Source organism: Aeromonas sp. s3 (assembly GCF_040907805.1).
Taxonomy (GTDB): domain Bacteria; phylum Pseudomonadota; class Gammaproteobacteria; order Enterobacterales; family Aeromonadaceae; genus Aeromonas; species Aeromonas dhakensis.
This window is the reverse complement of the sequence record NZ_JBFOCQ010000014.1, coordinates 1-43,699: the sequence shown is the minus strand read 5'-3', so window position 1 is coordinate 43,699 and position 43,699 is coordinate 1. Positions and strand designations below refer to the sequence as shown.

32 protein-coding genes and 2 tRNA genes are annotated in these 43,699 nt (G+C 59.7%); 14 read left to right on the top strand and 20 right to left on the bottom strand.

The window, feature by feature from the left end; all coding sequences use genetic code 11:
- Nucleotides 1-480 (top strand): IS3 family transposase (locus AB5Y98_RS07815; protein WP_368231650.1); only part of this gene is annotated, 480 nt, incomplete at its 5' end.
- Nucleotides 481-642: 162 nt separating this feature from the next.
- On the opposite strand, the gene AB5Y98_RS07810 is transcribed toward AB5Y98_RS07815, so the two are convergent.
- The 4 genes from AB5Y98_RS07810 to AB5Y98_RS07795 are packed head-to-tail and all read right to left on the bottom strand — an operon-like array spanning nucleotide 643 to nucleotide 3,990.
- The gene (locus AB5Y98_RS07810) at nucleotides 643-1,344 is read right to left on the bottom strand and encodes an HAD hydrolase-like protein (RefSeq protein ID WP_368231666.1); all 702 of its coding nucleotides are present in this window, start codon (nucleotides 1,342-1,344) and stop codon (nucleotides 643-645) included.
- Nucleotides 1,344-2,222: a class I SAM-dependent methyltransferase gene (locus AB5Y98_RS07805; RefSeq protein WP_368231665.1), complete on the bottom strand. Its 879-nt coding sequence runs from the start codon at nucleotides 2,220-2,222 to the stop codon at nucleotides 1,344-1,346. Before AB5Y98_RS07805 ends, AB5Y98_RS07810 begins: the two co-directional genes overlap by 1 nt.
- 56 nt (nucleotides 2,223-2,278) lie before the next feature.
- Nucleotides 2,279-3,286 carry a MerR family transcriptional regulator gene (locus tag AB5Y98_RS07800; RefSeq protein WP_368231664.1) on the bottom strand — a complete coding sequence of 336 codons (1,008 nt, stop codon included), beginning with the start codon at nucleotides 3,284-3,286 and terminating at the stop codon, nucleotides 2,279-2,281.
- A gap of 8 nt (nucleotides 3,287-3,294) precedes the next feature.
- Nucleotides 3,295-3,990: a YkgJ family cysteine cluster protein gene (locus AB5Y98_RS07795; RefSeq protein WP_273857022.1), complete on the bottom strand. Its 696-nt coding sequence runs from the start codon at nucleotides 3,988-3,990 to the stop codon at nucleotides 3,295-3,297.
- A gap of 325 nt (nucleotides 3,991-4,315) precedes the next feature.
- Between AB5Y98_RS07795 and AB5Y98_RS07790 the strand changes: the two genes are divergently transcribed.
- The gene (locus AB5Y98_RS07790; RefSeq protein WP_368231663.1) at nucleotides 4,316-5,416 is read left to right on the top strand and encodes an AraC family transcriptional regulator; all 1,101 of its coding nucleotides are present in this window, start codon (nucleotides 4,316-4,318) and stop codon (nucleotides 5,414-5,416) included.
- A 44-nt stretch (nucleotides 5,417-5,460) separates the two neighbouring features.
- On the opposite strand, the gene AB5Y98_RS07785 is transcribed toward AB5Y98_RS07790, so the two are convergent.
- On the bottom strand, nucleotides 5,461-6,360 hold the full coding sequence (locus AB5Y98_RS07785; RefSeq protein WP_273857020.1) for an alpha/beta fold hydrolase: 900 nt from the start codon (nucleotides 6,358-6,360) through the stop codon (nucleotides 5,461-5,463).
- Nucleotides 6,361-7,158: 798 nt separating this feature from the next.
- Between AB5Y98_RS07785 and AB5Y98_RS07780 the strand changes: the two genes are divergently transcribed.
- The 4 genes from AB5Y98_RS07780 (at nucleotide 7,159) to AB5Y98_RS07765 (ending at nucleotide 10,436) form a co-directional block, all read left to right on the top strand.
- Nucleotides 7,159-8,052 (top strand): helix-turn-helix transcriptional regulator, encoded by an 894-nt coding sequence (locus AB5Y98_RS07780; RefSeq protein ID WP_368231662.1) that lies wholly within the window; start codon nucleotides 7,159-7,161, stop codon nucleotides 8,050-8,052.
- Between the two features lie 127 nt (nucleotides 8,053-8,179).
- Complete coding sequence (locus tag AB5Y98_RS07775; protein ID WP_029304370.1) at nucleotides 8,180-8,359, top strand: hypothetical protein; 180 nt, start codon at nucleotides 8,180-8,182, stop codon at nucleotides 8,357-8,359.
- Between the two features lie 995 nt (nucleotides 8,360-9,354).
- On the top strand, nucleotides 9,355-10,140 hold the full coding sequence (locus AB5Y98_RS07770) for a Sir2 family NAD-dependent protein deacetylase (RefSeq protein WP_128273998.1): 786 nt from the start codon (nucleotides 9,355-9,357) through the stop codon (nucleotides 10,138-10,140).
- Nucleotides 10,137-10,436: a cyclic-phosphate processing receiver domain-containing protein gene (locus AB5Y98_RS07765; RefSeq protein ID WP_042865034.1), complete on the top strand. Its 300-nt coding sequence runs from the start codon at nucleotides 10,137-10,139 to the stop codon at nucleotides 10,434-10,436. Before AB5Y98_RS07770 ends, AB5Y98_RS07765 begins: the two co-directional genes overlap by 4 nt.
- Nucleotides 10,437-10,735: 299 nt before the next feature.
- Here the strand turns inward: AB5Y98_RS07765 and AB5Y98_RS07760 are convergent, their stop codons facing one another.
- From AB5Y98_RS07760 to AB5Y98_RS07750, 3 genes are all read right to left on the bottom strand, one after another.
- The gene (locus tag AB5Y98_RS07760; protein WP_368231661.1) at nucleotides 10,736-11,959 is read right to left on the bottom strand and encodes a PD-(D/E)XK nuclease family protein; all 1,224 of its coding nucleotides are present in this window, start codon (nucleotides 11,957-11,959) and stop codon (nucleotides 10,736-10,738) included.
- Nucleotides 11,960-12,286: 327 nt separating this feature from the next.
- Nucleotides 12,287-14,188 carry a DUF927 domain-containing protein gene (locus AB5Y98_RS07755; protein ID WP_203762952.1) on the bottom strand — a complete coding sequence of 634 codons (1,902 nt, stop codon included), beginning with the start codon at nucleotides 14,186-14,188 and terminating at the stop codon, nucleotides 12,287-12,289.
- 506 nt (nucleotides 14,189-14,694) lie between these two features.
- A complete protein-coding gene (locus AB5Y98_RS07750; protein WP_203762955.1) occupies nucleotides 14,695-15,849 on the bottom strand; it encodes a site-specific integrase in 1,155 nt (384 codons plus the stop codon).
- A gap of 723 nt (nucleotides 15,850-16,572) precedes the next feature.
- On the opposite strand from AB5Y98_RS07750, the gene AB5Y98_RS07745 reads away from it, so the two are divergent.
- Together AB5Y98_RS07745 and AB5Y98_RS07740 are read left to right on the top strand one after the other, a co-directional pair.
- Nucleotides 16,573-16,648, top strand: a tRNA-Phe gene (locus tag AB5Y98_RS07745).
- A gap of 4 nt (nucleotides 16,649-16,652) precedes the next feature.
- Nucleotides 16,653-16,728: transfer RNA gene (locus tag AB5Y98_RS07740), tRNA-Asn, on the top strand.
- A 43-nt stretch (nucleotides 16,729-16,771) separates the two neighbouring features.
- Here AB5Y98_RS07740 and AB5Y98_RS07735 read toward each other — a convergent pair.
- Nucleotides 16,772-16,906, bottom strand: a complete 135-nt coding sequence (locus tag AB5Y98_RS07735; protein ID WP_005297801.1) for a hypothetical protein — start codon at nucleotides 16,904-16,906, stop codon at nucleotides 16,772-16,774.
- Nucleotides 16,907-17,132: 226 nt separating this feature from the next.
- On the opposite strand from AB5Y98_RS07735, the gene AB5Y98_RS07730 reads away from it, so the two are divergent.
- Nucleotides 17,133-18,410: an alpha/beta hydrolase gene (locus AB5Y98_RS07730; protein WP_368231659.1), complete on the top strand. Its 1,278-nt coding sequence runs from the start codon at nucleotides 17,133-17,135 to the stop codon at nucleotides 18,408-18,410.
- Nucleotides 18,411-18,508: 98 nt separating this feature from the next.
- The gene (locus AB5Y98_RS07725; RefSeq protein ID WP_368231658.1) at nucleotides 18,509-22,069 is read left to right on the top strand and encodes an ATP-binding cassette domain-containing protein; all 3,561 of its coding nucleotides are present in this window, start codon (nucleotides 18,509-18,511) and stop codon (nucleotides 22,067-22,069) included.
- 55 nt (nucleotides 22,070-22,124) lie between these two features.
- Here the strand turns inward: AB5Y98_RS07725 and AB5Y98_RS07720 are convergent, their stop codons facing one another.
- The 6 genes from AB5Y98_RS07720 to trmB all read right to left on the bottom strand — a co-directional run bounded on the left by AB5Y98_RS07720 (nucleotide 22,125) and on the right by trmB (nucleotide 27,178).
- The gene (locus tag AB5Y98_RS07720) at nucleotides 22,125-22,334 is read right to left on the bottom strand and encodes a YgdI/YgdR family lipoprotein (protein WP_010632998.1); all 210 of its coding nucleotides are present in this window, start codon (nucleotides 22,332-22,334) and stop codon (nucleotides 22,125-22,127) included.
- A gap of 114 nt (nucleotides 22,335-22,448) precedes the next feature.
- A complete protein-coding gene (locus AB5Y98_RS07715; protein ID WP_368231657.1) occupies nucleotides 22,449-23,633 on the bottom strand; it encodes a S8 family peptidase in 1,185 nt (394 codons plus the stop codon).
- 119 nt (nucleotides 23,634-23,752) lie between these two features.
- On the bottom strand, nucleotides 23,753-25,045 hold the full coding sequence (locus AB5Y98_RS07710) for a rhodanese-like domain-containing protein (protein WP_368231655.1): 1,293 nt from the start codon (nucleotides 25,043-25,045) through the stop codon (nucleotides 23,753-23,755).
- Nucleotides 25,046-25,073: 28 nt separating this feature from the next.
- Nucleotides 25,074-25,994, bottom strand: coding sequence for a glutaminase B (glsB, locus tag AB5Y98_RS07705; RefSeq protein WP_026142053.1), 921 nt, complete (start codon nucleotides 25,992-25,994; stop codon nucleotides 25,074-25,076).
- Nucleotides 25,995-26,117: 123 nt separating this feature from the next.
- Nucleotides 26,118-26,450, bottom strand: coding sequence for a YggL family protein (locus AB5Y98_RS07700; protein WP_005297793.1), 333 nt, complete (start codon nucleotides 26,448-26,450; stop codon nucleotides 26,118-26,120).
- 14 nt (nucleotides 26,451-26,464) lie between these two features.
- Nucleotides 26,465-27,178 (bottom strand): tRNA (guanosine(46)-N7)-methyltransferase TrmB, encoded by a 714-nt coding sequence (trmB, locus tag AB5Y98_RS07695; RefSeq protein WP_010632994.1) that lies wholly within the window; start codon nucleotides 27,176-27,178, stop codon nucleotides 26,465-26,467.
- Between the two features lie 348 nt (nucleotides 27,179-27,526).
- On the opposite strand from trmB, the gene AB5Y98_RS07690 reads away from it, so the two are divergent.
- Together AB5Y98_RS07690 and AB5Y98_RS07685 are read left to right on the top strand one after the other, a co-directional pair.
- Nucleotides 27,527-28,594, top strand: coding sequence for a M28 family metallopeptidase (locus tag AB5Y98_RS07690; RefSeq protein WP_017779439.1), 1,068 nt, complete (start codon nucleotides 27,527-27,529; stop codon nucleotides 28,592-28,594).
- 194 nt (nucleotides 28,595-28,788) lie between these two features.
- Nucleotides 28,789-29,970 carry a PLP-dependent aminotransferase family protein gene (locus tag AB5Y98_RS07685; protein WP_139723939.1) on the top strand — a complete coding sequence of 394 codons (1,182 nt, stop codon included), beginning with the start codon at nucleotides 28,789-28,791 and terminating at the stop codon, nucleotides 29,968-29,970.
- Between the two features lie 65 nt (nucleotides 29,971-30,035).
- On the opposite strand, the gene AB5Y98_RS07680 is transcribed toward AB5Y98_RS07685, so the two are convergent.
- A complete protein-coding gene (locus tag AB5Y98_RS07680; protein ID WP_017785965.1) occupies nucleotides 30,036-31,568 on the bottom strand; it encodes a cyclic diguanylate phosphodiesterase in 1,533 nt (510 codons plus the stop codon).
- Nucleotides 31,569-31,814: 246 nt separating this feature from the next.
- Here AB5Y98_RS07680 and AB5Y98_RS07675 point away from each other — a divergent pair, with 246 nt between their 5' ends.
- Complete coding sequence (locus AB5Y98_RS07675; protein ID WP_368231654.1) at nucleotides 31,815-32,720, top strand: TIGR01777 family oxidoreductase; 906 nt, start codon at nucleotides 31,815-31,817, stop codon at nucleotides 32,718-32,720.
- A gap of 93 nt (nucleotides 32,721-32,813) precedes the next feature.
- Here the strand turns inward: AB5Y98_RS07675 and AB5Y98_RS07670 are convergent, their stop codons facing one another.
- Together AB5Y98_RS07670 and AB5Y98_RS07665 are read right to left on the bottom strand one after the other, a co-directional pair.
- A complete protein-coding gene (locus AB5Y98_RS07670; RefSeq protein WP_139431704.1) occupies nucleotides 32,814-35,261 on the bottom strand; it encodes an ABC transporter permease in 2,448 nt (815 codons plus the stop codon).
- The gene (locus AB5Y98_RS07665; protein ID WP_024941418.1) at nucleotides 35,261-35,974 is read right to left on the bottom strand and encodes an ABC transporter ATP-binding protein; all 714 of its coding nucleotides are present in this window, start codon (nucleotides 35,972-35,974) and stop codon (nucleotides 35,261-35,263) included. Before AB5Y98_RS07665 ends, AB5Y98_RS07670 begins: the two co-directional genes overlap by 1 nt.
- Between AB5Y98_RS07665 and AB5Y98_RS07660 the strand changes: the two genes are divergently transcribed.
- On the top strand, nucleotides 35,973-36,572 hold the full coding sequence (locus AB5Y98_RS07660) for an arylesterase (RefSeq protein WP_029304382.1): 600 nt from the start codon (nucleotides 35,973-35,975) through the stop codon (nucleotides 36,570-36,572). The genes AB5Y98_RS07665 and AB5Y98_RS07660 overlap by 2 nt on opposite strands.
- Nucleotides 36,573-36,657: 85 nt before the next feature.
- Here AB5Y98_RS07660 and AB5Y98_RS07655 read toward each other — a convergent pair whose 3' ends face one another.
- The gene (locus tag AB5Y98_RS07655) at nucleotides 36,658-37,602 is read right to left on the bottom strand and encodes a chemotaxis protein CheV (protein WP_005297781.1); all 945 of its coding nucleotides are present in this window, start codon (nucleotides 37,600-37,602) and stop codon (nucleotides 36,658-36,660) included.
- Between the two features lie 295 nt (nucleotides 37,603-37,897).
- Nucleotides 37,898-43,681 (bottom strand): type I secretion C-terminal target domain-containing protein, encoded by a 5,784-nt coding sequence (locus tag AB5Y98_RS07650; RefSeq protein ID WP_368231653.1) that lies wholly within the window; start codon nucleotides 43,679-43,681, stop codon nucleotides 37,898-37,900.
- Between the last annotated feature and the right edge of the window lie 18 nt (nucleotides 43,682-43,699).

Genomic DNA, 43,699 nt, shown 5'->3' with positions numbered 1-43,699 from the left:
GATATCACCTACGTCTGGACCGGTGGCCGTTGGCATTACCTGGCAGCTGTGCTTGACCTCCATGCCCGCCGGGTCGTGGGCTGGGCGATGTCTGACAAGCCCGATGCAGAGCTGGCAGTAAAAGCGCTCGAGATGGCCTATCAGCAACGAGGTTGCCCATCAGGCGTGCTGTTTCACTCCGACCAGGGCAGCCAATATGGCAGCCGGGCATTTCGGCAACGGCTGTGGCGCTATCGCATGACCCAGAGCATGAGTCGTCGTGGTAACTGCTGGGATAACGCCCCGATGGAGCGGTTGTTCAGGAGCCTGAAGTCAGAGTGGCTCCCTGTGACGGGATACATGAGCCTGCGGGAAGCGAAACGGGATATCAGTTATTACCTGATGGATTACTACAACTGGCGGCGTCCACATCAACACAATGACGGGATACCGCCAGCAAAAGCCGAAGATCGGCCTAACCAAGTGTCCGGATTTAGTTGACCACTACATTGAGCATCACTTTTAGATCAAAGTATGAGGGGCCCGTAGGCCCCTCGTTTGGTTATACGGTGTAGTTAGTATCGAGTTCTGTCTGACGGTGTTAGCCCGACTCTAGGGCGGGATCGTCTACTGGGTCAGTCCACTATCCCTTGAAGCCAGCTTTCAGATGTCTACTTCTGCTTTCCACCTCCAAGCGGCCACCGGAGATTGACTCAGTGCGATTGGCTGCGTATTGCAGGCCAACAACCGTAGTGCATCAACAGTCTCAAATGTCACCTCGGGCGAAGTTTGAGCTAAAGCCTGCGGTGCACCATACCCCCAACACACCGCACCGAAAGCCACGCTCGCCGCCCGGGCCGCATCAGCATCGGTCAACTGGTCGCCCACGTAGATCGCCTGGCCCGGTTGAATGCTAAGTTTCTTCATCACGCGAAGAATTCTCGTGCGTTTGCCGAAAAGCGAAGCGCCACCGTCGATGCATGACATCAAGCGACACAGGTCTTCGCCGAGGATGCGTCGGCAGTTCTCTACCGAGTTGGAACTGACAACTGCCAGCTGGAGTCCATGTGCATGGAGGTCGCGCAGAACCCGCTCCACCCCGGCGAACATGCACACTTGCTGGCCGTGCAGACGCATCAAACGCACGAAATCCTGAGCAACAAATGGCAGCTTCCACCTTGGCAGTCCGAGGTGATCCATGATTTCGCGCGGCGAACGCTGCCGCAGCAGCTCGACCTCATGCGGTTGGATGGGCTGGAAGTGGTACTTGGCTGACAGCAGATTGTGCGTACGTATGAAGAAGCCCAACGAGTCGGCCAGGGTGCCATCCAGATCAAACATGACGAGGTCGTAGCGGCGCACCATCAGCGGGCCTTGATGGCACTGAGGTAGCGGAAGCCGCCACCGGCGATCTGCAGCCCATCACGACGTCGTGCAAGGTAGCGGTGATTGAGTTCTGCAGGGCCTAGATCCTCTTCGACATCGAATCCAGCTATCGCCAGCAAAGTCTTCATCTGTTCGGGCGTGCCCGATGACTGCCAGGGCTCCCCCCCGGCCGCCATGACATGCGCAGTGAACTGCATCATCGTTCGCTCGATGGGAGGCAGGCACTGCTCGTCCAGACGGTAATCCATGATGAGTGTCGAGCCGATGGGCAACGTGCGCAGCGCATGGATCGTGCGCTCGACAGCCGCTGGGTGGAGGTACACCAGCACGCCAAGTATCGACACGACCGTGGGGGCAGACATGTCGACGCCCCCCTGGGTGAGCGCATCATCTACCGTGACTTCGCGCAAGTCGGCCGACACCCAGTGGAGTCGAGCAGGCGTTGCCCAACCGTTTTCGGCGTACACGCCCTGCTTCCACGCCTGCATGGCTGGCTGGTCAAGCTCAAACACGTCGATGGCAGGCAGTGCCAGCGCGGCTCGCAGGGCCCAGGTGTCCAGCCCCGCACCGATGACGGCGTACTGGCGGCTCCCCAAGGCGATGGCTTTGAGCAGGCGATCTTCAGCAAACCTTGAGCGCACCACAATCCCGGCGCGCAGTGATCGGGCCGTCACGTCGTTGTGGGCATCCGGGTCCAGCATCAGGGCAGCGGCGGTTTGTGGCCCGAGACAGCCCAGTGCGAACGGGTCTTCCAACACGCGCTGCTGCTCCAGCAACTGGTGCAAGGCACGCGCGGTGGCAACGCGCAATGCCGATGGGCTCGGACAGGGGGCGGAAAGCGTGGGTAGGTTGTGCATCGTCAGGATCTCCAGTGAGTAAAAACCGCACTTTCGAACCTCACGTAGCGTGAGAGTCAAGGGGTGATTTGAGCGAGATAAGCGCGAAGCTCAGGCGAAACGAAATGCCCATGGGCCAAGATGGGCTCGGCAACATAGGCTTGGCGCATCTTCTCGGCCAGCGCTGCGTCGTGGCGCACGGTTCTGGCAAGCAGATCCAGATAGCGCGCCTGCAGCGCGCCCGCCTCTGGCGTGTTCGGCAAGGTGCCTGCCTGCAGCAAAGCGTGTCCGTCGGCGGCGAACTTCTCCCACTCCGGGCCTAAGGAGCCATCCAGTCGTGCCAGGTCTTCGGCACTCAGGTGTCGCTCCAGCGCAGCCATGCGCGCGCCAATCGCCCGCTCCAAGTACGTGAGCATTGCCGGATCCAGCCCGGCATGGGCAGCCGTCTCCGGGGCTTGGCGGTGCATCTGTGCCCATTGCAAGACGGTGCGCAGTTGACCGCCGAAGACGGCCATGGCCACGTTCATCCACTGCTGCGCCAGGCGTTGCACTTCTGGCATGTCAACGGGCGCATCAGAGCTTTGACAGCGGCTGAGGGCTGCGGCGAGAGGCTCCCAGCGTGGCCGCTCTTGGCGCCATTTACCCAGTAGTTTGCGGATGCCATGCCCCGGAAGAAAGCGTTGGTAGCTCGTCAGCAAGTGCACGCCTGCCAGCAAGGCCTCCGTGTTGTTCTCCCCGCCGTTGTTGGTGAGCAAGGTATCGTGCAGCAGCTGCAAGTTTTCTTTCAGCGCCCGTGCCTGCTCGATCGCGCGCTCCGCTTCCATGATCTGACGGCCAACCAACTCAAGTGGGGCGATGCCGCTCCCGGCCAACGCCACACCAATGGCATCCAGGCTCAAACCGAGTTGTTTGAGGGACGTGACCGCGTGCAGGCGCTCGATGTCACGCGCGTTGTAAAGCCGATAGCCAGCCTCAGTTCTGCCACTGGGTTGAACCAGACCAATCGTGTCGTAGTGATGTAGCGTTCGCACAGTCAGGCCTGTGCGCCTAGCTACTGCACCAACTGTCAATTTCAAGGATTTCAAAGCTGACCTCATGAGGAGTGTGTTGTGCTGAATGCCAGACGACCTGTTGCATCAAATGTGCGGCAGGCCTGTACGATGGCCTTGGCGAGTGCTTCTTGATCACCACTTTGTGCCTTTTGGTCAAGAAAAACACGATAAGACTTTAGAGCCACCACGGTGATGTCCAGAGAACGCTGGGGAACGCGCCCTTCTGGGAACGCCCGTGCTTGGTCGATGACAAAGCGTGCCGTTGCCCGGATGGCTGCATGCGTGCGTCTGCTTTCCTCGTCGCCGTAGTGAAAGCGCCAGCGGGCAATTTGATGATCAATTTCGCCATGGCCAGACAGAACCCCTGATGCTGCAAAAAGCCGACAGTCGTAGTCGCGGCATGTTTGTGGCCGCTCGCGGTAGATGGAACAGGCACCTTCTTTGAGCAACGCACAGTGACCGCGCCGGGTCGTGCTGATCAGTTGGTAGTTGCCATCGTCGGAGTGGGCGGGAGGTGTGACGAGCAAGCGCGCGGGAATAGCCGCACGGGTGGACCACTCCTGCCGGTGAACCGGAATGAAATACCCGGCCCGACAGCAAGCCTTACAGTCGCCGCACGGCACTGAGGCTCCTTGTCCAGTTGAGAAAGCGTTCAGCGTATCTTGAAGCCAAGACTGGAAATCGCCGGCGTATCGAAAATTGTCGTTTGATGTGATTTCAGAGTCGATTGTTTGCATTAAGATAATCCTCAAGTCTGACGCTGCGTCAGGGTCAAACTCATTGCCTGATAACAACAGCGTGGCTTTCTAAACATAAATAGCGCAGGATCCAAACTCCGTTGCGTGTCTGGTCATGCCCTTGGCGCGGCCGGCAGTGAATGTGCACTGACGTGTGAATCTGATGAGCGACGTCACAGTTGTTGCGTGGTGCTGTAGGTCGTAGAGGCGAAGAAGCACAAGTGACCATCACCGTGCGCGACGCAAAAGGCTCAGTTAGAGAGACGCCTGATGGCGAGGCTTGACTTTGGACACGGCATCTGCGATCAGTGAGACAGTGGCTTGCATGGTGATGAAGCCCTGCCCAAACACGAGAGAGAATGTGCTTCGGGTATTGACTCCTTTAGATGTACATACACCGACGATGACGACGCGCGCCTCTAGCCCAAAAGTTTCCTCCCGAATTGGAGCTCTGATCATTCATCGTGCCAGCGTCTTGGGCGTACAGCCTGCACACTTGATGTCCAGCACAGGATTTAACGCCGAATGGCTGAGCGATCCTGAGGCACGCATGCCGCTTGCGGTGGAGGAGCACCTGTGGGCGCGCGCAGCGGACTTGACCCACAAACCATCGTTTGGCTTGTTTGCCGCAGGTCTGATCCGCCCGGGAGAGTTCGATGTGCTGGATTACGCCGTGCGTACCGCGCCCGACTTGCGCACAGCCCTGCAGCGACTGGCACGCTACAACCGCCTTCTGCACGACCTCGCGACTTTCGATATCATCCCGATGGGTGAAACCACACGGATCGAGCACAGATTCGACGTGGTAGGCGTGCGGCCATGTCCGCATGCCGCAGAGTTCACGTTGGCCTCGCTGGTGGTGGTTGCGTCTCAGCTCTGCGGTGAACCAGTGCAGGCACTGAGCGTCGAGTTCGCGCATGCAGCACTGGACAAGTTCGTGGCGTACCGAGAGGTCTTTGGAGTTACACCCCGTGTCAAGTGTCCTGTGTCTTGTCTGGTGCTGCCCAGCGAAGTGTTGGACCGCCCGGTACCTGCTGCCGATCCAGTTTTGTCGCGCATTGTCATGGCCCATGCCGAGCAACTGCTCGCAGCCAGCCAGTGTCCACCAGACAATATTGTCACGTTGGTGCGACGACAACTGGCCGAAGGCATGGCACACGGACGGACATCGCTGCAGGCAGTGGCTCGGTGCCTGAACTTGAGCGAACGCAGCCTGCAGCGTCGACTCGACGATCAAGGCACACGCTTTGCCGACTTGATGGACGAGGTACGACGTGAGTTGGCCATGCGCTACATCGCCGATGAGCACCTTGCGCTGGGCGAGGTGGCCTACCTGCTGGGCTTTGCTGAACCGAGCTCTTTCTACCGGGCCTTCAAACGCTGGACCGGGATGACGCCCGCGGCAGCTCGGCGTTCTCGGCACTGACCCCAAAAACTCATCCAGGCGATTGCAGTGAGTAGACATAGGCCTCACTCCGCGCCTATGCGCGCAAGAAAGTCCAGCAGCGTTGGGGCCACACGCTCAGGCATCTCTAGGTGCGGGTAATGACCTGCACCCTCAATGATCAGAGGCTCGGTGCCTAAAGCTCTGGCCACCCAGCGTGCTTCAGCCTCGGGGTCGGGAAAATCGGGATCCTTCGTGCCCATCACCACCAGCGCGGGCACACGGCTTTGCTTGACGATAGCGGCTGTATCGTCCTTGGATAGGCCGATCATCGTGCGCAATGCCTCCATGCGACCAGGCTCTCTGAGATTGGCTTCGAGCGCAGCTTTCGCTTCGGCGTGGTCCTCTGGCTTTATAGACGGAAATAGGCTGTTCCAAAATGCCAACCAGAAAGCCACACGCCAGGGGCCGGCAAAACCTACGGCAACGGCAGTCTTGGCGAACCATGATGGCTGTCCGTCACGTACCACTGGCCCCAACAGCACGACGGCACGTACTTGTGTTGGCGCATCGTGCGCGGCCCATAGCGCAGATCCCGCCGCAAATGAATTGCCCAGGATCACCGCGGGGCCTGCGTTCAAATGGTCAATCATTGCCAAAGCATCACGGCCAACGGCATGCGCGGAATAGTCACGCCAACGCGCTGTCGTGTCCCCATGTCCGCGAACATCCATGGTGACGACGCGATATCCGGCCTGCTGGAGCAACGGTCGCAGCGACCGGTATTCCGAGCGTAGATCGCCCATCCCTGGAATGGCTAGAACCAGTGGGCCACTGCCTCCTGTGTCATCGTAGGCAACATGGCCTTCACCTACAGGCAGAAATCGGGTGTTCGCTTCAGGGAGGCACGTTTCTGCAGCATGGGCCGCAAACGAAAGGCTGCCGACCATAGCGGCAGGGATGAAGCGGTTGGATGAGGTATTCATCGGTACGTTCCTTGGAGATCAGTCAACGATCAACTGTGCCGTACATCGGAGATCGCAGAAATGACCCAGGACGCCAAAGTCTTGACATCACGTGACACTGGCGAACGGCAGCCCACCCTAAGCGCTGTGCAATGGGAAGGATCAAATATCAGCCAGACACTTGAAATGAACGGCAGCTCCCAAAAGCAGTCATTGGACTGAATCTTCCTTGCAGGTCCGCTCTGCGTCTCAAAGCTATCACTGGAGACTGACGCTTACCGAGTGACATGCTTTTGCATGTGTTGAGGTAGTACTATCGATCAATAACTTCGACTTATCGAGGTCAGGCTCATTTTTCTGGCTGCTCACATCCATTCATTCAGCCTTCAAGTGTCGATAGTGATGAATCCTTATAGATAAGGCACGCAGTACCCAGCTACTTTGACGCTATCAGGCGTAACTTCACAAAAAAATTGGCCTGTTCGCTTAGATGCTTGATGAGCGATTAGCGTGTTTTTCCCAGTTTTTTGAGACCAGTAGGGAGCTAGTGCGGTGTGAATTGAACCCCTTATCGTTATTGAGTCACCTGAGAACTAGTTTTCGCTAATTCCCTCCACCAACTGCCACAACCTCACCGGGCGGGTCTTTCTGGCCCGTTCAACCGCTTCTCGCCGGTTGATAACAAAATTCCTCTACTGATGACAAAAGCCCATCGCCGATGATGGGTTTTGCGAAAAACTGCCTGCCAGCCAATTCGTCACGCCGTGTCGCGGCCTGTTTGGATAATCCGCGACACGGTTATTCCCCTTCTGTGATGGTATGCACGAACACGACAAGATTGCTCAGCGCCTCGGTATGCTCCTCACCCGCCTGTACAGCGGTGAGAAGCTACACCTGAGTGATCTGGCCACCGAGTACAACGTCACCGTGCGCACCCTGCAGCGGGATTTCAATCAACGCCTCAGTTATCTACCGATAGAGCACCGCAGCCAGCAATACTGGCTGGATCCTGGGTTCCTCAATCACAAGAACGACGGAAAGGTGCGAAAGCTGGCCGAGCAGTTGGGCATCACCGACCTGTTCCCCCGCGCCAGTGAACATCGTCTGGGTCAGCTGCTGGACAGAGACACCCCAAGCCTCTTCGCCATCAAGGGGTTCGATGCCCAGTCCACCGACTCACTGAGTCACCAGCTACCGGTATTAGAGCAGGCACTGACCCAGCATCTGCAATGCTGGCTCATCACCAAAGACCAGCGCAAGCAACTGTTTAGCCCCTATCAGCTTGTCAACTACAAGGGCACCTGGCACTTGGTCGGCGTCAGCGAGGGGCGGTTGCAAGCCTATCCGCTGAGCTCCATCGCGCTGGTTGAGCTATCGCAACAGACCTTTACCCGCGATCCGCTCATTGCGCGACAGATCGAAACCGACCCGACGCTCTGGCGCTCCGGCATGATCGAGGTGCTCCTCAAGGCCAGTGCCGCCATCGCCATCAACTTTCAGCATCGCCCGTTGTTGCCCGAGCAGGAGATTGTCAAAACCCTGGATGACGGTGCGCTGTTATTGAGCAGTCGCGTGCTCGATGCCAATCAAATTCTGCCCGTCATCAAATCCTGGATGCCGGGGCTCACCGTGATCTCGCCCGGATTTATCCATGAGCAGATCGTCCGTGATTTACGCCATCTATTGACCCTGATGAGCCAGGCTCCGCCCTGACCCACTGTGTGACAAAGATCCCAGTTTATACATCTGGCGACAGCGCCTGACATGCCGCGACACCACCTGTCGCCGCTGTTCAGCATTGTCGTCAACCATCAAGCAGTAGCAATCCAAGGAGTAATACATGAGTAAAATGATCCAGATGAAAGAGTCCACCGCAAAGCGCGAGGTGAAGCAGGAATACGGCCTGACCGAAACGGATGGCCAGGCTTTCTGGGATCGGGTGAACCGGGTGATCGGTGAATCCCGAGAGGAAGTCGATAATGAAGACCGCGTTCCTGCCGGATATGAAGTGTATCGATAACGTCAACACATACACGTTAGTTGATCATTAGTTGACTCCTGTGAGCGATATCTGCCACGAAACGCTCGTAACGACAAAGCGGCCAGTTCTACTGGCCTCTTTTTTTGGACCGTTCGACAGCACCGGCTTGATCACGCCAGTGAGCAATACCGGGGTAATCCCGCATGGCGAGGCACCTGTATCGCGGTTTAGCGACCCAGTGAGCCGTTTTGGCTGCACCTCCCTCCAAACCTCCGCAAAAAGATCATCCTGACCTTCTCAGCCTACTGAAATGATGCTCCATCTTCTGCCTACGGCATCGACATTACCTCCGCCCTTCAAGGCTTCTAAACCTTCCTTACCCGAGTGTACTTGCGCTAAATAATGTGTGAGTAAGCAACCATGATTTCCACAAGAAAAGTCCTGCAAATCCATCGTTTCGTCAGTCGTGCCATTGATCAAACACCCTCTATGACCACCCAGGGTATGGTGCAAATCCTGGACTGGACCATCATGCGAGTGCAGCAAAACCAAATCAGGGAGGAGGCCTATCCCTGTATCTTTGCCAGAGGGGCTGAACTGTTTTATCTGATTAGTTCAATCCGACCGTTTAGGCGATACAACCAGTTAACCGCATTGTGTGCTGTCGACTGGTGTGTCCGACAACATGGCTTTGGCCTCAAAAATCTGTATTTGGATGAACAGCAGGTCATAACGGATCGCATACGACGCGATTACCGGGAACCGATCTTACGCGCATGTGATCATTTTGCTCAGGAGTACCGTTTCTGGTTTTTCATGCATAGCGAGCCAATCTGTAAAAAAAGTGCTGGGTCTGCTAGTGCAATAACATCCATTAGTCGCAGCTTGTTTGATCTCAGCTGGTAACTGCCGCTCCCCCTCATTCTTACCTCAACGAGGTGAGTAGGAACATAGTCATGAGGTGTGATCCCAACCCCTAGTTCAGTAACAAATCAATCGGGTGGGCCGGTCACACCTTAACAAAAGGTGGTCGTATGCAACCAATAGCCTCCCGTGCTCGAAGACATCAGCGCCGTCATAGAGAAAAACGAGCACAAGCCGCGATAACGGGCCAGCACTACCATCCCACAATCCTCTTCTTTACGGGGGCGGGCTTGTCAGCGGAAAGCGGTGTGCCCACGTTTAGAAGTGAGGGCATTTGGCGTAATCATGAGAACTGGTGCTATTCCCACGCTAATAGCATGAGTACGGATCTGGCTGGCTTCTTGGCCTTTCACAACCAACGGCGTCAAACCATGTTGGAAGCCGCCCCCTCACAGGCGCATTATCTGATGGCACAGCTACAGCATAAATGTACTGTTAGGATCATCACCCAAAATATTGATGACTTACATGAGAGAGCAGGTAGCCGTGAAGTCCTTCATCTGCATGGTTCAATCCAGTTTTTGGTCCCCATAGGTTTTCGTAGCAAAAAATATCGGCAGCCTTGGCATGAGGATGTGGCGATCGGTGAGCGCTGCCCATCCACTGGCTCACAATTGCGTCCAGATATCGTGCTGTTTGGCGAAAATGTTTATGAGTATCAACAAGCTCGTCGCTGGCTCTGCGAGGCTGATATCGTAGTAGTTGTCGGCACCAGTTTGCTTGTTGAGCCTGCGAGTTCTTTGTTACAAAACATCAACCCTGGCGCATGTGTCTACTACATCGATCCCGATCTTGGTTTGTCATCCAGATTACCGTTTCCCGGTGAGCTGATTGTTGATGGGGCCAATCGCGGTATTGCTCACGTATTGGAACTAACCATGGAGAAAATGGCATGAAATTATATTTGGACGATGAAAGAGAAACCCCGGCAGGGTGGATTCGCGTATTCTGGCCTGATGAGGCGATTGCATGGCTAAAAACAGAGATGGTGACTGAAATTAGTCTTGATCATGACCTCGGTGATGATGGTAGAGGAACCGGATACGATGTTATTCTCTGGATAGAAAATGAAGTAATGACAAATTACTTCATTCCTCCCAAAATTCATATTCATTCGGCAAATGTCTCCGCAAGAAGAAAAATGGAACTGGGCATTATGGCCATAAATAGCTTTTTAGGGAAGTCAACATGACAACTCCAGAGCTGTAACTAAACTTCAGATATAGTAAGTCATGCCACTATGTATAAAGCCCTCTGGCTCTTAGTGAAGAAATGATATCTGCAATGATTTTCCAACAGTTAAAAGCCATCCCCTGAAAGTAAAAGACTTCTAAAATCGATAAGCACTCAGCCAGATTGGATATCAATCTGGCTGAGTTAAAACAAAATCTTTGCTGTTTTCTAGATGCCTTTCGGTTAGGAGGATAGTGGCGGTCTTTTGCTATTCCCTTCCGCACTCACTAGGTTAAGTTTAGTTATGGCTTAATTTTATTAACTAAATAGCTTCATATCCATTTTATCGTGAACGGTAATGATGACTTCATATAGTGCAGCAAAAACACTGTCTTCATCACGCTCACTGAGCTTTGCCCACACAGAGCCGTCATTGCCCCAATTATGAGGGATTCGGTTTTTCCCCTGTGGGTCGAGGTCCCAGCTCCACCATGACCAGTATTTATTTGATTTACCTTGCATGTGCGGGAAAAGTGCTGACATGGCAGCTGATATTTTTTCAGTTCGACCTGCCTTTTCGCTTATCCCTGATATGCCAAAATACAAACCATTAAAATTTGCTCGATCAAATTGCCAGCTAAGATGATGCGTGTCGCTTGAATCTAATGATATGTAAAAGCCAGCCCAGCGACTTGATATATCAGTATCAGAAATTTTAATCTTTAAGTTATGGTTTGTTAGCTTCCCATTTAAATCTTTGATTAGATTTCCATACAATTGTTTGCGCACAACTTCAATTTGATTATAAATGACAAATGCAGATTCTATTGTGTGACTATCTTTCTTAATAATTTCAGATAGTTCGTCGCTGTTATCCATGATATATTCGCCATTAATTGATTGGTTTACATACTTGATTAGGGATTCAATGAATACTCTGACCGTTCCAGCTCGGACGTACAGTAAACAATCACTTAGCCACTCTACAACTTTATACCAAGATACTGTTAGGATGTGTTGCTTCAGTACGTCTGGTGTGTCTCTGGGAAGACTAGACTCGCTAGGTTCATGATTACACAAATAAATTAACTTCCATGGCTTTCCAAGCTTGTTAAGCCATTGTGCGTAATCTCTTAACTGGTTATCTTGATCCTCTGCCCATGGCTTGTTTTCTATAGCAATAATGCCTTTAGGTGTCGTCAATAGGAGGTCTATTTTTCTCCCGTTTTCAATTATGACTTCATAATCTACTCTGGCTTTATGAAAACAGTCTTCCGTGGCGATAGGACTGTTATGCCCTAAATTTTCAATAAGGGAGAGGAATCCTTTTAGAAATAAAATTGACTGTCCGTGGCTTTCATTGGGGGATAGCAAAAAACGCAGATAACGGGACAGTGCTAGCTCGTCATTCTTCAACCAGTCCATCAAGCTAAAGTCCGGTGCTAGCTCAGCCTGATATCGTGATTTCGCTCGACGAGTTACCTCTGTCCAGCGAACAACGTTCTCAAGAAGTGCTGCTGCCTTCTGATGTATGCCGTTCATTTCGTTATCCTTTTTGCAGAATCTGCACGGCAGAATAACGCACGTCATCATTTGGGCAAGCACAAGCCATAAAATATCTGACCAGCATCAAGCCAGGGGATTTTGGGGCTGCGTTGTTGAGTTCATTCTGAGGCCCCCCGGCTAGGCACCTGTATCGCGGTTTAGCGACCCAATGAGCCGTTTTGGCTGCGCCGCCCTCCAAACCTCCGCAACAAGATCATCCTGGCCTTCTCGGCCTGCTAAAACGTTCCTCCCCTTGCTGCCTGCTTTTGCCACCGGATCCCATAAAAGCAAAGGGGCCAGTTCGCACTGGCCCCCTTTCATTTTTTAGAATTTTTCGACTTCCACCGATATCTCTGGCATGTCTGGTGAGGACTCAACCATCACGCACCCCGTCTCGCTCGTCGCGCGGCGGGTGAAACTCGGAGCGGGGGAGCCAGGGGCCGTTGATGAACCAGTACTGCAAGGTTGGACGAGGCTCTCAGTCCGTTCATCAAATAGCGGGCTTCTAAATTGAAATACCTTGTTCACCGAGAATACGTAATAATTGCCAGGAAGGCTGTCTATTACGATCTCTTTGACATATCGTCCGTCAGCATAGTGCACTATGTACCCGTTTTCACGAAGCCACTTCATGACCAGCTTCGGCTTGCTTGTCAACAGTTTCTGAAGCTGGGTCATTTCGACATAAAGCTTTCCGTCTTCCGTGAATCCTAATAGCTCCCGCACTTCCATGGATGGCTTGCCGATGTGGATCTTTCTTCGTTGCTCGGAGAGCGTATCCAATAACCGATAAGCCTCTCTGGTGACATCATCCATGATGCCGTCCATCGACATGAGCCACCGTCGGAAGCATACCAAAACTGCATTATCTGCATACGCCACATCAAACGGCAGAATACCTAGCTCAACGGCCAATCGCCCCGCTGCCATGACGTTTGCGAAGCAACCAGCACCACGAGCAGCAAGAGGCGGAGGGTTTTCTAATCCCGAGCGACTCATCAGCCACTCTTGGCACTCCTCACGCTTAGCAGCAAAGATAACCGCTAAATCAGCAGGGGTATCGATGTCTGGCATATTCAACAGCGCCTGAATATATGCAGGCATCGCCGTACCGTAGTACTGAGAGGTTGCAGCTTTAAGGCCATTCACCCGGCAACGAGTCAGCTCAAGGCTTTCACCCGCCAGCGCGACATCCTCCGCCATCATCTCAATATCCAGCAGTCTGACGAATATCCCCCCTTTAGTGCCCGCCTTGCTCCGCTCTAGCAGTTCCTTGAAGGATTCCTCCCCCGAAGAGGGAGCACAAACATTCGATGCCAATGGGCTCCTATTACCTGTGCCCTTCAAATTGCCAAGTACTCTCGACTGTCCACCCGTCACCGAATAGGCAAACTGAAGCGGATCGTTACTAGACAATGAGCCCAGTTCATCCAAACAAATGCCAATGCCAGTTCGTTGTTGAAACATGCCTTTGAACCCAGCAGATGTTCCGTCCCACTTCACAATCGCCGTTGCGGGGCCCGCACTTGGGTCAGATGCCACGCCTGACACACTCTGCCCCACTTGTAGAAGCGTCGTTTTGCCACAAGAGCTTGCACCATAGAAGTGAAAAATCATGGTCCCTGTATTTGATAACTTCATGAATACATTGGATAGATTTGCCATGATTGCAAAGAGCATAGTTGGTGACTCTTTGACAGGAAGCGCGACGTTCTCTTTCCACTCCAGCAACGTTCCATTCGAGTGGATAGCGTCATGCTCACCAGGCGCGGACAGCAGCTCGTGCTGAGGACCACTATAGCCCGTTTTGTAAATTGACCGACCTACCCAGACATAGCAGGGATGTTCGCTAACAAACCCCGCTTGCAGATGCTGATGGACCACGCTGATATCTTGGATACTGATGCTGGCGGACATGTATGACAGTAGCCCCTCCTCCCGTGCACCTGGGCATTCAATCCCCGCGCGGTATAGCGCAGCCCTCACTGTTTTGTAGTCCTGAATCACCCTATCGAATAATAGGTCGATGCGCTGGCATTGCTTCCTCTCATCCAGATACATGAAACGAACACCACTGATGTCTGTACTGTCAGCTTGGAGTATCGATACCGGCAGCAATGGCTTACCGAGTATCGTTTTTGGCTTGCCATGATCGCTAGCCAATTTCCCCCACGGGGACATCGCAAACCCATCAGGAATAGCTATCGAATGAACCGGTTTTTTCATCTCCGGCTCAGGTCTGGAAAGCACCAAGCCATCTGGGTCACACACAGTCCCATCAGAGGCAATCGAGCAACGCCCCTCGTTGTACAACCTGTATTCTGCTGAACACTGATCCAGCATAAGAAGTTCACGACGAACGAAAAGCTCATATTGAGTCTCACTGTCGGGGTATGGCTGACAACATTCGTGCTGTTCGGACATTGGGCTCACAGCATCGGGGGCAATATTCGCTCGATGAGCATCACCATGGTGTGCATCAAGGTTCGTTTCCTCCACCAGTAACGGCAGCGAGTCGGGAGCGACTGCAGGGTGCGATTCTGGCGCTGATGCCTCCTGATCCGAGTCCGGTACCGAGTCTGTCGGCGGTACACCCTGACTTGCCATCCAATCAATGGATGCTTGAGTCCCTGGACGACGGGCAAAACGACTCGGGGGGTTATCACTACTAGATCTTGGTCTACGCATAATTCTTAATGGGGGAGTCTCCCTCCCCCATCTCCTAAAGTTGGTTAGCAGGTGAGGTTAGGGAGGTCCCAGACGGTGTGAAGTGCATCGACGGCCTTGACCAACGTCTTATCGTGGTACCTGGCGTACCTTTCAGTCATCCGAGGAGAGCTGTGGCCCAAGACTTTCTGCAAGACATCGAGCGAACAGCCCTTGTTCAGCAGTGAAGTCGCGACGGTATGACGGGCATCGTGGATGCGTACCTCTGTTAGCCCACAATCATTGCAGACTCGGTACCAATACCGACGTGGTTCTGAAATTTGAGAGACACCGTCCTGGCCTCGAAACAGCAGACCAGTCGTGCCATGGCGCTGGAGTTGAAGTCGAATTAACTCCAGCGCGAATTGATTAAGCGGTATTAGCCTTTCCCGACCAGACTTACTGGTAGGTAGGTACGCTATTTGTCGATTGAGATCGCAATCTTGCAGCTTTAGAGCTCTGGCTTCTCCCATCCGGGAGCCCGTTGCGAACAGGAACAGCAACAGACGAGCCTTTTCCTCGTCAATGTCTTCCATCAAGCGAGCGACCAGCTTATTGACTGCCTCATCGGGTAAGCCTTTGGGAGGCAGGACAGGCTCGTATTTAGCGCGAATGCCTGCTGCAGGCGACGATTTGAGTATGCCGCGCTCCACTGCGAAGGTCGCTATGGCTTTGATCTGAGCGACGTAGCGATTCACCGTAGCAACCGATTTGGTTTTAGCTTGCTCCGCTTGAAAGCGCTCGATGTCATCACGGGTGACGCGGTTCAGTGGCTTGTGCCCAAAAGCTGCCACGATTGGCTTTATACGGGACTTAATAGTCCTGATAGAAAGATGAGTTTCCTGCACTGCGGGTAGGTAATCATCATAAATGAAGCGCTCTACCGATAAACTAGCGTAATAGGTTTGCTCGAATCCATCTGGATCAATGATGAACTCCGCCAACAGTTTACGTGCTTTATCGCGTATCACTTTGAGGCTAGCCTCACTGGTGCTCGCAATCCTTTTCCGACGATGCTTTTTTCTGTGCGTATCGAAGTAGCCGACCTTGGTACCAGATTTATAAGTAATCCATATGAGCCTAGGTACGTACTCGTCTTTTACCTCTTTTTGTTTGGAGACGTGTTCTCCACACGACTCCTGCCTACTTTTAGCAGTTGGCGTTGACACTTCGCTGCTCACAACTACCTCTCTAACCATAACCGCCGGGATTGACGGTTATGGGAGGCATTTTGCATTTTCATAGCCAAAGAACAATCGCTCAAAAAATAATCAATGCATTGATATTTAATGAATTTTTTATGTTTGAAGATTCTGGATGCCGCCTAGAGAGGGCGATTCAGAGGCAAATTTCAGATCCCGCTTTGGAGACCGACTTTCTGAATCTCGTGACAAACGCTCCTGATTTGCTGGGATGATCGTGATTTGCCTACATAAAAACACCTGTCGATTGAGTCCTTTTGCGAGGTGTAACCAAAATTCATTTTTGTGATGTTTATCACAATAAATTTAAGTTCCCCCGCCGAAACACCATCACTTCTCTTCTTCACAGGGACGCTGAGGAGCTGACGACCGGAGGTACAGAGGCAGCGACACAGCAAACCCTGTCTGGTCAATTTCTGGTAACTTTTCAGCGCACAAAAAACATGCACGTTAGCTCATCCGTTTTTTGACCAAAAATGGGCTCACTTGTTGGAGGCTCGGGATGGGTGAGAGAGCGAAAAGGTAATTCTATAAAGGGAAAAAACCTCGATAGCAGAACCTGCCGACAACCGGATCCCGGTGTTGGGTCAGGAGCTCCTTGCACACTATCTCGCCACTTAGTTCACCCTATGCAAAAACATGCCAGAAACTGGGTCTACAAGGTTGACACCCCAGTGCAGAAAGGGTTTAATGCGCGCCGTTGCCCAGATAGCTCAGTCGGTAGAGCAGGGGATTGAAAATCCCCGTGTCGGCGGTTCGATTCCGTCTCTGGGCACCACAATTCCTCCTTAGTTCAGTCGGTAGAACGGCGGACTGTTAATCCGTATGTCACTGGTTCAAGTCCAGTAGGAGGAGCCAAATTTGAAAAGCCCGCTCATCGAGCGGGCTTTTTTCATTCCGGTCAGCTGCCGTTGCAGGTTGCCAGCAGCAGGGTCGCGCCGCAGGTGGCACTGAACAGCAACAAGCCGGTCTGCAGCACCCCCTCCGGGTTCACCCGTTTCTCTTTTTTGCGCAATCGTCTCCACCCAGGCTTCATCGCGCCCACCTCATCCTGTTGCAACCCCTGCCCCGTCGGCAGGCGAGCCATCTTTGTGCAGCCGGCCCGCCACCGTCAACTCTCTTGCCGACAATAAATTCATCACCCTGCGGCCCCCCGTTTTCACTTGACGACAATGTTAACAATTTGGAAAACCGGCGTGACCCGCTCCTGCGCCAGGGCTATGATGAGGCCGACGATTTTCCTACCCTCAGGGAGACCCCAGATGAGCAGCCCGTTGCGTTACGTGCTGGACGGCATCCATTGCGAGCCCCGCTTCTTCACCGTGCCCCTCGACCACCAGCGACCGGATAACGAGGAGACCCTCACCCTGTTCGGCCGCACCCTCTGTCGCCAGGACAGGCTGCACGACGATCTGCCTTGGCTGCTGTTCCTGCAGGGCGGGCCCGGCTTTGGCGCCCCGCGCCCGACCGCCGCCAGCGGCTGGATCAAGCGGGCCCTGCAGGAGTTTCGGGTGCTGCTGCTCGATCAGCGTGGCACCGGTCACTCCAGCCCCATCAGTGCCGATGCGCTGGCCCAGCTCACTGGTCGTCAGCAGGCGGAGTACCTCGGCCATTTTCGCGCCGACAGCATAGTGCGCGACGCCGAGTACGTTCGCGAAGTGCTGAGCCCGGGGCGCCCCTGGAGCCTGCTCGGCCAGAGCTTCGGCGGCTTTTGCAGCCTCACCTACCTCTCCCTGTTCCCAGGCAGCCTGCACGAGGTCTACCTCACCGGCGGGGTGGCCCCCATCGGTCGCAGCGCAGACGAGGTCTACCGCGCCACCTACCAGCGGGTGGCAGACAAGAACCGCGCCTTCTTCGCCCGCTTCCCCCATGCCCAGGCCATCGCCAACCGGCTGGCCAACCACCTGCACAGTCACGAGGTGCGCCTGCCCAACGGCCAGCGCCTGACGGTGGAGCAGTTGCAGCAGCAGGGGCTGGATCTGGGTGCCAGCGGCGCCTTCGAGGAGCTCTACTACCTGCTGGAGGACGCCTTCATCGGCGAGCGACTCAACCCCGCCTTCCTCTATCAGCTGCAGGCGATGCAGCCGTTCAACACCAACCCGGTGTTCGCCATCCTGCACGAGTCCATCTATTGCGAAGGGAGCGCCAGCAACTGGGCGGCCGAGCGGGTCAGGGGCGAGTTCCCGGCCCTGGCCTGGGCGCCGGGCAAGGATTTCGCCTTCACCGGCGAGATGATCTTCCCCTGGATGTTCGAGCAGTTCCGCGAGCTCATCCCGCTGAAGGAAGCCGCTCACCTGCTGGCCAAGAAGGCGGACTGGGGCCCCCTCTACGACCCGGTGCAGCTGGCCCGCAACCAAGTGCCGGTGGCTTGCGCCGTCTATGCCGAGGACATGTACGTGGAGTTCGACTACAGCCGCGACACCCTCAAGGGGCTTGGCAACAGCCGCGCCTGGATCACCAACGAGTACGAGCACAACGGTCTACGGGTCGATGGTGAGCAGATCCTGGACCGACTCATCCGCATGAATCGGGATCGCTGATCCCGCCGGGCTCGCGCCCACAGCAAGACGACAATATCGAGGGCGGCCCATGAGCCGCCCCGCCCCCTGGAAGCAGCACAAAATAATAAGGACACCCATTGGATCATCCGGAAATATCGGCCGGCTGGCTGAGCCGCCTCTTCTATCACTGGACCGGCCCGTTGCAACGCAAGGGGCTGACCGAGCCCCAGGTCAACCTCGACGATCTCTATCCCCTGTTGCCGGAAGACAGGCGCGATGGCCGTGCCGACGCCTTCCTCGCGCTCACCGCCGCCCAGCCGGTGCGCCCCTGGCCCATCACCGCCTTTATCTGGCGCCAGTATCGCGGCCGCATCGGCCTGCTTACCCTGCTGCAGCTGCTTGGCATGCTGGCCACCCTGGCCAGCCCCTGGCTGCTCAACCACAGCATGACCCAGCTTGGCACCGGCGCTGACACCGGCCACAAGCTGTTGCTGGCCCTGGCCCTGTTCGCCTCCGTGCTCGCCTCCGGCATGCTGGCGGAGCACTCGCTGCAGCTGGCGCTCAAGATGCACGTGCCCATCCGCCGCCTGCTGGCCGAGTCCCTGCTCGCCAAGGTGATGAAGCTGGGCGGCAAGAGCTTCGATGACCGGGCCGGTGGCCGAGTGCAGAACCTCATCAACCGGGACGTGTGGGACATTACCTGGATTCTGGCAGACCCCGCCATGCCGCTCACCATGCTGCTGCAACTGCTCGGCACCATCGCCCTGCTGGTGTGGCAGGTGGGCAGCGCCGGCCTGGTGGGCTTTGCAGTGCTCACCCTGCTGTTGCTCATCTCCACCCGGGTGGTGCGGCGTATGAACCAGCAGGAACAGCAGCTCAAGCGCCAGCAGGACGAGCGCAACGGCATCCTGGCAGAGTACATCAAGAAGCTGCGGCTGGTACGCCAGAACGGGCTCAGCGCCTTCTTCACCGGGGCCGCCGGCCACAAGCGCCAGCAGGAGCTGGGGGTGCTGGGACGAGTGCTCCGGCTCGATGCCATCAACGAGAGCCTGATGCTGAGCACCCCGCTGCTGGTGACCCTGGCCACCTTCACCACCTATCTGGTGTCGGGCAGGGAGCTCACCCTGCCCCAGGTGTTCACCACCATCGCCCTGTTCACCGTGCTGCGCATCCCCATGATGCGGCTGCCCTATCTCATCCGCACCTTGATCAACTTCAACACCGGCTTCAACCGGCTGTGCGAGTTCCTCAACAGCCCCGAGCAGCATCGGGATCTCACCGACTCAAGCTTGCCGGTGGGGGCCCTGCAGCTCGACAACGTCACCGCCTTGCACCAGCAAAAAACCGTGCTGCAGGGAGCCAGCCTGTTTATCCAGCCGGGGGAACTGGTGGGGATCACCGGCGCCACCGGGGCGGGCAAGAGCTGCCTGCTGCACCTGGTCGCCGGCTTTGACGACAGCTTCGAGGGCAGCATCCGCCGCCACGGCCGGGTCGCCCATCTGGGCCACAAGCCCTGGCTGATGAACGACACCATCCGCAACAACATCCTGTTTGGCCAGCCCTGGCACGCCGAGCGCTATCGCTGGGTGCTGGGGGCCTGTGCGCTGGGCGCCGACCTCGAACTGCTCAGCCACGGCGATCAGACCCTGGTGGGCGAGCTCGGCACCCGCCTCTCCGGCGGCCAGCAGCAGCGAGTCGCCCTGGCCCGCGCCCTCTACGCCCGGGCCGACATCCTGCTGCTGGACAACCCCCTCTCGGCGCTCGACCCCATCGTCTCGGCCCAGGTGCTGGAGCGGGGGCTCGCCTTCAAGCCGGGGCCGACCCGGCTCCTGGTCAGCCACGACCCGGACGTGCTGGCTCACTGCGATCGGGTGATCCGCATCGAGCAGGGTGAACTGGTGGAGCTCGATGCCCACCAGCTGGCGGATCTTATCCAGCATCCCCAGCCCACCCCGCCGGTGCCGCCCCAGGAGGCGGAGCAGTTCAGCGAGGAGAAGGTGGTGGAGGGCAAGGTGGACTGGGGGCTGTTCGGTTTCATGTGGCAGCGCCTGGCCGCGCCCGGCGCCATCCTGCTCGCCCTGCTGCTCACCCTGGGTCAGGAGGGGCTGCGCATCGCCTCGGATCTCTGGCTCGGCGGCAAGGCCGGGGTGACCGAGGTGAGCGAGCTGCTCGGCATCTATGTGCTGCTGGGGGCGGGCTCCCTCACCTGCATCATGGTGGTGCGGGTTATCAACTACAAACTCGGCCTCAAGCTGGCCTGGACCCTGTTTGACGGCATGCTGGGGCGCATCAGCCGCGCCCCCATGGCCTTCTTCGACAAGGTGCCGCAGGGGCGCATCCTCAACCGCTTCGACCGGGATCTGGGGGAAGCCCAGGAGATCCTGCTGTCGATGCTGATGGGGCTGTTCGGCATGCTGGTGTCGGTGGCGCTGCAGGTGGTGGTGATCGGCATCAACATGCCGCTGTTGTTGCTCATCGCCCCCCTGGTGGGCTGGGCCCTCTACGTGCTGCAGCGCCGCTACCGGGCGGTGCAGCTCAAGCTGCGGCGGCAGGCATCGGTGCTGCGCTCGCCGCTCTACATCAGCATCAGCGAGACCATCCGTGGCGCCCCCGCCCTGCGCCTGGCCGGGGCCGAGCGCTTCGCGCTGGATCAGGTTCTGCTGCACTATGACAACAACCTGCGCAGCTGGTACACCACCACCTCCATCAACCGCTGGCTCGGCATGCACCAGACCCTGCTCTCCGCCGCTCTGGTGGGCGCCGTGGCGCTGATGGTGGCCTTTGGCAACAGCTCGCTGCTGGGGGCCGTGGCCATCACCTACGCCTTTACCGCCTCGGCCATGCTCAACTCCCTCATCCGCACCTTCGCCGAGGTGGAGCAGGTGATGAACGCGGTGGAGCGGGTGCGCGAATACAGCGAAATAGAGAGCGAGCGCCAGGAGGGGGAGGCCCTCGCCACCCCTCACCCCAAGGTGCGCTTCGACAACCTGGGGCTGCGCTACCCCCAGGCCAGCCAGTGGGCGCTGCACAAGGTCAACTTCGAGCTGGCCCCCGGCGAGAAGGTGGGCGTGTGCGGCCGTACCGGCGCCGGCAAGAGCTCGCTGCTGGGGGTGCTGCAGGCCATGTATCCCGCCACCCAGGGGGAGATCTACTACGGCGAGCAGCCGCTCTCCCGGCTGGCCCCGGAGGCGGTGCGCGATCTCTACGACACCGTCTCCCAGATCCCGCTCACCTTCTTCGGTACCCTGCGGGCCAACCTGGCGCCCCTGACCGAACATGACGACGCGGCACTGGAGCAGGCGCTGACCCGGGTGGGGCTGGACGAGCGCTGCGCCGGCCGGCTGGACGAGGAGCTCGACAAGCTGCAGCTCTCCGCCGGCGAGACCCAGTTGCTGGTGATCGCCCGCATCCTGCTGTCGCGCCGCCCGCTCATCGTGCTGGACGAGGCCACCTCGGATCTCGACCACGGCGGCATGCGCAAGATGGCGGAGCTGCTCTATCGCTACCGGCCGGAGGCCAGCTACCTGGTGATCGCTCACCATCTGGAGCCGCTGCTGTCAGTGGACAAGGTGGTGGTGATGGAGGCCGGCACAGTAGTGGAGCAGGGCTCGCCGGTGAGTCTGCTGGCCAACTCCCACTCCCGTTTCCACCAGCTGTTCGTGGGTCAGGTGAACCGCCAGGTGTCCCAAACGGCCTGAGCACCAAAAATGACAAGGGCTGCCCGCGGGCAGCCCTTGTTGCTTGAGCAGAGCCTCAACGCTCCATGATCTGGGTGACGTCATCCTTCTTGATCATCACCTCCCGCCCCTCGGTGTCGTAGTAACGGTACATGCCGGTACTCTCATCCAGCTTGGGTTTGCTGTCGGTGGTGATCATCTTGCCATCCTTGGTGCTCATGATGTATTGCGAGCTGCACCCCGCCAACGCCAGGGCACACACCAGGATCATCATCAGTTGCTTCATCGCCTGTTTCGCCTCCCGCTTCACCCTCACCACGAGGGTGGTGACTGAAGCCTAGCTCAACCAGATGAGCCCGTTTGCCGCCCTTGCCGCAACGGGATCAACATCAAGAATCAGTTACTTGCGCCCACCCGGTTTGCTACTGCCACCACCTCCGGTCCCGGACCCACAGCCAAGCGCCAGCTTGTCAGCGGCCGCCTTCGCCTGCACCAGACCGTAGCCGAAGCTGTTGTCGCGCCCCAGCGCCCCCAGATCCTGGGCGCTGCTGCGCAGGGTCTGGCGCAGCTGATCGTTGCTGCACTCCAGTCGCTGCGACCAGACCAAGGCGGCCACCCCGACCACGTGTGGCGTCGCCATCGAGGTGCCGCTGTAGTAGGCGTACCCGGTCGGCACTGTGGAGAGCACAGAGACGCCGGGGGCGGCCAGCTCCACCTGATCGTTGCGCTGGGAGAAATAGGCCAGCTGCTTGTTGGCATCGATGGCGGCCACGCTCACCACGCTGCTGTAGGAAGCGGGATAGGACTTGCTGGTGTTGCCCGCATTGCCCGCCGCCGCCACGCTCAGCACGTTCTGGCTGTAGGCCTGGTTGAAGGCTCTCTCTTCGGTCTTGCTGGGTACGCTGCCCCCCAGACTCATATTGATGACCATGCGGGTGAAGCCGCGGCTGCTCATCCCCTGCTTGCAGGCATTGAGCGCCCCCACCAGGTTGGAGGAGTAGGCCCAGCCGTTGGCCCCGAACACCTTGACGATCTGCAGCGGCACGCTCTGATTCGGCAACACCCCGAGCACGCCCTGATCGTTACCCCCTACGGCGGCTATGGTGCCCGCCACATGGGTGCCATGGCTGTTCTCGTCGCTGTCCCAGTTGCCGGTACCGGCATCGTCATAGCCCTGTACCAGATTGGTGTCGTGCGGCAGATCGGGGTGGTTGATGCTGTAACCCGAGTCGATGATGCACACCAGCACTTCGCCGGCGGCGGCATCGCTCAGTTGCGGCGCCTGCACCATAGGAATGCCGTAGGGCAGGGTCTCGGCGCTGACATAGCGCTTGGCATCCGGCTCCACCCAGAGCACGTTGGGATTGTGCGCCAGCGCCGTGGCGGCGGCCGACGGCAACCAGAGTGCCAGAGCATTTTGCTCCTTCAGCGCCAGGGCCAGCTCACCGCCCATCCCCCGGCTCTGGGCCAGTACGGCCGCCTCCGCCCCCGGCTTGAGCTGCACCAGATAACGCGCCCGCTCGGCGGCCATCGCCCCCTGTCCCAGCACGCCCGCGACCAGCAGGCCTATCCATATCCGTTTCATCAGTCACTCCTCACGTCGATCTGATATCCCTTCGCAAAAAGTGTAGTGTCCCCTCGCCCGTGCTACGAATGCGGCAACAAAAAGGCCGGACATGGGTCCGGCCTGCTCTGGATTATCAATTACTTGGCTGGCTTGCGCTCGCCGGTAACCGTGGGGTTCTTGGGATCGGCACTCCACTCGTACCAGCCGCCGTCGTAGACGCTGATCCGCTTCCAGTCCATCAGCCAGGCGTAGAAGAAGGCCTCGGAGGCGCGCCAGCCGGTACCGCAGTAGAAGGCGGCCTGCTGGGTCGGCTCTATGTTCCACTCATCCCACATGGCGAGGATCTCGCGGGCCGGCTTCATGGTGCCGTCCGGGTTGTGGAAGTCGCTCATGCTGTTGGCATCCACCCCACCACGACCCCACTTGGCGCCGGGAATGTCGCCCTTCGGCTTGATGTAGCTGTAGCCGGAGGTGTTGCCGACGAACTCGTCCCAGGTGCGCACGCTGACCAGGGCGCCGTCGGGCTGCTTGAGCAGCTCCTTGGCCTGACTCAGGGTGGTGTAGTACTCGGGATGGGCCGGGATGGCGACGCCGAACTCCTTGGCTGGCTTGAAGGTGTTGGCCAGCCCGGTCTCGGTACGCAGGTGCTGCACGAACCAGGCATCCAGGCCGCCGTCCAGCAGCCGCACGTCCTCGACGCCCGCATACATCATCAGGTGGGCCGCGCGGGCCGCCGCCATGGTGTTGCGACCGTAGAGGATGACGGTGGTGTCGTGGCGGATGCCGTTCTCCAGCAGCAGCTTTTTGAGCGCCTCGTCAGAGACCTTGTTCCACAGCGGCTCCTCTTCCAGCCGGTTGGTGTCGATGTAGCCGGCCCCCGGGATATGGCTCAGCAGATAGGCCTTGGGTGAACCCCACGCCACCTCGAACAGCTTCCAGTCGCCCTTGGGCGCAGCCACCACCGGCTTGCCCTCCTGCAGGTCGGCCAACCAGCGCGGATGGACCAGCTGCTGCCAGCGAGCCAGATGCTCGCGCGGCGCACTTTTCCAGCCCTGCAGCTCGAACAGCTGCTTGATACCCTGCTGGCGCAGCAGGCGGGCCACTTCGGCCACCTCGCGCGGAGCACCGTAGAGTGCCACCGGCCGCTCGGCCTGCAGCCCCTTGGTTGCCAGCGCCGTCGGCCACTCTTCATCACTGTACTTCCACTCGGCGGAGAGGTTCTCGGCACCGGCCACGTGGCCGCCCTGCTGCTCGCCCTCCATGGGCCAGCCCTGGTAGAACTGGCTCGGCCGGGTATCCAGAATGACCGCCGCCTTGGCCTTGGCGTCAGCCAGCGAGAGCGGTGGCAGCTCGGCTGCCAGGGTCGGCAGGGCATGCCAGAGCAACAAGGTCGCCAGGGTGGCCCGTAACAAGCTCATTATTCGTTTCATGGTGATCTCTCGATTCAGAGTGACAAGGTTAAAAAATGGAGCGGCCCAGACGCTCGGCCAGCAGTTCCAGCGCGGCCGTGCCCGCCAGCGAGTTGCCCGCCTTGTTGAGCTCGGGCGACCAGACACAGACGCACAATTCCCCCGGGATGAGGGCGATGATGCCGCCACCGACCCCCGACTTGCCCGGCATACCGACCCGATAGGCGAAATCCCCCGCCTCGTCATAGAGGCCGCAGGTGGCGAGCAGGGCGTTGACCTGCTTGGTGGTGCGGGCCGGCAGCAGCGGGGAGCTTTCTCCAAGCGGCACGCCACGGTTGGCCAGATAGATGAAGGCCCGCGCCAGATCGACGCAACTCATGCGGATGGCACAGGCATTGAAGTAGCTCTGCAGCACCTTGTCCACTTCGTTCTCGAAGTTGCCATAGGCCTTCATCAGATAGGCGATGGCCGCGTTGCGGGCGGAGTGCTGATATTCGGAGCGGGCCACTACCTGATCCGCCATGATGGCCGGGTTGCCCGAGAGGCGGCGGACCAGCTCCAGAGTGCGCTGACGCGGGGCGGTGAGGCGGGTTTCCAGCAGATCGCTCACCACCAGGGCACCGGCGTTGATGAAGGGGTTGCGGGGAATGCCCTGCTCGAACTCGAGCTGCACCAGGGAGTTGAAGGGCTGACCTGAAGGCTCCTTGCCGACCCGGGCCCAGATCTCCTCTTCCTGATAGAGAGTGAGTGCCAGGGTCAGGCTCAGGGCCTTGGAGATACTCTGGATGGAGAAGGGCTCGAAGGCGTCACCTGCGGTGAACAGCTCCCCTTCCACGGTACAGACGGCGATCCCGAGCCGATCGGCCGGCACCTGGGCCAGTGCGGGAATATAGTCGGCCACCTTGCCCTGTCCGAGCAGCGGGCGCACCTCATCCAGGATGCTGGCCAGTAATTCGGATGACAACACCATAAGCGATTCCATAACTAACGTGGAGATCCCATCACCACCGACAAAAATCCCGCCAGCGGCGGGACTTGTCTATCTGCTGTCGCAGGCTGTCGAACCGGGGCGCCTGCCACAGCCGGCCTGATATCAGGCGGGTTCGCCGTACCAGAGGTCGAACAGCTCGGAAACCACCACGGCTTCCATCCCCTTGCCTTCCAGCCAGGTTTTGACGGCGGCGCGGTCTTCTTCGCTGCATTTGCCCAGCTGCTGGGTGCAGATCATCCCTTCCCAGGCCAGATGGCCGGAACCGGCGAAGGCCAGTTTGCGGGGTTCGATCACTTCATCGATCATCGCATCGACTACGGCATCGATGGTCTCTTCGGCAGTGCCGACCGGGAAGTTGAAACTGATGTCGAAGCCCATTTCCTGGAATTCATCGACGCGCAGTTTCTTGCGCAGGCGGCGGCTACGATTGGCCATGATAGCTCCTTCAGTTAGTTGACACGTTTGAAAATCAGATCCCACACCCCGTGACCGAGACGGTGGCCACGTTGTTCGAATTTGGTCAGCGGACGCCAGTCCGGACGCGCCACCCAGTTACCGGTGGCGGAGGTGTTCTCGTACCCCTCGGCGGCGCTCATCACTTCCAGCATGTGCTCGGCGTAGTTTTCCCAGTCGGTGGCCATGTGGAACACGCCACCGATGGCCAGCTTCTGGCGAATGTCCTGGGCAAAGGCCGGCTGGACGATGCGGCGCTTGTGGTGACGGCTCTTGTGCCAGGGGTCCGGGAAGAACAACTGCAGGCAGGCGAGCGAGCCGTTCGGGATCATGTGCTCCAGCACCTCGACCGCGTCGTGACAGATGACACGCAGATTGGTGACCCCCGCTTCCTGGGCTGTGCCAAGGCAGGCACCGACACCCGGTGAGTGCACTTCAATACCGATGAAGTTCTTCTCGGGGGCATTCTTGGCCATCTCCACCAGGGAGGCGCCCATGCCAAAGCCGATCTCCAGCACCACCGGGGCCTCGCGGCCAAACAGGGCAACCAGATCGAGCGGCTCCGGTGCGAAATCGATGCCCATGACCGGCCACAGCTCCTCCAGAGCCTTCTCCTGCCCTTTGGTCAGGCGGCCTTCGCGACGGACAAAGCTGCGGATCTTGCGCATGAACTTGCCGTCTTCGTTAAATACATCTTGGGTCACAGGCATAATCAAATTGCTCGTTTATTGCATCGGTCTGGGTCACAGACGACATAAATGGATTGCTAGCTATCTCGTCGTGCTGGTCACAGACGACCGAGATGAATTGCTCGTTGTTTCATCGCTCCACCTCGCCGATGAACGCGAAATTGCTCGTCATTTCATCGCTTGGCGAAACAGGGTAGCGAATTATCCCAAGATAGGCCCAAGGCGCAAGTGTTTCACGCAACAAATCCCCCGACACAGACCAATTCCGCCACCGCGATTGACAAATGCCACCCCGTTCACAGAATCTGCCGGGGCTCGGGCGCATCCTGACCTGCGCAAATAAAACCATACACAACAAAGGATTGCAGTATGAAACACACAGCATTGGCGTTTGCCATCACAGCCCTGCTGGCCGGGTGCAACACCTCCAGCAACGATTCACAGGCCCCCTCCGCCGCCGAGCAGGCCTATGAATACCTGGTGCAGCTGAGCTCCACCGCCGAGGGGATCGGCGCCAGACCCACCGGCAGCGAGGCCGAGACCCGTGCCGCCGCCTGGATCCAGGACCATCTGGCCGGCTGGGGCTACGAGGTGCAACGCCAGCCCTTCACCTACACCCAGAGCGGAACCAGCAAGGCCTCCCAGAACCTCGTCGCCGAGCTCAAGGGCAAGAGCGACAAGGTGATCCTGATCGGTGCCCACTATGACAGCACAGGCGACAAGCAGGGCTCCGAGGGAGCCACCGACAACGGTGCCGGGGTCGCAGCCCTCTTGGCGGTCGCCGAAGCACTCAAGGGGCAGACCCTGCCCTACACGGTACGCTTCGCCTTCTTTGGCGCCGAGGAGAACGGCCTCAACGGCTCCAAGGCCTATGCCGCCAGCCTCGACAGCGCCGCCGTTGCCAAGCTGCTGGCCATGGTGAACTACGACACCATCGCCGGGGGCGACCTCGTCTACGTTCACTCGGCCCACTCCAACGTGGCCAAGTACAAGTGTGCCGACCCGAGCCGCTACAGCTTCGATCCCAAGGTGCGGGATCGCCTGCTGACCATCTCCAAACAGACCGCCACCCCGTTTGCCATTCATCCCAGCTATGATGGCTACCCTGAGGGGGAGACCGGCGGCTGGTCCGATCATGCGCCGTTCGCCTGCCTAGGGGTGCCCGTCGCCTACGTGGAGGCCACCAACTTCACCATCAACGGGGAAGATGGCTATGACGGCTACTCCCAGACCACCAATCCGGCGCTGTGGGACTGCTACGACGAGGCCACCAAGAGCGCCTGCGATCGGGGCAGCGAAACCCAGTGGGGCAAGATCTGGCATACCCAGTATGACCGCCTCGACAAGATGGCCGAGCTGTTCCCGGGCCGGGTACAGCAGCAACTCGGCGCCAACACCGAGCTGATGCTCCGCTTCCTCAGGGAGCCGGGGCTGTAACCCTGCCATCTCGCCGCTGAACCGGGGCTTTTACGCCTCGCGGCCTTCCCCGGCCGATAAAATTCGGGCAGGTGCCAAACCTGCCCTTTTTTATCGATTTTTGTTACAGCCATTGCCTCATTTTTTAAATCTGATACAAACGGATAACTTGGCGGTCGAATGGAGCGACCGCTCACCACGCCAGAGAGAATCCTATGCAGCCCTTTTTTGCCCAGCGCTTCGAGAAGGTAGAACCTTCCTTCATCCGCGAGATCCTCAAAGTTGCCGCCAATCCGGAGATCATCTCCTTCGCCGGCGGCCTGCCCAATCCGCACCTGTTCCCGGTCAAGGCCATCGAGCAGGCCTGCCAGGACGTGCTGCGCGAGCAGGGCGCCGCGGCCCTGCAGTATGCGGCCACCGAGGGCTTCGCCCCGCTGCGCCAGTACATCGCCGACCGCTATCTGGCCCGCCACGGCATGCAGGTCAATCCGGACAACATCCTCATCACCAGCGGCTCCCAGCAGGCGCTGGATCTGCTGGGCAAGGTGCTGATCGACGAGGGACAAGACCTCATCATCGAGGAGCCGGGCTATCTTGGCGCCATCCAGGCCTTCTCCGTCTATCAACCTGCCTTCAAGCCCATCACCCTGGGTGAAGAGGGGCTGGATCTGGCGGCGCTGGATGCGCTGCTGGCGAGCGGCTCCAACGCCAAGCTGCTCTACGGCGTGCCCAACTTCCAGAACCCGAGCGGCGTCTCCTACAGCCGCGCCAATCGCGAGGCGCTTGCCGAGCGGCTGGTACGCCACGAGCTGCTGATGGTGGAAGACGACCCCTACGGCGAGCTGCGCTTCGAGGGCGAGCACCTGCCCCCCATCGCCAAGCTGGCGCCGAACAATACCGTGCTGCTCGGCTCCTTCTCCAAGACCGTCGTCCCGGCCTTCCGCCTCGGCTGGATGCTGGTGCCGGACTGGCTGCGCAAGAAGGTCACCATCGCCAAGCAGGCGACAGACCTGCACAGCAACGCCTTCAGCCAGCAAGTGCTGCACCGCTTCCTGATCGACAACTCGCTGGACGCCCACCTCGAGAAGATCAAGGAGGTCTATGGCCGCCAGCGCGCCGCCATGGAGGCCGCCCTGGCCCGTCACTGCCCGCCTGGCGTCAGCTATACCCGACCGGAAGGGGGCATGTTCCTCTGGCTGACCCTGCCCGCCAGCGTCAGCGCCATGGCGCTGTTTGACGAGGCGATCAAGGAGAAGGTGGCCTTCGTACCGGGCGCTCCTTTCTATGTGCGCCCCGAGATCCAGAACACCCTGCGCCTGAGCTTCTCCTGCGTGGATGAAACCACCATAGAGGAGGGGGTCAAGCGTCTGTGCCGCGCCCTCGCCCGCATGCTCTGACAGGCCTCGGGATGAAAAAAAACCAGCGACTAGGTCGCTGGTTTTTTTATGGGTGGCGGGCTGGCTCAGGCCTTTGCCAGCAGGGCGGCAAACTCCTTCATCGGCATCGGCCGGCCAAAGAGATAACCCTGCAGGAAGGTCACCTGACGCGCCCGCAGATAGGCGGCCTGCACCTCGTTCTCCACCCCTTCGGCCACCAGTTGCAGACCGAGCCGGGTCGCCAGATCGATGACGTTCTCGACGATATGGCTGGAGAGGGCATCCGAGCCGATCATGCCGACGAAGCTCTGATCGATCTTGAGAAAGTCCACCTGGAACTGCTGCAGGTAAGTGAGGCTGGAGTGGCCGGTGCCGAAGTCGTCGATGGCGATGAAGACGCCCAGCTGATGCAGCTCGGCAAACAGCCGGTCGGTCGTCTCGTCCGCCACGATCAGCTCCCGCTCGGTCAGCTCCAGCACCAGCTTGACGGGGTTCTCCCGAAACGCGTTGATGAACTGGCGACAATCCTCCACCAGGCTCAGATCCTTGCAGTGACTGGCGCTGATGTTGAAGCCGAAGTGGAACCCTCTGGGCAGGCTGTGCACTCGGCCTGCGAACTGTTCGCGCACCTGCTCCATCAGCAGGCGGGTCATGGGCACGATGAGGCCGCTGTCTTCGGCCAGCGGGATGAAGCGATCCGGCGAGATGAGGCCCTGGCGCGGATGCTGCCAACGCATCAGCACCTCGCAGCCGCTCCAGTGAGCGTCGTCACCGGTCACTACCGGCTGCAGGTAGGGGATGAACTCCCGCTGATCCAGCGCTCGCCGCAGCTCCTGGGAGGGAGAGGTCGAGCGGCCGGTCAGCCAGTAGACCAGACAGCCCACCACCAGCCCCAGCAGGGGATAGATGATGAGGCTGGCGCGGGAGTAGGTCCAGATGTGGCTGCCGTACTCGTCATAGGAGAGCTCGGTGACGACCCGAAACGGGTACTTGCCGGAGACCTGCTCCAGCGACCCCAGCACCACGGGCGGCACCTCGTCATGGATCTGGCCGTTGGCCAGCATGCTCTGTGCCCCGATCACCAGGGTCAGCGGCGAGTTGCGGCTGAGCATGTCGAGGATGTTGTGCAGATAGTAACCGTCGACCCCGACCAGCACGCTGTACTCCCCCACCGGCTGGCGATAGACCACCAGAGGCCGATCCGGGGTCACCGGGTTGCCCCGCATCAGATCCAGCTGGCCGTTGGCGTAGTCGGCCAGCTTGAAGGGGCCATGATAGGAGCCATAGAGCGAGGTGCAGTAGACCACTTCCCCCCTGGCCAGGTTGACGGTGCGCACGTCCGGTATGGTGGCCACCTGATCCCGCAGCCCCTGCACCACCTCCTCGCAGGGGCGCCCGACGCTGCCCTCTACCATGGCGGCCGCCTGGTGAGCGTGATCCAGGGTGCGCTCCAGCATGTTGCGAGCATGGAGCAGGCGCTCTTCGGCATCCTGTTTCATGCCGGCAAAGGTCTGCCAGGAGACGATCAGCACGCCGAGCAGCAGGGGCAGCAGGCCGGCCAGCAGTGCCGCCCCCAGCCGGGTATAAAACTGGCGCAACCTCAAACGACGAAACGGCATACTCCCCCTCGCTGCAACGGTGAAAAGGCGGACGAGTCTACTCCTATCCCCTTTCCTGACAAGCATCTTCTGATGCATTGGACAACAGGGCAAGGCGCCCCGTCAGGGCAGGCGGCATGACGGCTCACACCCTGGGTGAGCGCCGCCCACGTCTGCAGTGACGATTATAATCTTTGCAAAAACAGTTGCTTGTTCATCTTGCGCAGGCCCACTAGAGTAGAGCCAACAGCGTCAGGGAGTCTGGATATGAAAATATTGATCACGGGCGGGACGGGCTTTATCGGTCGCCGCCTGGTGGCCCACCTCAAGGTAGCGCACGAGGTGCTGGTGCTGACCCGCCAGGGCAGCCGCGCCTACGATCTGCTCGGCCACGACGTCAAGCTGATCGATACCCTGGACCAGCTCGACAACCTCAACGACGTGGATGCGGTCATCAACCTGGCGGGAGAACCCATCGCCGCCGGCCGCTGGAGCGAGCGGCGCAAGCAGCAACTCTGCGACAGCCGCTGGCTGCTGACAGAGCAGCTGGTCGATCTCATCAAGCTCTCCGACACCCCGCCCAGGGTGCTGATCAACGCCTCCGCCATCGGCTGGTATGGCCGCCAAGGTGATGCGCCGCTGGACGAACAGTGCCAGACCCCTCACGATGAATTCACCCATCAGCTCTGTCAGCAGTGGGAAACCCTGGCCCGCGAGGCCCGCAGCAAGCATACCCGGGTCTGCATCGTGCGCATCGGGCTGGTGCTCGGCACCGACGGCGGCGCCCTGCCCAGAATGCTGCCTCCCTATCGCCTCGGCCTCGGCGGCCCCATGGGCACGGGAAACCAGATCATGAGCTGGATCCACATTCAGGATCTGGTGCGCGCCATCCTGTTCCTGCTGGATCACGAGGAGTGCGACGGCCTCTTCAACGGCACGGCGCCCCAGCCGGTCAGCAACCGCGAGTTCAGCCAGACTCTGGCCGGCACCCTGCACCGGCCGCACCTCTTCTTCGTGCCAGCCCCCCTGTTGCAGCTGCTGATGGGCGAGGCGGCCGATCTGCTGCTCACCGGCCAGAGGGTGCTGCCAACCCGTCTGCAGCAGGCCGGCTTCCACTTCACCTACCCGGAACTGCCCCAGGCCCTTGCCAATCTGCTGAGCACTGCCCGCTGACCGGGCTCTTCAGCCAACCGGATAATAATCAGCCCGGCCATTGGCCGGGCTGATTATTATTGTGCCTTGCGGCATCCGTACAGGATGCGGTGATCAGAGCAGGCCCTGTCCCAGTCCCCGCAGCCGATCGCTCAGGGTGCCCGCCAGCAGCTGGCGCTGCATACCCTGCCCCGCCAGCGTCACCAGCACGGCCCCCAGCAGCGGCAGACCGGCCCAGATGGCCCAGTGGAACTGCCACTGCCCCTCGAACCACCACCACTGCAGGCCGAGGGAGCAGAGCTCGACCACCATGGCGGCGCACAGCCCCGCCAGCAGGCCGCTGGCAACCAGCTCCCAGCGCAACATCTTCCTGAGCAGCTCGCTGCCGGCCCCCAGGGTGCGCATCAGCAGCAGCTCCCGGCGCCGATGGGCCATGCTGGCCTGGGTCTGGGTCAGCAGCACCAGCAGCGCCGCCACCGTCACCAGCCCCAGCATCAGCCCCAGCGCCCGGCTCACCTGATCCGACACCGCCGTCAACCGCACGATCAAATCGTCCACATCGATCAGGCTCACCGTGGGGTGTCGGCGGATCAGCTCCACTTCGGCCACCCGGCCCTGCTCCGGCAGACGATAGCTGCCGAGCCAGGTCTGGGAGAAGGGAGCCAGTACGTCGGGCGAGAAGATCATGTAGAAATTGGGGCGCATGTTGTCCCACTTGATGGCCCGCAGGCTGGTCACCTTCGCCTTGAAACTGCGCCCCTCGATGGTAAAGCCCAGGGTGTCGCCAAGGGCGATGTCGAGCCGCTTGGCCAGATCCTTGTCCACCGATACCTGGCCGGGGCCGTCCAGCCAGCGTCCTGCGGTCAGGGTATTGTCCGGCGGCAGGGTGGCGGTGGTGGTGAAGTTGAGCTCGCGATTGACCCCCTCGCGGCCATCTTCATCCGTGTCGCGCACCGCCTCGCTGGCGATGCTGACCAGCCGGCCACGCACCATGGGGTAGAAGTCCGAAGTCATGGCCCCCGCCTGGCGCAGATCGGCCAGGATCCCCTCCCGCTCCCCGTCTGCCACGTTGACCAGGAAGCGGTTGGGGGCATCCGCCGGCAGCCGGGCCGAAAACTCGCCGAGCAGGTCGACCCGTGCCGCCCAAAGCAGACCGAACAGCATGAGTGCCAGCGCAAAGCCCGCCAGCTGGAACAGACCACTGCCCCGCTCGCGGGAGAGGTGGCTGATGGCCAGCCGCAGCGCATGGGGGCCCTGTACCCGCCGCCCCAGTCGCAGCAGCAGGGAGGCGATCACTGCCAACAGCCCCATCAGCAGACCCATGCCGCCGATCAGCCCCAACGCCAGAGTCGCATCGGCGGTGAAGCCCCACACCAGCCCAAACAGGCCGAGCAGCGCCACCGGCAACGCCAGCCAGGGCGGGATCCCCGCCTCCAGCTCGCGGCGCAGCACCCGCAGCGGCGGCACCTTGAGCAGACGCAGGAAGGGCACGAAGGCCAGCAGCAGGGTGATGAAGAAGGCCACTGCCAGCCCCAGCGCAAAGGGGCGCCACGACGGCGGCGGCAGATCGGCCGGCAGCAGGTTGCCCAGTAGATGCAGGGTCAGCCACTGCATGGCGCTGCCCGCCACCAGACCGAGCAGGGCGCCCGCCAGGGTCAGCGACAGCAGCAGGGTGCCCATCAGTTGCCAGAGCGTGCGCCGCGACGCGCCGAGCGTCTTGAGCAGCGCCACCATGTTGGTCTGGCGCTCGGCGAAGTGACGGACCGCGATGCCCATGGCCAGCGCTCCCAGCAGCACCCCGGCCAGGGAGGCGAGCCGGAAGAAGCGCTCGGCATTGGCCAGCGAGCGGCCCACCTGAGAGCCCTGGTCATCCGGCTTGATCAGCTTCTGCCCCGCCTTGAGCCTGGGTTTGAGCCAGCGTTCATACTCGGCCACCTGCTCGCGGGAGCCCTTGAACAGGTAGCGCCACTGCTGGCGGCTACCTGGCAGCAGGGCGCCGGTCGCCTCCACATCGGCGCTGTGGATCAACGCCCTCGGCGCCAGCAGGAAGGGGCTGAAGCCCTGATCCGGCTCCTGACCCAACACTCCCGCCACCTTGAGCACCGTATTGCCCACTTCCAGCTCATCCCCCGGCTTGGCCGCCAGCAGCTGCATCACCCGGGCGGAGAGCCAGATCTCGCCGGGCGCCGGCGCCCGCTGGGGGGTCAGCTCCAGCTTGCCGTAAAAGGGGAAATCCTCAGGCACGGCGCGGATGGAGGCCAGCTGCAGAGCATCCCCATGAAACAGCATGCTGTTGAAGCTGACCGTGGTCTGCACCGCCAGACCCGTTTTGGCCGCCTGTTCGAGCCAGACGGCCGGCGCCGGCGTGGCCGAGCGCAGCGCCCGGTCGGCACCGATAAAGTCTCGCCCCGAGGCTTTGAGCCCGGCATCCAGCCGATCCGCCACCAAGGCCACGCTCAGTACACAGGCCACACTCAGCGCCAGCGCCAGCACGAACCAGCGCAGCTCGCCGTTGAATCCTTCGCGCCGCAACAGGCGCAATCCCAGTCGCCACTGACTCATCACAACTCCCTGACTCTTGTGTCTTCGGATGCTGACGCAGCCGCCTCCAGTCGCCCCGCCGCCATCACCAGCTGCCGCTGGCAACGCCGGGCCAGGTCGTGATCATGGGTCACCACCACGAGCGTGGTGCCGTGCTCGCGGTTGAGCTCGAACAGCAGCTCGATCACCCGCTCCCCGGTCTTGCTGTCGAGGTTGCCGGTGGGTTCATCGGCCAGCAGCAGGCTGGGCTTCGTCATGAAGGCGCGGGCGATGGCGACCCGCTGCTGCTCGCCGCCGGAGAGACGCGGTGGCAGATGGTGCAGCCGTTCACTGAGGCCGACCGCCGCCAGCAACTCGCGGGCCCGCGGCTCGCAGCGGGTCTCGCCGCGCAGCTCGGCGGGCAGCATGACGTTCTCCAGCGCGCTCAGGGTGGGCAGCAGCAGGAAAGACTGGAAGATGAACCCCACCTGCTCGGCCCGCAGTCGGGCACGCCCCTCCTCGTCCAGCTTCAACAGCGACTGGCCGAGGATCTCGATATCCCCCTGGCTCGGCAGATCGAGCCCGGCCAGCAGCCCCAGCAGGGTAGACTTGCCGGAGCCGGAGGCACCGACCAGCGCCACCGTTTCGCCGCTATTGACTTGCAGGTCGATCCCTTCAAGGATGGTGAGGCTTTCCTGGCCCAGGCGCACTGTCTTGCCCAGGCCCTTGACGTTGATAATGGGAGTTGAATTCATGACGCGTTTCCTGTTTGCCTTGTGCTGCCTGGTGTCATCGGTGCAGGCCCAGACCTTGCTGGTGCTGGGCGACAGCCTGAGTGCGGGTTATCAGATGCCGGCGGAGCAGAGCTGGCCTGCCCTGCTCAATCAGAAATGGCAGCAACAGGGGGGTAAACATCAGCTTATCAATGCCAGCATCAGTGGTGAAACTACGCAAGGGGCGCTGGCCAGATTACCCGCCCTGCTCAAGGAACATCAACCGGACTGGGTGCTGATCGAACTGGGTGGCAACGATGGGCTACGCGGGTTCGCACCGGCCATCACCCGGGACAATCTCACCAAAATGGTGGCCCTGACCAAGGCGCAACAGGTAAAAACCGTGTTGACCCAGATCCAGCTGCCCCGCAACTACGGCGCCCGCTACCTGCGCCAGTTCGAGCAGATCTTCCCGGAACTGGCCAGCGCCAATCAGCTGCCGCTGATGCCCTTCTTCATGGATGATATTGCGCTGCGCCCTGAACTCATGATGAACGATGGCATCCACCCCACCGCCGCCGCTCAGCCGCAGATCCGCGACCGGGTGGCCAGCTTCATCGAGCCGCTGCTGACCCAATGAGTCTGCCATGGCGCCTCGTCCGCCATCCGGGTCTAACGGCCCAATAAAAAATCCCGCCTTGGCGGGATTCTTTATTGCTCCTGAATCAGCGCTCCAGGATCTGGCGCAGCCGTTCCTGAGCCACGCCAACCAGCAAGTCTGGCTGGAACTTGGAGATGAAGCGATCGCAGCCCACCTTCTTGACCATGGCCTCGTTGAAGTTGCCACTCAAAGAGGTGTTGAGGGTGATGAAGAGATCGGACATGCGGGCATCGCTGCGAATTTCGTGGGTCAGCCGGTAGCCGTCCATCTCCGGCATCTCAGCATCGGTGATCATCAGCAGGATCTCGTCGGTCACCTTCTTGCCCGCATCGCACCACCCCTTGAGCAGGTTGAGCGCCTGCAGCCCATCCTGGCATTCGATCACCTCCAGTCCCAACTGGCCGAGGGTCTCGCGCACCAGGTTGCGAGCCGTGCTGGAGTCGTCGACGATGAGCACCTTGCGGCCATGCATTTCCGGCAGGATATCCCGATCCAGCACCTCTTCCGAGATGCGGATGTCGTAGGTGATGATCTCGGCCAGCACCTTCTCCACGTCGATGATCTCGACGATCTGGTCAACACCATCCTCCGGGATGCGGGTGATGGCGGTCAGGTAGTTCGCCCGCCCGGCCGAGCGCGGTGGCGGCAGAATGTCCTTCCAGGTCATGTTGACGATGTTGGCCACCTGGCCGACCAGAAAGCCCTGAATGGTGCGGTTGTACTCGGTGATGATGAGGTTGGACTCGGCATCGATGGGCATGGGGCGCATGCCGATGGCGCTGCGCAGGTTGATCACCGGAATGGAGGTGCCACGGATGTTGGCCACCCCGCTGATGTTGTGGTGTGCACCGGGCATCTTGTTGAGGTGAGGCAGCTTGACCACTTCCCGTACTTTGAACACGTTGATCGCAAACAGCTGCTGGGATCCCAAACGGAACATCAACAGCTCCAGGCGGTTCTCCCCTACCAACTGGGTACGCTGATCCACCGAATCCAATATGCTCGCCATATAAAGCCCTTACGTCCGTTGCCCGAGTCTCGCCATAGTATAGAAGGGTCAGAATCCCAACACGACCCGTATTCTTATCCTATGTCGGCCAGATGATGGCTGAACTTGATTAAAAAAAGCGAGACCCCGCTCGCGCCCATGCTCTCTTCAAGCCTGTCAGTAGTCATTCACCTAAATTCCCGCTCCTGGCGCACATTCACCTCCCTTTGGGGGTAAGCATCGAGCCAGCCCGATAGCTCCATCCATAAAAAAAGCGGCAGATTGCTCTGCCGCTTTTTGCCTGGGGTCGACCGGATTACTTGTCGATATCCAGCATGTTGTTATTGAGCATGTAGTCGATCACCTGGGACGAGGTGGCCGACGCGCTGCCGGTGAGGCTGTCGAACGTGTGGTTCATCAGAACTATCTCCTGGGTCACGGGGGCGGCGCTGCTCTCTTTGACCTGCAGGTGAACCCCTTCGCTGTCCTGGAAGACCGAGAGCAGGCTCTTCAGATCGTTCTGGTTGCGAGAACCGTCGTGATCCAGCAGGTCGCTCAGATCCAGCTTGTCACCCTCCGCCTTGGAGAAGTCGACCACGTAGTCTTTGGCCACGCTGCCCGCAGCTGTGTCGCCCTGCAGCCAGGTGAAGGTATCGGCACCACCATCCCCCTTGAGAATGTCATTGCCAAGCCCGCCGACCAGGATGTCATTGCCCAGACCACCGCTCAGGGTATCGTCACCGCTACCGCCAAACAGGGTGTCGTTGCCGCTGCCACCGTACAGGGTATCGTTGCCGCTCTCGCCATACAGGGTGTCGTTGCCGGCACCACCGAACAGGATGTCGTTGCCGGCACCGCCAAACAGGAAGTCATCGCCACCCTGACCGAACAGGATGTCGTTGCCATCGCCGCCGATCAGCACGTCTGCCTTGTCGTTGCTGGAGGACTGATCAAACTCGCTGGCATGGTCCGTGATGTAGTCATGGACCTGGGCATCGGTCACCGAGCCTGCGCTCAGCTTGCCGGCCACATACTGCTTGATGGCCGCGTAGCCTTCACCGTTGATGCCGGCAAAGTGGATGGCATCACCGAACAGGATGTCGTCACCGGCACCGCCGTCGATCCGGTCGCTGCCCGGCAAGTTGTTCACCGAGGTACCCAGAATGGCGTTAGCCAGGTCGTTGGCTGACACGTTGGACTGCACAATCTGATCACTGTCGAACAGCTTCAGGGTATCGATGGAGACGTTGCTGCCGATGCCGATCGCTTCCAGCGTCACGTTATTGGCCAGCAGAAGCGGCAGCACAGCCAGCGCGTTTTGCAATGCCCAGTAGTTGCTGTCATAGGAGGTAGAGATCTCGAAGGTACCATCCCCCTGTGCCTTCAAGGTCCCGATGGTGGTCGAGCTCCACTTGTTGTTATTGCCCTGCGACCACTTCTGAACATTGCCATTCGCATCGATCAGCACCCGGTTGGTGCCGCCGATGTTGGCGTAGAAGGCTTCACCCGGCACATAGTTGTTGACGTTGACAAACGAATCGAGACGCTCGTTGGTCTTCGTATTCACGATCGGGTTGGTATCTTCATAGTCGTAATAGGTGTTTGGTGCCCCATCGGTAATGAAGTACGCCAGGTTCTTCGCATTGGCGTTGTTCTTGGCGGTGTCGCTGTTGAACCAGTTGGAGGTTGTCTTGAGCGCATCCTCGTAGTTGGTCGCCCCACCATTCCAGTAACTGCCGTCCATGCTGTCGAGCACGGCCTGCAACTTGGTCAGGACATTGGGATCCTTCAAGTCTACGCTGATGGACTTGTTGGCCTGACTGTCGAAGTCCACCAGGAAGATGTTGACCTTGCCCGCCCCCTCAGTACCGGCACTGGTCTTGAGGGTTGCAAACACCTGCGCCAGCTGGCTCTTGATGGTGTTCATGGCACTGGTGCCGATACTGCCCGAGCTGTCGACCATAAAGGCGATGTTGTAGTTCTGGCCCGGCAGCACCACGCTGCCATCCAGATCCCCGACCACGATATTGTGTTCACTGCCATAGGTACGGTTCTGATCGCCCGGCTCCCCTTCGGTAGAGAGGAAGTAGCTCATGCGGATCGAATCCTGATCCGATGCGCTGCTGGTCTGATCGGTCGCCACTTCCTTGGCGATGGCTTCGACCTTGAGGTCGAACTGGCCGGCACTGCTGCCCGGCACCCGCAGGGTCAGACCGGTCAGTTTGACGTCCAGCGCGCTCTGGTTCCACAGACCGGTCAGCGTCAGCTTGCCATCGGCCCCCACTGTGCCAAGCACGGTGGAGCCCTGATACAGAGTCGACCCCGTCGGCATGCCGGTCAGCACCAGGCTGTCGAACTGTTCGCTGCCATCCCGGTCGGTCAGGGAGGCGCTGATCTCGAGCGGATAATCCACCAAGCTGGGCGGTACCGCCGTCAGGGTGCCGTCGGTCTGGTTGAACTGGTAGATGCCGTCATCAAACTGCACCAGCTCGATGTCGTAGAGCGACTTGCTGATGGTGACGCCGTTCTCCTTGACCAGGAAGTTGAAACCGCCGTCACTTCTGCGCTCGATGACATAGTTGGCACGCGAGCCCATCAGCACGGCCAGGTCGGTACCGGCGCCGCCATACAGGGTGTCGCCACCCAGCCCGGCTACCAGAATGTCGTTGCCGGTACCGCCGTCGAGGGTGTCACCTGAGGTGGAGTTGCCACCAACCAGCACATCATTGCCCGCACCGCCGACGAAGTAATCTCCGCCGCCCTTGACGCTGACGATGTAGTCGTTGCCGCTGGTACCCACCACGCTGTCTTGAGTGGTGGTGCTGTCGGTAAAGCTGCTGGTGATGCCAAAGCTGCCCTTGTTGAAGTTGCCGCTCTGGAACGCCCCGGTGGAGATGCCGGACGACGGGTACTGGCTATAGAGCGGTACACCGTTGCCGGTCAGGCTGATGTCGACCACCGGCTTGTCCGCCACCGACGCGATATCGATCACCAGCTTGCCGCTGTTGCTCAGGTTGGCGCCGTCGCTGATCTGGTAACCAAAGCTGGCGTAGTCGCCCTGCAGGTTGCCGGTCACGACGTCATTGCCGTTGCTGGCATTGGTGCTCGACTCGTTGAGGCCCGGCACGAAGCGCAGGTGACCGTTGTCGATATCGGCGTAAGAGACAAGATCCCCCACCTTCACCGCAATCCACTGGCCGGCTGCGTTCAGGTACTCCAGCTTGCCGTTCAGCGGCAGGGTATTGATCTGCACGCTCAGGTCGGAGGCTGCCTGATCATCGCTGGCACCAAACTGGGCCCACTTCAGCACCAGCGGCGTATCTTCCTTGCCGGCACTGTAACCACCCGTGGTCACCGGCGCACGATCGTTGTCGATGATGGTACCGGTGCCGTTCTGGCCACCAACGGTCACGGTCAGGGTTTCATTCGCCTCGACCAGACGATCGTCCACTGTCGGGATGGTCACAGTAAAGCCCGACACCCCGGCCGGTACCGTGATCTTGCCGGTAGTGCTGTTGTAGGTCACCCCGTTGCTGAACTGGGCGGTGCCCCAATCAAGGCTGGAGGCCGGATTGGCGCCGCTGCCCTTGATGTTGAAGTCATACTGGGTCGCTTCCTGGGTCGCATCCGACAGCGTTACCGTGTGCAGCAGGTTGCCCCCCTCGGTCGCGCTCTCGCTGGAGACCGACTGCACGATGGGCGTAAACAGCGGTTTGGTTGCGAAAGAGCCCAGGCTGTAGTCGCCGTCGCCATCCACCACCTTGACCTGGAAGTCGATGTCGCCATCGCCCAGCGGCTTGGACATGTTCTGATACTGGAAGAACTCCCACTTGCCGGTGGCCGGGGTAAATTCCAGACGGAACACCAGGGTGCCATCGCTGGCCGTGCCGATCAGGGTATTGGCCGATTCCATCGAGGTAGTGATCAGTTTGCCGGTCGCCGTGGTCAGCCCGGTCTCGGTGGAACCGACCAGCTGCATGTAGCCCTTGCCGTCGGCGCCCCACTGCGGGGTAACCGTGCCGGAACCGTAGGCGATGGCCGGTGCCGTGGTCGCCCCGAGGAACTCGATGCTCTTCACGGTGAAGTCGCTGTTGTCGGCGTAGAGGCCGTTACCATTGTTGGTGGCCTTGATGACCATGGTATCGAAGCCACCCTGCTGCACCTGGAAGTTACCGGCATAGTCGCCACCCGCCGCGTTGGAACTGAAGGTCTGGGTACCGATCAGCACGCCGCCGCGGTAGAACTCGACCACCCCGCTCTCCAGCTCGCCACCGAACATCTGGCTGAACTTGATGTTGGCGCCATAGGCCACCTTGCCCGCATCCAGCTTGATGATCAGCTGCTCGGATGCCGAAGTGCCGTCTGCGAAGTGGCGGAAGTCCACCTCGTTGGCGAGGTTGTGGTTCGGTGAACCGACGCTGGAAACCCCCAGGCCGGCGCTGGAACCGTTGACATTGGCCGTCGTCATGGCCGAGTTGGTCGACGAGGTAAAGCCCAGCGCCGTGATGCTGAAGCCGCTCACGTTCAGGGTCGTCTGGTTGCTGCCACTGTACTTGGTCAGATCAAACAGGCCGGTCAGAGTATCCGGGATGTTGGTCTTGATGACAGAGACGGCCGCCATGTCGCCAGCCACCGGTGAGTCGTCCTCGACGATAACATCCAGAGTGCTCTTGGTGACGCCGCTGCCATCGGAAACCTCTACATCCAGCTGAAACGACAACTTGTCTTCCGAGGTCGTATCCGCGTGGTCGAGGGGACCCTTGAGGGACACGTCATAGGTCCACTCTCCCTTACCGCTGGTATTGGGTGCCGTCAGCTTGACCTCGACCACAGCCTTGTAATCGGCGCCGCCAATCGCCCCCGTGTAGCCGACCAGCGTCTTGCTGCCCGCGTCCCAGCGCCACTGGACCTGAACCCCACCGGACGTCAGGTCTGCCGGCCCGTTCAGGGAGATGTTGAGCGTACTGCTGTCAATGTCACCCACCGAGAGGGTACCGGACGCCTTGGTGGCGTTGGTTGTATCCGGGTTGCCGACCGTATCGGCAATGCCATTTGCCAGCCCCTCTTCGGAGACGACAGCCCCGTTGGAGATGGTCAGTGTCGGCAGATCGTTGACCGCATCCACCTTGATGGTCACGGTTGCGGGGCTCATATCCACGGCACCGTCGTTGTCTACCGCCGCATAGTTGAAGGTGGTGTTGCCGTTCCAGTTCGCATTCGGAGTGAAGGTGAGCTTGCCAGCATCAGCCACAGCAATGCTCTGATCAACCGTCACCGCCACACCGTTCAGGTAGAGGATGCCATTGGCAGGCAGGCTCTTGATGATGAAACTCACCACGTTGCCATCAATGTCGCTGCCACTGAGGGTCGGAATGGCGATACTGGTGGCATCTTCCTGACCGTTTGCCTGCTGGTTCGCCGTCTCCGGCGCTTCATTCAGGATCTGCGCGTTGTCGCTGCCCGGCAGGGAGACGTTGCCCGCCTTGTCGGTCTGGGTCGCCGTCACCGTCAACGACTTGCCGTTGGCCGGGATCATCTCCGTCCAGCTGATGGTGCCATTGTTGTAAACAAAGCTATTTGCCGGCTGCCCGCTTGTCAGCATCAACACACCATTTGCCAGCTTCAGCTCGACCGAGTTTTCGGTGCTACCGTTGTTGATGGTCAAGATTATCTTGCCACCCGCCATCAAGTCACTATCACTGACCTCGACCCGAACCTGGATCTGATCATTGCCGATCTCTTCTTTAGTCAGCAGCTGGTCGTTGTTGGAATCATCAACTATGACCACGGTCGGTGCGCCGGTCGCGGTGGTGTCGCCCATCACCGCGCTGTCGCTGCCCGGCTGGGACTCGTTGCCCGCCGCGTCGATGATCGTGGCGGTCACGGTCAGGGTGGCGCCGTCCACCGGACGGTCAAACTCGTAGCCCACCTTGCCGGCCGTGATGTCGGCCTCGCTCAGCAGGCGATCGGCCTGGCCGCTGACCTTGAGGGTGTCCCCCGCCTTGGCCTCGGCCGGCAGGCTCACCTCGACGTTGACCTGACCGCTCAGTTCGCTGCGGCTGATGACGCCGTCGTTGTCGGCATCTTCGGTGATGACCACGGTCGGTGCGCCGGTCGC

Excerpts from the sequence above, each read along its gene's own strand:
- AB5Y98_RS07810 (WP_368231666.1), bottom strand. The coding sequence starts at position 1,344 with ATGGTGCGCCGCTACGACCTCGTCATGTTTGATCTGGATGGCACCCTG.
- AB5Y98_RS07785 (WP_273857020.1), bottom strand. The coding sequence starts at position 6,360 with ATGAATACCTCATCCAACCGCTTCATCCCTGCCGCTATGGTCGGCAGC.
- AB5Y98_RS07770 (WP_128273998.1), top strand. The coding sequence starts at position 9,355 with ATGCAACCAATAGCCTCCCGTGCTCGAAGACATCAGCGCCGTCATAGA.
- AB5Y98_RS07675 (WP_368231654.1), top strand. The coding sequence starts at position 31,815 with ATGAAAATATTGATCACGGGCGGGACGGGCTTTATCGGTCGCCGCCTG.
- AB5Y98_RS07665 (WP_024941418.1), bottom strand. The coding sequence starts at position 35,974 with ATGAATTCAACTCCCATTATCAACGTCAAGGGCCTGGGCAAGACAGTG.
- AB5Y98_RS07780 (WP_368231662.1), top strand. The coding sequence starts at position 7,159 with ATGCACGAACACGACAAGATTGCTCAGCGCCTCGGTATGCTCCTCACC.
- AB5Y98_RS07805 (WP_368231665.1), bottom strand. The coding sequence starts at position 2,222 with ATGCACAACCTACCCACGCTTTCCGCCCCCTGTCCGAGCCCATCGGCA.
- AB5Y98_RS07655 (WP_005297781.1), bottom strand. The coding sequence starts at position 37,602 with ATGGCGAGCATATTGGATTCGGTGGATCAGCGTACCCAGTTGGTAGGG.
- AB5Y98_RS07660 (WP_029304382.1), top strand. The coding sequence starts at position 35,973 with ATGACGCGTTTCCTGTTTGCCTTGTGCTGCCTGGTGTCATCGGTGCAG.
- AB5Y98_RS07715 (WP_368231657.1), bottom strand. The coding sequence starts at position 23,633 with ATGAAACGGATATGGATAGGCCTGCTGGTCGCGGGCGTGCTGGGACAG.
- AB5Y98_RS07755 (WP_203762952.1), bottom strand. The coding sequence starts at position 14,188 with ATGAAAAAACCGGTTCATTCGATAGCTATTCCTGATGGGTTTGCGATG.
- trmB (WP_010632994.1), bottom strand. The coding sequence starts at position 27,178 with ATGCCTGTGACCCAAGATGTATTTAACGAAGACGGCAAGTTCATGCGC.
- AB5Y98_RS07765 (WP_042865034.1), top strand. The coding sequence starts at position 10,137 with ATGAAATTATATTTGGACGATGAAAGAGAAACCCCGGCAGGGTGGATT.
- AB5Y98_RS07795 (WP_273857022.1), bottom strand. The coding sequence starts at position 3,990 with ATGCAAACAATCGACTCTGAAATCACATCAAACGACAATTTTCGATAC.
- AB5Y98_RS07685 (WP_139723939.1), top strand. The coding sequence starts at position 28,789 with ATGCAGCCCTTTTTTGCCCAGCGCTTCGAGAAGGTAGAACCTTCCTTC.
- AB5Y98_RS07775 (WP_029304370.1), top strand. The coding sequence starts at position 8,180 with ATGAGTAAAATGATCCAGATGAAAGAGTCCACCGCAAAGCGCGAGGTG.
- AB5Y98_RS07690 (WP_017779439.1), top strand. The coding sequence starts at position 27,527 with ATGAAACACACAGCATTGGCGTTTGCCATCACAGCCCTGCTGGCCGGG.
- AB5Y98_RS07670 (WP_139431704.1), bottom strand. The coding sequence starts at position 35,261 with ATGAGTCAGTGGCGACTGGGATTGCGCCTGTTGCGGCGCGAAGGATTC.
- AB5Y98_RS07730 (WP_368231659.1), top strand. The coding sequence starts at position 17,133 with ATGAGCAGCCCGTTGCGTTACGTGCTGGACGGCATCCATTGCGAGCCC.
- glsB (WP_026142053.1), bottom strand. The coding sequence starts at position 25,994 with ATGGTGTTGTCATCCGAATTACTGGCCAGCATCCTGGATGAGGTGCGC.
- AB5Y98_RS07700 (WP_005297793.1), bottom strand. The coding sequence starts at position 26,450 with ATGGCCAATCGTAGCCGCCGCCTGCGCAAGAAACTGCGCGTCGATGAA.
- AB5Y98_RS07680 (WP_017785965.1), bottom strand. The coding sequence starts at position 31,568 with ATGCCGTTTCGTCGTTTGAGGTTGCGCCAGTTTTATACCCGGCTGGGG.
- AB5Y98_RS07735 (WP_005297801.1), bottom strand. The coding sequence starts at position 16,906 with ATGAAGCCTGGGTGGAGACGATTGCGCAAAAAAGAGAAACGGGTGAAC.
- AB5Y98_RS07790 (WP_368231663.1), top strand. The coding sequence starts at position 4,316 with ATGGTGATGAAGCCCTGCCCAAACACGAGAGAGAATGTGCTTCGGGTA.
- AB5Y98_RS07720 (WP_010632998.1), bottom strand. The coding sequence starts at position 22,334 with ATGAAGCAACTGATGATGATCCTGGTGTGTGCCCTGGCGTTGGCGGGG.
- AB5Y98_RS07760 (WP_368231661.1), bottom strand. The coding sequence starts at position 11,959 with ATGAACGGCATACATCAGAAGGCAGCAGCACTTCTTGAGAACGTTGTT.
- AB5Y98_RS07710 (WP_368231655.1), bottom strand. The coding sequence starts at position 25,045 with ATGAAACGAATAATGAGCTTGTTACGGGCCACCCTGGCGACCTTGTTG.